A 57671-nucleotide genomic window follows, 5' to 3' on the forward strand; every position below is an offset into this window, starting at 1 on the left:
TCTTTCTAGCTACAAAAATCTCTTCTCGCAATTTCTTTGTTGCTCGCATTCTTCCACCATAATTAGCAACTCCTTGCAAAGAACCAAATAGTGCTCCATTGAAGTTGCCAATGCTGGCAATCAAACCAAAAGCAGCCCAATTATTCACTACCAAAAATCCAGTTAAAAGAAAGATTAGCACATCTCCTAATGAATAAGCCAATTGATTCAGATAATCTAATTCCTGATCTACTTTTTCCTTCTCAATATTTGCTGCTTCCAAGCGTCCTGAATTTTCAGCAATAGTCTTAAAAAGCTTATCGCTAGCCAAATAGCGACGAACTTCTGATAAGCCAATTAACCAATCACCTAAAGTCTTCAAATACTTTCGATTAGCTACTGATACCTTTTCAGTAGCTTTTTGTAATGGCTTATCCAGTAATTTAGGTAAATAAATCTGAATTGCGGCAAAAATTAAACAAGCAACTAACAAACTCCACTGAAAAGTCACCAAGCTAAAGGCTACACCGACAATACCGGCTAGCATCCCTACTACATAGCGGAACGAATCTAAATAGTCATTATGTAACAGTTTCAAATCATTAGTCATCCGATTTTGCGCTGCACTAACCGCATGCTTTTGACTATCGGCAAAATAATGATCTGTTAGTTCTTGCCGAATTAAATGCAGGTAATTTTGAATCAACTTTTGCCAAATGATTCCCGCCAAATTATAGAATAAGAATACCATGACATAGCTAGACAGCTGGATTAATGTCCAAGTTAAAAATAAACTCAAGTTTCTATTTTTGGCAGCATCAAATTGCAAAGTTAACACATAAGCTACAACTACTTCGCCAACTGCTGCAATAATCTGTAGTCCCATAGCCAGACAGAATTTAATTGGATTAAGTTTAAATAATTCTTTGCTACTCATTATTTTCCCTCCAAGTGAACTTCACGATCAAACAATGCTCGTTGTTCTACGGTTAAATTGTGTGCAACGGCCAAAATTGTTGCTCTACTTTGCATTAAGTTTTGGAAGATTTTTGTCGTTGCTTGTTGATCAATTGCACTAGTTGCTTCATCTAAGTACAGAATCGGCTTCTCATGCAACAACGCCCGCATTAAAACTACCTTTTGTTTCTGTCCACCAGACAGCAATTCCTGTTGTGGATCAAGCTGTGTCTCTATCCCATTTTTCAAACGCGCTTGATCACTATCAAAAACCGTCTTATGAATCACTTGTACAGCTTTTTTATTAAGCTTAGGCTTAAACATAGTAATATTTTCTTGAATACTGCCAGGAAAGATCAATAAGTCCTGTGCCAAATAACCTAATTGACGTAAATCAGGTTTGATCTTTTTTCCTGTTTTATCGCAATAGATTACTTCACCCGTACTTGGCTTAATTTGCCCTAACAAAACTTTTAATAAAGTTGATTTTCCTGTACCTGAATCACCAGTCAATAAAACCTTTTCACCATTCTTCAGTTCAAAGTCAGGATAAGTAATTCTTTCACCATTTGGATATTGTACTGACAAGCTTTTTATTTGAACGGTAGCGATTTGTTTTAAAGAATCATACCCTTTTTCTGGTAAACACTTTTGCAATTTAGCCAGATCATCCCGCAAAGTTTTCGTTGATTTTAATTGCGTATATCTGTTCACGCAACTATCTACACTATAAAAAATTCCATTGGCAAAATATCCCGCTGTCAGAATCGCTCCTAAATTTACCTGATGATTGAAAAACAAAATTCCAGCAATAAATGGAACACCAACACGACCAGCTATATTAAATATCGCAGACACTAAGCTAGTATAATGTAGCAATTTATCTCGCTGATATTCACTCTGCTCTAGTTTCTGACTCTGTTGTCCCACCACCTTTTTCAAAACAACTTTACTCTGGTAGCGTCGCAGCTCATCTAAACCCTTGAACCATTTTTCTAACAACTGCAAAAATTGCTTATTTTGGATAGAAACAGCTTTAGTTGCTCGATTGGTATATTTTTCAGTCAATTTCGGCACTACTACTGCAAGCAAAGTAACTAATAACGTATAGACAACCAATATCCAATGAAAGGTAAACAGCGTACCAATAGTTAAAATAATATAAATTAAGTCACAAACAAAATAGAAGTAAACATTATAGTAACTCTCTTGCACTAACTGCAAGTCATTTCCCAAATGATTTTCCATCTCTGAAACTTTGTCTTCAGGCTGCTGATAATAATGTCGTATAATTCGCTGTCTTACCTGATGAAAAAGTGTCTGTGTTTGTTTGGTATTTTGTAAACTTCCCCAATTAAAACTGACATTGCAGACCTGTCCAATTAAAAATTGTACAAAGATTAATTCCAAAAACAGTTCGAATTTACCACTTGCAATTGCATTTAACTGCGGACTAGTTAAGTAGGTGTACATTGTAGTTGTCAGTTGCGTTAGCGTAATCAAAAACAGAACTAACATTGCCCGCTGACGGTTAGCTTTAATATAATCTCTTAAACCCATTATTTTCCTCATTCTTTTTTGACAAAAACGTATAATCAGCAAAAAAAGCTCTAACATGATTTGTCGCAAAGAAAAAGCACTGTTCTGGATGCTCACATCCTATTAACAGTGCAACAAATAAAGGTTGATTTTGATAAAGAAAACCACCCTCAATTCATCTACTGCTAATACTTGGTATGCAAGCAAAAAATGGGTGCACTAAACAAGGTGCAAAGACAGTATTTTGCTAAACAACAAATCAAATATTAGAGATTCAGTAAACGAATCATATGGCAATTTCCTCTATTTCTATAAGTTAATTAAAACTATATCATATTAATTTAATTTTACAAGCTATTTTTTATCTTCAGCTAAATATTTTTGCAAAACTTTGAAAACACCGTTCTCCGTATTAGCTGGTGCAATATATTTGGCGTGCTTTTTTACCTTATCCATGCCATTAGCCATCGCATAAGAATATTTGGCAAAGTCAAGCATGTCAATATCATTGCCACCGTCTCCAAAAGCAATCAGATCATCCCCAGTCATCCCCATCTTTTCTAGGAGATGCTTTAATCCGGCACCCTTATTAACGCCTTGTGTGTTAACATCAATGGCAAAAGTTGCGGAAGCAAAAGCAGAGATCTGGTTATTATGTTCAAAATTAAAATCACGTTCAATCTCCGCTGCCTTGGAACTATCCATGCCAAAGGTTATCTGATAAATCTGTTCTGGCAAATCATTCCAGTCATCAATCACGGTACTATTACCAGCAAAGTAAGCCAAAAAGTCGCGTTCATCTTTTTCAACATTGCTATGCAAATATGCAATATCTCGGCCAAAAACCATTGTAGCCATTTCACCATATTTCACATGTACATCATGAATTAGCTTTAAAACGTCATCGCGATTAAGCAAATAACTGCCAGCTTCTTGACCCTTGATGATTAATCTCGAGCCATTCAAAGTTACGAAATCCATTCTGCTGGCAAACTTGCCAAAGTCCTGCTTCAATCTAACATAAGGACGCCCTGAAGCCACGATAAAATGTACTCCTCGTTTTTCAAATTCAGTCAAAATTTGATCAAATTCCTTGTGATTAAACTGCTTACGATCATCTAAAAACGTGCCGTCCATATCTACAGCAACTGCCTTAAATGGTAAAGTCATTTTTTCACCCCATCATTATTCTATTTTTTCCAAAAATAATCTTATCATTTTTGAGCATCCTATTTCATCCGTAATCTACCACGTTTTAGTACAAAATAGCTAATTGTTAATAGAACAGTGCTGGTAAGAAGAAAAATAAAATTATCACTCCAAAAATAATGCCAACCTATTTTTGTTAAAATATCTGGCGTTAAAATTTCTTCTACTGTTGCATAGATATAAAAAACAGCAAAAACCGATGCAATTAAATAGCCTACTCCAGCTAATGAGTAAAAAATTATGCTAATCCATTTTTTAGTCACCATAACTCGGTTTCCTAGCCAAACGAATAAAATAGCCGTCACTAATGGCAAAACATAATAATACCAGAATCCCATAACTATCTCCCTGATTAATTTTGGCTCATTATCACATGCAAAAGTAAAAAAACGGTAAAGAAAACTTTAATTTTGGGCAAAAAAAGACTAGCTCACTTCAGAGCTAGTCTTATCTATTCTATTAAACTAACTTAACGTGCTTAGCATGCCTGTTCTTGAGCTTAGCCCAACCATCGAAAAACAATGCCCCAAAAAGCAAAATCATAATAATTCCTGCCAAAATAATGGCATTAGTCGAATTAGCAACTGCTAAACTTTGGGCTGAATCAAAATCAGCAACTTCGTCCATTTGGATAATCAATCCTGAAAACAACATGGCTAAGCCGTTCAATGTTAGCAAGCCACACAGAATTGTTAAGATTTTAGTCTTTAATAGCTTCATAAAACCATGCCCTTTCTTTATTAATTAGATGAATATTATACACGCATTATTTTATAATTCAAGTAATTGGATTAAGAAAAGGCACAAAAAATAGACATACGTTCGCATGCCTATTATTAACTTTATTTATTCCACAGGAATTTGATTAATACTTTATCTACTTTTGGATTCTCATGCAACTTGGAGTGACGTGAATTTTTTCCAGTAAACTTCACTACCTGATAGCTTTTAGCACGATCTGCCACTAAATATTTTAATGACAAAGATGATACATTGGGTACTGTTCCATCGGTTTGACCACCAATATCACCAATGATGTTTAAAACACGAACTTTATTTTTCGGATATGTTTCTCTTACACCCGTCATTTTCCGATAGCTAGCATTCATTTTGTTCGGTTTTCCGGCAGAATTCAATTTTAAAAAATATTTCTTACTTATTAATTTTCATATCTATTGGTTATAGCCACAATTAAAAGTAAAATAGAAAGTAATTAAACTGCAAAGGAGAAAAATATGAAATATAATCAATACGCTTATGTCGAAACTGACTTCGATCAACAAGTAAAAGAATTAATCGACATCAATTTCTTACCTAAAAATTATGCAGACTGGAATTTTAACGATTTGCTGGGCAAGCTCGTTAAAATGACAATTGCTGAAGCAAAAACTGACGCTGCTAAGACAACAAAATTATCTGAATTTGCTGTTTCAAATGAGCAAACTTTAGCTGACTTTTTAAAAGGAAAGCCTGAATCAATTGATACTGCTCAATTCTATAATGTAGCCTTACAATTACTTGGCTATCATGTTCATTATGACTACGAATTAGCCGATCCAACCGGCTTTATGCAAAAGAATGCTTTACCTTTTGTCCAAGACATTTCTGATGTCAAAAAGTTAATCTCTGCTTTTTATCGTTTGCTCAATACTCGCGCCAAAAACGGTCAAATTTTGCTCGATGTAATGGCTGGTAAGGGGTACTTTACTCAATTCTGGGGACAAAATAAGTTTAAATTTTTCAATGGCAAAGCTATTCCTGTCTTCGATACCAACAAAGTAATTCGTGAAGTTGTTTACGTTGAAACTGATCTTGATACTGATCATGATGGTAAGAGTGACTTGATTCAAGTTACTGTTTTCCGACCAGCTGAAACTAACAAAGGCTTAAAAGTGCCTGCCCTTTATACTGCTTCACCATATTTCGGCGGAATTATCGCTAATGAAAAGCGTAACCATAATGTTGATGAAAATTTATCTGATGCCGCCGATTGGAATGATCCACAATATGTTCATTCACCAATAGTTAAAGCAAAGCAGCCAGACGACTCTAACCACCCAGCTACCGAAGAAGCAGTACATAAATCTTCTTATCCATTAAATGAGTATATGCTTGCTCGTGGTTTTGCCAGTGTTTTTGCTGGAGCAATTGGTACCCGCGGTAGTGATGGAGTTCGTATTACTGGTGCACCTGAAGAAACTGAATCAGCTGCTGCAGTTATCGAATGGCTCCACGGCGATCGTATCGCTTACACTGACCGTACTAGATCTGTTCAAACTAAAGCTGACTGGTGCAATGGCAATATCGGAATGACTGGTCGTTCATATTTAGGCACTTTGCAAATTGCTATTGCCACTACTGGGGTTAAAGGCTTGAAAACTGTGGTTTCTGAAGCCGCTATTTCTTCTTGGTATGACTATTACCGTGAACACGGTTTGGTAATCGCACCCGAAGCCTGCCAAGGTGAAGACCTTGATTTACTGGCTGAAACTTGTCAATCAAACTTGTGGGATGCAGGTTCTTACTTAAAGATCAAACCAGAATACGACAAGATGCAAAAAGAGCTTTTAACAAAAGAAGACCGTGAAACCGGTCAATATTCCAACTTTTGGGAAGCAAGAAACTACCGCCATCACGCTGACGGCATCAAATGTTCTTGGATTTCTGTTCACGGTTTAAATGACTGGAACGTTAAGCCAAAGAATGTTTATAAAATTTGGCAACTAGTCAAAAAAATGCCAATGAAGCATCATCTTTTCCTACACCAAGGTCCTCACTACAATATGAACAACTTTGTTTCTATTGATTTTACTGACTTGATGAACCTTTGGTTTGTACATGAATTACTAGGGATTGAAAACAATGCTTACAAGCAATGGCCAACCGTCATGATCCAGGACAACTTGCAAGCTGACAAGTGGCACGAAGAAAAGGATTGGTCAAATGAATTAGGTCAAAAGAAGACCTACTACCCAACTGATGACGGCGAGCTTTTCCAAGATGGCAATGGCAAAGCACAACAATCATTTGTCGATGAAGGTGGCATTGAATTTAAGAAGGCTGACATCTCAGAAAGCGACTGGCTATACAAGTTCATCTGTGGTGATGAAAAATGGGCTAAACCAAGTTTGCGTTTTAAAACAGACGAATTTATTCACCCAACTACGATTGTCGGTCGTCCTGAAGTAAAAGTTAGAGTTAAAGGCAGCTTACCTAAGGGACAAATTTCTGTTGCTTTAGTTGAATTGGGAGAAAGAAGACGCTTAACCGCTACACCTAAGTTCTTAATGCGCGGCGGTCAAGAACTTGGCTATAGATTTGGCACTGATACTTTGCAAGAATTTGTGCCGGACAAGAAGACTAAGGCTAAGTTGATCACTAAGGCTCACATGAACTTACAAAACTATAAGGACATGAAAAGACCTGAGAAGATTGATGCTGACAAGTTCTACGATTTAGACTTCTTGCTTCAACCTACCTACTACACTCTTCCATCTGGTAGTAAGTTGGCCTTGATCATCTACTCAACTGATGAAGGAATGACTAAACGACCACTTGAAGAAGAAACTTATACAGTTGATTTGGCCAATACTGAAATTAAGTTCTATGAGAAATAATTTTTAATATATAAACTAATACGGCAGATATTTATTTTAAGTATCTGCCGTATTTTTTATTCAAATATTTTCTTATATTCACCATAGCCAGCCTGTTCCAACTGATCATATGGAATAAATCTCAATGCTGCGGAATTAATGCAGTAACGTAAACCACCTTGATCCACTGGGCCGTCAGTAAAAACATGACCTAAGTGAGAATCAGCTTCGGGACTTTTAACTTCTGTTCTCTCCATTCCGTGCGATTGATCGCGGTGGTAAGTTAATTTCTTAATTGGCTTAGTAAAACTAGGCCAACCACAGCCTGCATTATACTTATCTAAGCTTGAAAAAAGTGGCTCACCTGACACTACATCAACGTAAATCCCCTTTTCATAAAAATCATCATATTTTCCGGTAAAAGGATATTCTGTAGCGGCCTTTTGAGTTACGTTATATTCCTCATCAGTTAGCCGCTTTAAAGCTTGCTCTTTTTCTTCTTTGTTAAAAGTCATTGGATCATTCCTTTGCTAAATATGTTCAGTAGTACTTGGAAAGAAATTATCTATTTTCTTTTCATAAATATCAAATTTATATTTTGTCAAAAATTGATTTGATGGATAATATATTCTAACCTGAAGCATCTCATTTTTGCCATTCATATGCACTTCTTTATTTGAAACTTCCAAAAATGGCTTAAATGCAGCAATCAGATTTTGATAAGAACTATAAACATGCACATTATGTTCGACAATTTCTCGATTACGTGCATACCGACGACCGTCGATCACGTATACTGTATTATCACTCATAGAAATCATCCTCTCTTTAGCTTCTACTTATATTTTAATTCATTTTATATTTATTCATGACTTTTTTACTCAAAAACTCCAACAATTATCATGTTGGAGTTCATTCAATATTTATTTAAAATTCATTAAAATACTGAGGTCAAAACTGCACCGGCAACAATTAATATTAAACCGATCACAGTATAAATAAGACCTTTTTGTGTCTTCTTTTCGTGTAAGAAAAGGATACCACCAAGAGTAGAAATAACAACACAAAGTTGTGACATAACAAAGGCTAGGTTTACACCGTTCATCTTAACTGAAACAATGTATGCAAGAGCAGCAATTGCGTAAATCACACCGGCAGGAATTACTTGATAACTTTCTTTTTCCTTAAAGACTTGTGTTTGCTTAGTTGCAATTAAATAAACAATTGCTGCAACCAACATTCCAATGGTTTCAGCAAAGAAAATCATTACGCTGTCACCCTTCAAGGCCTTTGGAATGGAACTTGAAGTAATGTAACCAAGTGTAGTCAATACCAGCACAATCATTGTAGTGGTCTGATTCTTTTTTCCACCCTCAGATGTACCTTTGTCAGTCAATGATGTAAATGCTACACCAATAATTAAAGCTAAGATCCCTAAAAATCCAAACAATTTAGCTTGAGTGCTTGCCCATTCACTAAAGATCAACACACCTACAAGTGGCACACCGATCAACTGCAAACCAGTTGAAATTGGCATAGTTTCAGAAACCCCAACCTTGGAATAACTGTAATACTGACCAACTTGACCAATAACCCAAGCAGCACCAGCTAACATTGCTAAAATAAAAGTAGTCGCATTAAAAGATGGACGCTTAATGAGAGTAACTGCAGCACCAAAGATAAATGCACCAAGAACGGTACCTAAAATTTGGTGGTAAATGTTACTCTTCTTGACACCAGCAACAAACATGGGCATAAGACCCCATCCTATTGCCGGAATAAACAGAAATAAATAACTCATTCGTTTTGTCTCCCTTATTAATGTAAAAAAGTTACAAAAAGCATTCTATCAACGAAAGCGCTTTTAATGCAAGCGATTTACTATTAATGGATGACAAGTGCAAATCAATATATATCAGAACACCAAGAGTTATTTAAATTATTTTTATAAAAATCCTACGGCAAAGCCTATTCCATATAGGAATATACAAATTATTCCCAAATACAATAAGCACCATTTAGCCACTTGCTTCAAAATTATTGATTCAGATCCATCTTGTCCAATTGCAGCTGAAGCAACAGCTATACTCTGAGGTGAGATCATCTTTCCAGCAGTTGCTCCCACCATATTTGAACCAACTACCCAATTACTATTTACGCCTAAAGCCTTAGCTGAAGACAATTGCAGGTTACCAAAAAGAACATTAGCTGAGGTATCAGATCCTGTAATAAACGTACCCAAAGCACCAATTAACGGTGCAACTAATGGATATATTGGTCCCATTAGAACTACTAATGCTGCCGCAATTGCTGAAGTCATTCCTGCGTAGCCCATTACCTTGGCTAAAGCCACAATAGAACAAATTGTAATTAATGTTTTCCATAATCCAAAAATTGTTGATTTTAAGATTTGTCCTAATTTCTTGAAACTAACTTTTTGAATTAATCCACCAATAAAAGTAGCTAGCAAAATTAATGTTCCTGGTGAAGAAAGCCAATTAATCTTAAACAGTTCTGTATCTTTCCCAGTATATACCTTAATATAAGAAGTCACTTTTCCCAATAGATGCTGAATATTTGGAAACAGTGATGAAGCAAGAACCACAAATACGAACACTAAAATAAATGGTGAACTTGCACGCAAAATTTCGATAGCGCTGTGCTTCTCAATATTCTCTTTTATGTCATTATCTTGATGATGATATAATTTTGCCATCAGAACTGTAGTCAAAATACAACAAATTGAACCAACAATTGCTGGTAACTCTGGACCAACAAATTTTGCTACCAAAATTTGCGGAATTGAAAATGACAAACCAGACATCAGGGTAATTAATCCCACTCCTTTGATAGCTTTAACTCCGCCACCTGTTAGAATCACCAATAAAAACGGAATTATAATAATTAATAATGCAAGTTGTAAAGTAATAACAAATGATAATGGAGTAACGGGCAAATTAGTTACGTCACTCAGTGTAATCACTGGTAATCCAATTGCACCAAAGGCAGTTGGTGTAGTATTAGCAATTAAACAAATTACGGCGGCATTAATCGGATTAAGACCAAATCCAATTAATATCCCAGCGGGAATTGCAACTGCTGTCCCAAAACCTGCAATTGCTTCTAAGAATCCACCAAATCCCCATGCGATAATCAAAACTAAAATACGCTGATCAGTAGTGATTGACGACAAAGTATCTTGAATAATTTTAATTCCACCTGAATAATTGCTTACATTATAAGTAAACAGTGCAGCCACGATTACATAAACAATTGGCCATAGCCCCATCAGAATGCCCTCTAAAGCACCCGTCAAAGTGTCAACTATAGAGAGGTTAAATCCCAGTATAGCCAATACGATAGTAATTAATAGTCCAATGCTGCATGCTTTAATAGCAGGCATTTTTCGAATTGCCAAAGAGTAAATAAGCCAAATAATTGGAATTAAAGCCAATAAAAACGAAATCCACATTTTTATTTCCCCCTAAACACTTCACTTCCTTATCTCAGATTATAAATGTATTCGCTTACAAAAGATAGTGAAATATTCTTAATCATGGCTCTATAATAAAGTTTGTGATACATATTTTTTTCACAATATCTTGATTGAATGCTATCTATCGTTTATTTATCTCAGAATTATTAGCTCACTTGTGAAAATTATTTTTTGCATAAAAAATAATGCATTCTCCTACTTCAATAGAGAAATGCATTATTTTTATCTATTCAACTATCCTACTTCAAAGCATCAGTAGCAAATGATCTATTCTCCAAGCTAGTAAGCAAAGCATCTGCAGTATCAAGTGCTGTAATCAATGGTACATTTTGACCAATGGCAACCTGTCTAATGATGAAGCCATCAGAATTCTTTTCAATATCGTGACCCATCGTATTGATAACCAAGTCAATCTTGCCATTTCTTAATTCATTCAAGATATTATCCTTGGCGTCTTCATCTTCATGCACTTTAGTTACTGGATCAACATGCAAATCATGACTACGCAAGAAATCAGCTGTACCCTTAGTAGCAAAGATTCTGTAGCCAATCCGCGCAAATCTCTTGGCAATTGGTAAAATCTTTTCTTTGTCTCGATCTTCGATGGTAAGTAATACATTACCATTTTCAGGCAATTGCATCTTAGCACCTGCAAAAGCTTTGTAGAGAGCTTTGGCAAAAGTGTGATCACTCCCCATTACTTCACCTGTCGATTTCATTTCTGGCCCGAGATATGCATCAACGTCCGATAATTTGCTGAAGGAGAAGACTGGTGCTTTAACAGAGATCATGTCTGGCTCTGGGGCAAGACCATCACCGTAGCCCTGTTCAGCCAAACTTTCGCCCATAATTACTCGGGTAGCGACCTGAGCCATTTCAATACCCGTGATCTTGCTTAAAAATGGCACTGTTCTACTTGCCCGAGGGTTAACTTCAATTACGTAAACTTCACCATCTCTGACAATGAATTGAATGTTCATAATGCCGACACAGTTCAAAGTCAAAGCAAGCTTTCTAGTGACATCAGTAATCTTTTCTTTAACTTCATCAGAGAAGGTTTGTGGTGGATAAACAGCCATTGAGTCACCAGAGTGGACACCGGCATGCTCAATATGTTCCATGATTCCTGGCAAAAGAACTTCCTTACCATCACTAATTGCATCAACATCACATTCACGACCATCAAGATAATCATCAACCAAGATTGGGTGGTCTGCTGCAATATCAACGTGGTCTTGCAAGTATTCTTCTAACTCTGCCTTGGTGTAGACAATTTCCATCGCCTTACCACCCAAAACATAACTTGGACGGACTAAAACTGGATAGCCTAGCTTATCAGCAGCTTCAAGTACGCCTTCATGAGTAGTTGCAGTTAAACCTTGAGGCTGATTCAAATGAAGTTGCTTAATGATTTGATCAAACAGTTCACGGTCTTCTGCACGGTTAACATCAGCTACTTTAGTGCCTAAAATCTTGACGCCATGTTCTTCTAAGCCATGAGCCAAATTGATTGAGGTTTGACCACCAAATTGAACAATCACGCCTTCTGGCTTTTCCAAGTCGCAGACATTCAAGACATCTTCCAAAGTTAATGGTTCAAAGTATAATTTATCTGAGATAGAGAAGTCAGTTGAAACAGTTTCAGGATTAGAATTGATAACAATTGCTTCGTAGCCCATCTTTTGCAAGGCCTTGACACAGTGAACAGTCGCATAATCGAATTCAACACCTTGACCGATTCTGATTGGACCTGAGCCAATAACGATCACCGACTTCTTACCAGTCTTATGTGATTCATTTTCAGCATCATAAGTTGAATAAAAGTATGGTGTCTTTGATTCAAACTCAGCAGCACATGTATCAACCATCTTGTAGACTGGGATGATGCCATGCTTTTTCCGAAATGCTCTTACCTCATCTGCAGTTTCATTCCACAAAGAGGCAATCGTTGGATCACTAAAGCCATATTTCTTAGCTAAGCGCAATACATCAACATCATCTTTATTTTCCTCAAGTGTCTTTTCCAATTCAACCATATGTTGCACGATATCTAAAAAGTAGAAATTAATCTTCGTTAATTCATGAACATCTTCAGCTGAATAACCACGTCTAAATGCCTCAGCTAAATAGAAGAGACGATCATCTTGAGCTTTGACTAATTTTTGCTCTAATTGGTCATCACTAGCTACGTGTGCTTCTGGTGAGTAAAGATCTTTTTCATCAATTTCTAGTGATCTTACCGCTTTTTGCATAGCTTCTTCTGCAGTTCTACCGATGGCCATAACTTCACCGGTAGCCTTCATTTGAGTACCTAAAACTCTGTCAGCCTTAGGGAACTTATCGAATGGCCAGCGAGGGATCTTGCAGACAACGTAATCAAGAGCTGGTTCAAATTCGGCATAAGTAGTACCAGTTACAGGGTTCTTGATTTCGTCCAAAGTCATACCAACGGCAATCTTGGCAGCCATCTTAGCAATTGGATAACCAGTTGCCTTAGAAGCTAAAGCAGATGATCTTGAAACACGCGGATTTACTTCAATTACATCATAATTAAAGCTATTTGGGTCAAGAGCAAGTTGAACGTTGCATCCCCCTTCAATTTTCAAAGCCCTAATCAAACGCAGTGAACAATCACGAAGCATCTGATATTCCTTATCAGATAAAGTTTGACTTGGTGAAAAGACAATTGAATCACCAGTGTGAATCCCTACCGGATCAAAGTTTTCCATGCAGCAGACAATCATTGCATTGTCATCATGGTCGCGCATTACTTCAAATTCTACTTCTTTATAGCCCGCAATTGATTTTTCAATCAAACATTCAGTTACAGGGGAAAGTTCCAATCCATTTTTGGCAATCTCTGCTAATTCTTCATGATTATTACAGATACCACCACCGGTACCACCCATCGTAAAGGCAGGACGAACAATGATCGGATAGCCAATCTCATCTCCAAAAGCTAAGGCATCTTCGACTGTATTAACTGTCTTAGAAGGTGGAACTGGTTCACCTAATGACTTACATAATTCCTTAAATTTTTCACGGTCTTCGGCTTGTTCAATAGATTGCAGCTTAGTACCTAGAAGCTCGATGTGTAATTCATCCAAAATTCCTGTTTTGGCAAGTTCCATAGCCATGTTTAAGCCCACTTGACCGCCAAGTGTTGGCAAAATAGCATCAGGATATTCTTGACGAATAATTCGTGAAATCGATTCAACTGTCAGAGGTTCAATGTACACCTTATCTGCAATTGTTGTATCAGTCATGATCGTAGCTGGGTTGGAATTAACTAAAACTACTTCATAGCCTTCTTCGCGCAGAGCCAAGCATGCCTGTGTACCAGAATAATCAAATTCTGCAGCTTGACCAATAATAATTGGACCTGAGCCAATCACCATAATCTTATGAATATCTGTTCTTTTAGGCATGACGCTCTTCTTCCTTTCTCTGATCAATCATTGACATAAAGTCGTCGAATAATGAAACCTCATCATGAGGACCCGGTGTTGCATCAGGGTGAAATTGCACTGAAAATGCAGGATATTTCTTATGACGTAACCCTTCAACCGTCCCATCATTGACTTCAACGTGGGTAATCATTAAGTTATCCTTGTCAATTGAATCTGCAGACACAGCATAACCATGGTTTTGTGAAGTAAAACCAATATTACCAGTTGCAATCTCTCGTACAGGGTGATTAAAACCGCGGTGCCCAAATTTCATCTTGTAAGTTTTAGCCCCATTAGCTAAAGCAAAGACTTGGTGTCCCATACAAATTCCCATCAAAGGAACATGCTTTTCTACTTCACGCACCATTTTAGTTGCCTCTACCATTTCTTCTGGATCACCAGGGCCGTTACTCAAAAGAACACCATCTGGATGAAGGTTTAATACTTCTTGGGCAGTAGCTGTATATGGTAAAACAATACAATTACAATCACGTTCTGCTAGTTCACGCAAAATACTGTGTTTAATTCCAAAGTCGATAACCACAATATTGCGTTTCGAACCAGGAACTGGATATGGTGACTTGGTTGATACTCGGCTAATTACACCTTGAGTTACATTCTTAATCTTTAATTCTGCCGCAATTTTTTCTGCATTTTCTTTTGAATCTGCAATCTTACCACGTAATGTACCGTGAACTCTCAATTTTTTAACTAATTCACGCGTGTCAATTCCCTGAATACCTGGAATGTTCAAATGCTCCAAAAACTTTGGTAAGGTTGTCTGCATTCGCCAATTATCAGGATGACGGGCAACCTGGTGACAAATTACGCCTTTGATCCTTGGCTCAAGTGACTCATAATCTGCCAAGGTAATACCATAGTTTCCAATTAAAGGATTAGTGAAAACCAAAATCTGATCGGCATAAGATTGGTCGGTAATTGCTTCTTGATAACCAGTCATCCCTGTTGTAAATACAACTTCACCAACTGTTTCGCAATCAGCGCCAAAACCCTCGCCAGCATAGATGCTACCATCTTCTAGGATTAAATACCGCATTATTGTTCATCCCTTCTGTATACAACCTGACCATCAACCATGGTCATTACAGTTTCACCATACACCTTGTCGCCCGTAAATGGTGTATTAACGCCTTTTGACTTATAGTCTTCTTCTTTTAATTCAGTTTCATGGTCTAAGTCAAAAATCGCAATATCAGCTGGCTTACCTGGTTCAAGTACCCCGGCATTTTTTAAGCCAAACGTTTTAGCTGGTTTATCGGAGAGCCATGATAAAAGTTGCTCCAAGGTGAAGACTTTTTCTTCTTTGACAAATTTAGTATATAAAGTAGAAAATGCTGTTTCACTACCAGTAATACCAAAGGCTGCGCCCTTCATGCCACCTTCTTTTTCATTGCGAGCATGAGGAGCATGATCAGTCGCAATTAAATCGATTGTACCGTCTAGTAGTCCCACTAGTAACGCCGCTTGATCTTCCTTATTTCTCAATGGCGGATTCATCTTATAATAACCGTTGTCCTTAGGAATATCGTCATCTGTTAATAAAATATGGTGTGGCGCTACTTCACAGGTAACATTGATTCCACGCGCCTTAGCCATTCGAACCAGTTCTACACTAGTTTTAGTTGATACATGGCAAATATGATAATGGACGCCCGTTTTTTGTGCTAAAAGCAAGTCTCTAGCAATTTGCGTTGTTTCTGCTAATTCAGTTACTGGCGGCAAGTTTAATTCCTTGGCTTTAGGTCCTTCATTCACGATCCCTTTATTAAAAAGCGAATCGTCTTGTGCATGAGTAGCAATGATCAAATTATTTTCCTTGGCTTTTTGCATTGCCAAATACATCGTTTGAGCAGTTTGGACTCCATGACCATCATTACTTAAGGCAAAAGCACCAGCCTTTTTCAATGCTGCATAATCAGGAATGACATCAGTAGTTTCATCATTAGTGATTGGTCCATATTGAAAAATATGAACCACACCTTTTTCATTGTTTTCTTGTACCATTTTTTGCATTAGCTCAGGCGTATTAGGTACAGGCGTCACATTAGGCATTGCCCCTACCATAGTAAAACCACCATGAGCAGCGGCTTCACTACCGGTTTTAATATCTTCCTTGTAAGTTTGTCCGGGATCACGATAATGAACGTGGACATCAACCAGTCCAGGACTAACTAGCTTGCCACTTGCATCAATCTCTTTATCTGCCGTTAAGTTAGTCCCTATTGCTTTAATCTTTTGATCTTCAATTAAAACATCTGCTTTAATTAGACGACCATTTTGATAAACTGTGCCATTCTTAATTACTGTTGCCATTATTCTAATCCTCCAAGTCGTCTACCGCGCAATACTGCCTCGATCATTGCCATACGCATGAACACACCATTTTGCATTTGTCTGACAAACATGCACTTATCGCTTTCAACTAAATCACCGCTAAGTTCAACATCATGGTTAATTGGACCCGGATGCATGATGATGGTGTCGGGCTTCAATGCACTATAGCGTTGATGATTAATACCATATTTTTCATGATATGCTTTAGCATTAAAAGTCTTTTCATTAGGATCGCCTGCATGACGTTCATGTTGAACCCGTAAGAGCATCATCACGTCCATATTTGAAACTAATTGATCAATTTCTTCATACTTACCATATTGATCGAATTCTTTATCATACCAGTAACTTGGACCTGAGAAGTAAACTTCAGCGCCCAACCTAGTCAAAAGTTCCATGTCACTTTTTGCAACCCTAGAATTAGTAATATCACCAACAATTGCAACCTTTAAGCCTTTAAAGTGGCCAAAATGTTCATGAATAGTCATCATATCGAGCATACATTGGCTAGGATGTTGACCGCTACCATCTCCAGCGTTAATCACACCAATATTTAAATGTTGATGTTCTTTTAAGTTAATCAAATCATTGTAATACTCATTCTGTGAGTGACGAATCACTTCTAAGTTGACACCTAAGGCGTTCATAATTAATGAAGTGTCATATAAGGTTTCACCCTTATTAACAGACGAATGAGCCGGATCAAAAGGAATAACTGTCAAACCTAGTTTTCTTTCAGCTATTTCAAAGCTCGTATGTGTTCTAGATGAATCTTCAAAAAACATATTAGTTACATAAACTGGCTTAGTTAAACGTGGTGTTGCACCGCCTTTTTTGAAGTACTCAGCTCTCCTGATTAAGGCTTCTACTTCATTACTATCCAAATTTTCAACACTCACAAAATGTGGTAAATTAACAAGATTTAAATTTTCCATTTTCTATTCTTTCTATACAAAAAAGCCTGAAGCATTTAATTGCTCCAGGCCTAGAGTCTTCCCGTGTACACGAAAAGAAATCAACCCTTCTGGCCCTCTCTGGAGTCAATTAAATGGTTGGATATTTAACTATCTTCTTTTTATTTTGGTAAAGCCTTCAGTTCAACTGAATCTTTGCCGTCCTTCTCAATTACATTAACAGCAACCTGTTCATCGGCAGAAGTTGGAATATTTTTACCAACAAAATCAGCACGAATTGGCAATTCACGGTGACCACGATCAACTAGCACTGCGACTCTGATTGAACTTGGGCGACCAACGTGCATCAAAGCATCCATCGCCGCTCTGATTGTTCGTCCAGTATAGATAACATCATCAACCAAAACAACATGCTTGTCATCAATATTAACATCAACTTGATCAGAATTGACAACTGGATCTTGCTTTAAACTAGCATCATGACGATCATCCCGATATAAGGTAATGTCCAATTCACCAACTGGTACATCAACGCCTTCCAATTTCTGAATACGGTCATGAATTCGTTTAGCCAAGTAAACGCCTCGCGTTTTAATCCCTACCAAAACCAAATCATCGGTTCCTTTATTTTGTTCAATTATCTCGTAAGTAATACGGGTTAAAGCACGCTTCATTGCTAGTGCATCCCAGATTTCTTTTGCCATTATAGCCTCCTAATTCTGCCCATGAAAAAAGCTCCCAATCTCAACTGAGACTAGGAGCTTTAGTAAAGTCGAAACTTAAGTTAAGCCTGCCTTGCTAGCCTCACGGGACTAATTTTAAAGGACATTCATTGCTTTAAAGTTACTGTAATTAGAAACGTTTGTCAAGCTCTAATTAAATTTTACTTGACCAACTAATTCATTGATATCTTCAATGCCTAATTTTTCAAGTTCTTGCGGCAAGGCATCTGCAATATGCTTAGAAGCAATACTATCTTTAAAATGAGCAGTACCAACCGCTACGGCATTAGCACCTGCTAACATAAATTCCACCACATCTTTGGCCGAAGCAATGCCACCCATGCCAATAATTGGCAAAGAAGTAATTTGACGCACTTGACTAATCATTCTAATAGCTATTGGCTTAACAGCCTCACCTGATAAACCGCCCATATTATGGCCTAACAGTGGTCTGCGTTTTTTCACGTCAATTCGCATCCCTAGCAATGTATTGATCATCGATAAGCCATCGGCACCACCCTTTTCGGCAGCTTTAGCAATTACAGTGATATCAGTCACATTTGGTGTTAACTTCACATAAATTGGAATATTGACAACTGCTTTAATTTTTCTAGTCAATTCTTCAACCACATCGGCATGCACGCCAAAGCTCATTCCACCTTGGGCCACATTAGGACAAGAAACATTAATTTCTAAAGCATTAACCAAGCCAGAATTTGACAGCTTTTTTGCTACTTCAACATAATCTGCTTCACTATCACCGCCAACGCTAGCCACGATCGGTAATTCTGAATATTGTTTTCTCAATGGTTCTAACTTTTCACTAATCACCTTGTCCACACCAGGATTAGTAAGACCAACCGAATTCAAAATCCCATCATCTAAAACGGCAATCTGTGGTTGCGGATTACCTATGGTTGCATGTGGCGTAGTTGTCTTAATAACCATTGCTCCAAGATCATTTAAATCAAACTTCTTAGCTGCAGGCACATCGCCGAAGCCAAAAGTTCCACTTGCTGGCATAACTGGATTTTTCAAATCTAAACCTGGTAATTTTACATGTGTATTAACCATAATTTTCCTCCAAAATGAATGCTCACGGACACTCTTTATTTTTTCAAGAAATGATTCTACACGTGATTATAATTTTTTCCAAGCAAAAATTTTATTTGTATTTTTACTTTTGAGGTGTTAAACTTCACCTTGATCAAACTTTAAACGGTACAGAGAGACCGCAAGTTCAAAATATTGACTTAAATTATCTAGGAAAAGTCTATCCTTGGTGTCTCTCTGCGCTAAGATAGACTTTTTTTGTGGAGGAAAAATGAAACCTGTAATTGTTGCATTAGATATTGACAATGAAGAGCAACTGCATAAGATTTTGTCTAAATTAGGCAAACCAGAAAACGTCTTTATCAAAGTCGGTATGGAATTATTCTATCACGCTGGCAACCAAGTGGTTAAAGACTTAGCTGAGCAAGGTTATAAGATTTTCTTGGATCTAAAATTGCATGATATCCCTAATACCGTTTATAACGGGGCTAAACAATTAGCTAAGTTAGGAATTACTTTTACTACCGTTCATGCTTTAGGCGGCAGTCAAATGATCAAATCAGCTAAAGACGGTTTAATCGCGGGTACACCTGCTGGCAAAAGCGTGCCTAAGTTACTAGCAGTAACTGAATTAACTTCGATTTCTGATGAAGTATTGGCACATGAACAAAATTGCGCACTGTCAATGAAAGAGCAAGTTCTTTCGCTAGCAAAAATGGCTAAGCACTCTGGAGCAGATGGGGTTATTTGTTCACCACTTGAAGTAAAAGAATTACACGAAAAAGTTGGCGATGACTTTTTATATGTCACACCGGGAATTCGGCCTGCTGGCAATGCTAAAGACGATCAATCTCGCGTGGCCACACCAGCGCAAGCCAAAGAATGGGGCTCAAGCGCTATTGTTGTTGGACGGCCAATTACTTTAGCCAGTGACCCAGAAGCTGCATATGAAGCAATTAAAAAGGAGTTTAACTAAAATGCATAAGGATCAAATTATCAGTCAACTTATTCAAGAAAAAATTATCACTATCTCACCTGACAAACCATTCACTTACGCAAGTGGGATGCTTTCTCCAATTTACACCGACCTTAGGTTAACGGTTTCATATCCAGAATTACGCGATATGATTGCTGGTGATTTAGCTAATTTAATCGCCAAAGAATTCCCTGAGGCTACTATTATTGGTGGCGTCGCTACCGCCGGTATTCCCCATGCCGCATGGGTTGCAGATAAACTGCACTTACCAATGATCTATGTTCGTCCTAAGCCAAAGGATCATGGCAAAGGCCGCCAAATTGAAGGCCGTTTCAGCAAAGATGATAAGATCGTTTTAATCGATGATTTAATCACCACTGGTGGTTCCGTTTTAAATGCAGTTAAAGCAACTGAAAAAGATGGCGGCAACGTCATTGGCGTTTCTTCAATTTTCACCTACTACTTGCCAGATGCAAAAGAAAACTTTGCTAAAGCTAATGTTAAATATGCTCCGCTTCTTTCCTACCCTGAATTACTCAAAAAGGAAAATGAGTCAGGTCATATTTCTAGCTCGCAATATGATGTCTTGAAGACCTGGCACGAAGATCCATGGGCTTGGGGCAAACAATTCGAAAAATAATTAAGCCAAAATAAAGACCAGTTTCAGTTTGACAATGTCATTAGCTTAACTTAATGACATTGCCTATCACAGTATCATTCCTTTAATTTTAATTATTCCAGTTGGTCTATTTAATGCCCACTTACTCGGTGGTTCACATGTGTTAATTGATAATTTATTTAATTTGAATTGAAATGTCAAAGCCTTTGGATCATGGGACTTTCTTTTACTACCGATCTTATTCTTGATAATTCGGTTTGTCTTTTCAATGCTTTCATATGGTTCTTCCGTACCTGGTGGTATTTTCATGCCTATCCTAGTTCTTGGGGCATTATTGGGAATAATTTGCGCCAATATTATGATAAAATCGCAGATTATTTTGCCAACGTACTTCCCTCATATCCTAGTGATTTCCATGGCCGCATATTTTGGTGCAATAGAAAAAGCACCATTCACAGCAATTATGCTGCTGACTGAAATGATTGGAACTGTCCAGCAAGTATTGCCAATGATTATTGTTACTTTCGTTGCTTACTACATTCTGGACATTTTAGGTGGAAAACCAATTTACGAGGACTTACGCTTGCAAATGAATTATCATAAAAATATTGACAAATAATTATATTTGATGGTAAAGTATTGCCAGATTAATCAATTCAAGTAATAGGAGGAATCACGCCAATGCGTTTTTAATTTCTGATTTTCGTTAAGTAAAAGATAATGCATTCTATCAGTTTAAGGATGTACTTTTTGCTTGTGATCAGAAATTAGTCTGCGTGATTTTCTTTAATTTAAATTAAGAATAATTATAGATTAGCCAACTTGGACTAATCTATCAGGCACCATTTTCTCAGATCATAAGCACAGTTTGAGAGGACGGTGCTTTTTTATGTCTACAATTTCACTAAAAAACGTTTCATTTGCCTATGACGGTCAGGATAAAATTTTTGATAATTTAAACCTAAATCTCGATTCTAATTGGAAACTTGGCTTAATCGGTCGTAATGGTCGCGGCAAAACCACTTTTATGAAAATGCTGCTAAAACAGGTCGAATATCAAGGAACTATTCAAAGTGATTTAGAATTCAATTACTATCCTCAGGTAATTAATGATCCCGATAACCTTACTATTTATGCTTTACAAGAACAGTTTAATTTTGAGGAATGGGAGTTAAAACGAGAATTAAATCTGCTTCATGCTAAAGAAAATATCATTTGGCAGCCCTTTTCAACACTTAGTGGCGGTGAACAAACAAAAATTTTACTGGCGCTTTGTTTTATTAATCAACATTCTTTTGCCCTACTAGATGAACCAACGAATCACCTCGATGAAGATACACGAAATCAAGTAGCACAATATCTGCATAATAAAAAACAGGGATTAATTGTAATCAGCCATGATCGAAATTTTGTAGATAAAGTTGTCGATCACACTCTAGCAATTGAAATGCAAAAAATTAGGCTGGAACAAGGAAACTATACTCGTTATGAAAAACAAAAGGAATTAGAGGATGAATCTAATATCGCTTATAATGCAAAGTTAGAAAAGCAAATTAAAAATCTCCATGCCAGTCAACAAAAGATGCAAACTTTTGCCCAGCGTTCCGAAAGCAACAAAAATGCGGGAGCCAAGATGAAAGGCGATATTCGACATAGAAGTACAGTTTACGATAAAGGATTCATGGGACACAAAGCCGCCAAAAAAATGAAACTTGCCAAAAATGTAGAAGCAAGATTAGATAAAAATATCGAAGAAAGAAAAGGTCTTTTAAAAAATATTGAAGCAGACAATGACCTAGCCATGAATTTTGTCCCCGACCATCATAAACATCTAATTACTGCTAAAGGAGTTAGCCTTGCTTATGACAAGCTTCCCCTTTTCCAACCTACTACCTTTGATTTAATGCGTGGTCACCAAATTGTGATTACTGGTAAAAACGGTATAGGAAAATCTAGTTTGTTTAAGGCAATTACTAATACTTTTGCTGGAACAATTACTGGCAAATTGCATTCAGCTGATAAGATTTCAATCTCCTATTTATCACAGATTGAACAATCTAATAACCTATCATTAAAAGATTTTGCCCAAAAGCACCACCTTAACTATGCCGATTTTCTCAATATCTTACACAAATTAGGTACTGAACGTGATATATTCACTAATTCAATTAATCAAATGTCTTCAGGCCAACAAAAAAAGGTCTACTTAGCCAAGTCCTTACTTGAACCAGCAAATTTGTATCTTTGGGATGAGCCTTTGAACTATTTAGATGTCTTTAACCAAGAACAAATTATTCAATTAATTAAAAAATATCATCCTACTATGCTAGTAATTGAACATGATCAGCGCTTTATTGATGAATTAGGTGCTCAAGTCATTCACCTAACATAGTAAATAAAAGAGCGAGTTAGTTTTAAAGTTAATACTAACTCGCTTTTTGTTGCTAAAATAACTTCATCATGTACTCGCTAACTGCCTTTTGTTGCATTTCTTCCCAGCTAGCAAACTTGGTCTCTTTTTTAACAAATTCATCGACTTGATCTATCGCCATCTGCTCAATTTGCGTAAAGTCTTTCACGCCCAATTCTCTGACAAAAAAGTCAATAGTAGCAAATCTAGTATACTTTTGCATAAATTGTGGTGTAAACAAGTCTTGATAAGAAACTGCCTGCTGGCTGCCCTTTTGCTCAGCTAGATGCTCCAAATTTTGTTTTAATTCTGCTTTTTCTTTAGTCATTTAACCAACCTCTTTCACTTTTCATATTATTATGACAAAACTTCGGTTAAAATTGCAAAAAACTTTCTTAATCTTCTTTATTATTCGTTATAATTAAAAACAGAATAACTTACAAAGCAGGGATTAAAATGACTAATCGGTATAAAAGTGTTTTTGACATCATTGGCCCCGTAATGGTGGGACCATCAAGTTCACATACGGCCGGAGCCGTCGCTATTGGACGCGCTGGTTACAAACTTTTTGGCGGTACCCCGAGTAAAGTTACCGTTCATTATTACGACTCTTTCGCCCAAACTCACCGTGGTCATGGAACAGACTATGCTATTGCAGCAGGTATTTTAGGCTTTGACTCAGACGATCTACGCGTACCAAAGGCACCTGAGATTGCACGCCAGCGCGGCGTAGATTTACGTTTTGTTGAAGAAGATGGTCCTAGCCCAATTGGTCACCCTAATACTGCTATTTTAAATATGTCTAATGATAAAAAGAAAGTGGAATTGGCTGGATGCTCTATCGGCGGTGGTGCAATTGAAATTCGCAAAATTGTCTTACATAATACCGAGATTCAACCTGCTGGTGCATTACCTATTATTATTTTAGTTGATCCACACAAAAACATTCGCATTGAACAAGAGCTTACCGCGCTCTTGCACGAAAAAGCACCCTTTAGTCGCAAACGAATTTTTCATACTAAAAACTATAATATTTATGAATATGATGTAGAAAATTATCTTCATCCTGATTTATTGCAAGAACTAAAGAAAAAATTTGAGAATATTATTTGTTTATAACATAGGGCAATATTATGTATAACCATATTAAGGAAATTGTTGCTGCAGCAGAAAAAACGCACAAACCTATTTCTGAATTAATTATTGAACAAGAATGTCAACTATCAGGCTTGCCACGAGAAAAAGTCTGGCAGCGCATGAAATATAACTTGCAAACTATGCGAGCTGCCGTTAAAAGAGGTGAATCTGGAAACGGTGTCTTTTCAAAAACTGGCTTAACTGGTGGCGAAGCAATTAAGCTGAAAAAATATCGCGAGAAAGGACACACACTTTCAGGCGATACAATGATGGCAGCAGTTGAAAATGCCATAGCCACTAACGAAGTCAATGCAGCGATGGGCGTTGTCTGCGCTACCCCGACGGCTGGTTCTTCCGGCACTTTACCTGGCGTTCTATTTTTATTAGAAAAAAGATTACAGCTCAGCGAAGAGCAAATGATTCGCTTTCTTTTTACTGCTGGCGGTTTTGGCATGGTGATTGCCAATAATGCCGAAATTGCGGGGGCAACTGGCGGCTGTCAAGCAGAAGTCGGTAGTGCCTCAGCCATGGGTGCTGCCGCGGCAGTTGAAGTGGCTGGTGGCAGTGCTGAACAAAGTGCCCAAGCTTTATCGATTGCGATGTCTAACTTGCTTGGGTTAGTCTGTGATCCGATTGCCGGTTTGGTTGAAGTTCCCTGCGTCAAAAGAAATGGTATTGGCGCTGGTAATGCACTTATCGCAGCTGATATGGCGCTAGCGGGATGTACAAGTGTAATCCCAGCTGATGAATGTATTGAAGCAATGAAGAAAGTTGGTCATCAAATGCCGGCATCTCTGCGTGAAACTGGAATCGGCGGTTTAGCTGGTACACCAACAGGTCAAGCAATTAAAGCAAAAATTTTTGGTAAAGATGCGTAGGTAACACAATGCGTGATAGCAAAACAATTAAAAACGATATTATTGAACATTTAGCTCAAGTTATTGACCCAGAATTAAACGTCGATGTGGTCAACTTGGGGCTGATTTATGAAATTGACCTCGATCAAGATGGGATCTGTCTCATCAATATGACATTAACTACACCTGCCTGTCCTTTGACTGATTATTTGATCAAGCAGATTACAACAGCCGTTAAAAAAGTCCCTGAAGTTAAAAATGTTGATGTAGAATTTGTCTGGTATCCTGTTTGGACCCCTGAACGGATGAGTGATGCGGCTAAAAAATACTTCAAAATACAATAAAAAAGTCTAGGCTAAAATTTTGCCTAGGCTCTTTATTACTTTCCAAATTATTTATTCAAATAGGCCACAAACAATTCAGTATAGATCTTCACAAAGTTCAAATACATCTTTTCATCAACATATTCGTTAACTTGGTGCGGCGTGTCATTACCAGGACCAAACATGGCAAACGGATAGCTAGGTCCTTTGTCGGCAATCAAATTTGAAGCATCAGTTACTGGTTTAATAGCAACTGTTGGAATCGGCTTTTCCGCATATTTTGCTCCAATTTTTTGAGCTAATTTAACAAATTCAGACTTACCGTCAGTTTTAATTGAAGGCTCCGACATATAGATGTCCATTTTGATTTTAGCTCCTTGCGCATTTTCTGCCTTAACTAATTCAGTTAATTTCTTTTCAACCAAACTATTATTGAACTCAGGAATAGTCCGCACATTAATTTGCGCGGTAGCCTCTCCGGGAATCATGTTGACCTGTTCCCCGCCAGTAAAAACAGTAGTATTGAACGTCAACTTACCTAAGTCTGGATTGTTTTTATCTGTTTCTCTAAAAGCCTTGTTGGCCTTAACTAATAAATCCATTAATGGATCGATCGCATTATAACCCTTTTCAGGCATTGAGTTATGAGCTTCCTTGCCTTGGGAAGTTAACTTAATATCCATCGAACCCTTATGAGCAATGGCAATAATGTAGCCAGAAGGTTCACCAACCAAAAGTAGCTAACAGCCTGATACTACCATGCTTAATTAAATGGTGTTCATGAATATTAATCATGGCAATAACCAAGGCAGCTAAACCAGACTTCATATCAGTCGCTCCGCGGCCGTACAATTTACCATCCTTATTGGTTAATTTAAAGGGATCAGTATGCCATTGATCTAATTCACCTGGTGAAACAACATCCATGTGACCAGAAATTGCTAAAATGGGATGGCCTGTTCCGATTTCAGCAAATAAATCTGCGCGAGTTGTGGAATATTCCAACAAACGTGAACTAATTCCATGTTCTGCTATATAAAATGTAGAAAAGCATGGAAGAATGGTATTTTCCATACTTCAAAGGCTTATATTTTTCCTTTCCATTTTACATTCGCCACCGTTAAAACGCCGGTATTCTGATATTCCAACTAGGGAGTAATCGCATTGACCAACTATGATGGCATCGTTATCGGTCATAGCCTGACCGTGGATAATTTATATTGCTTTATTTAATTCTGGATGGTTGATTAACAGCGTCAAGTTCTTCATGGCATTTTCATCGCGATCAACTACTTTGCCATAATTTGGGCAGTCCGGATTATAACAAATATATTCATTATGCTTAGTGCCATGCTTTTGATTACCCTTTAAGGTGACTTTTTCATCACCTTTTTTGACCATACCACAAACTGCACATCTTTGTGTTGACGGATAAAGCTTATTAGCCAAGATCAGTTCTTTATCATACCAATCACACTTATAAGCCAATAGCTGTCTAAACAGTCCAAACATTGATCGATGCATACCTTTTGAAGCAACGCGACTCATAAGCATGCCTTTTACGTCTAAGTTTTCAATTACTATTTGGTCATAATCATTAACCAGTTTGGTTGTAAACTTGTGCATCAAGTCGTGCTGAATATTGGAAACACGTTCATAACAAGATTGAAGCTTGGTTTTCGTCTTCAAATACTTATTACTTTGTGTCCCCTTGATTCTGCCATTAACTGTCCGCTTCTTAGCTAAACGCTTTTGATAAAACTTGATTTTCGCATAAAGCCTCTTTAGTGACTTAGGCAAGACTAAACACTGTCCATCTTGATAATTAAAGTGCCCTACATTAATATCAACTCCTGTACCTTTGCCAGTTTTAGCCTTGGGTAAAGGCTTTTCTAGCTTATAAGGTATAGAAGCATAATACTTATGGTTTACTTTAAAAATTGAAACTACACCAATTTTACCCGATAAAGGCTTATTTGAAAGTTCGATCCCTGCCCAACGATCCTTATATGGGGTATCTCTAGGCATTTCTAACCAAAGTAGTCCATCCTCTATCTTTGCTCGATCAGTTTTAAAGCCTTGGCGCGGATTTTTCTTAGAGCGGAACTTAGGCTTGCCCCAATCAGGCTGTGCTTTATTAAAGAAATTTTGCCATGCTTTGCCTAAATCCTGTACCGCTAACTGTAAAGTGCGAGCAGAGTAGGCATACTGCCAATCTTCCTTTTGTTCAATCATTAGGTCTCTTACTAAACGCCAATTAGGACTAGGATTTAAGTGATAATCTTGATGAGTCATGCGCCATTTCTTAGTCTTTTTATTCTGCTTAGGAATAAAGGTAGTGGCAACTACTTTATCAAAAATAGTACGTGCCATATACAAGTCTTGCCATAAAGCCAAGGCTTGATTCCAACAGTATCGACGGTAGTTACACCAATCGTCCAAAATTTGCTTCATCGCCTCATCTGGTTTTAGACGGTAAACGCGTGTTTTTACTATCATTTATTAGTCAACTCCTTGTCTTCGCTAATCTTATGCTTGTATTTACGTAAGCCGTAAAGACGACAAGAAAAGACGTGTAAAATACTTAAGACATCTTGAACCAATTCTTCATTAGGCGACGTTTCTCGATTGTTTAAGACTACTATTTTGGTGCCATTTTGATTACATAGTTTTTCAAACCAATCATAACCAAAGCGGATAAAACGATCTTGGTAAGTAATGTAAATTGTTTTAATCTTTCCTTGCATTACTTCATCAAGAAGCTTATTCCACTTTTTGCGCTTATAATTCAGACCGCTACCAATATCGATGATCATTTCATCAAGAATAATCCCTTTAGCGTTGACAAATTCGCGTATGAACTCTTCTTGATCTTTTAAATCATCCTTTTGATTAGCAGTTGAAACGCGTGCGTAGCCAACTACCTTGCGCTTATCCTTCTTAGGATCAGAATTATTATTAATGTACTTAAGATAATCCTGTTCAGTATAGTAGCGCTTATTTGTTGGAGTACGATGTGCTGGAAAAATTCCTTTACGATCCCACTCCTGTAAAGTGCGCACTGTCACACCCAAGCGTTCAGCCATCTCTTTAGGTTTAAGAACTGCCATAATCTTCATCTCCACATATTACCTTTAGTAAAGATTATAGCATTTGCTTCTACTAAATTCTATAAATTTCTATTTCTTTCTATGGCTTAATTTATCATTTCTTTCTCCTAATAGTTTTTGTAAATATTTTGCTACTAAAATTTCATTATCATTAACGGATTTTATTGCAACAAGATCACTCAAGATTTTAAGCTCTTCAGTATCAGTCAAAACATTATTCTCTTCAATAATTTAATTTTCCTCTCCAAAAATCAAATCGCTTTCACCTTGATTGTAGCCGCTGAGTTCTTGATAGTAAAAAAATATGACTATCATTTATTCAATGACAATCATATTGAGAATATTAATTATATTTTTGCTTTATCTTACTGATGCACCAGTTGTGGTATCAGCCTCTGGCTCCGGAGCTGGCTTTCCTTCTAACTTAGAAGCACCAGATACCGCATCAGTTTGCTTAACTTGATTTTCGTCAGTTACCGGATATTCCTTGCGTCTGCTTGGATCAGTATTAGATGGCAAATTATCAGCAGTATAAGCAATGTGCGTCAATTTAGCATGCTTAACGTCATCAATTGTCTTGCATCCCGTTAATTGCATATCAATCTTTAATTCATCATTTAATTGTTCAATAACTGAAGCAACTCCATGCGCACCACCTAAGGCTAAACCATAAAGATATGGACGACCGATTCCAACAATGTCAGCACCCAAAGCCAAAGCTTTAAAGATATGAGAGCCACGACGGACACCTGAATCAAAGATAATTGGCACCCGATGATTTACTGCTTGCGCAATTTCTGGCAAAACATCAATGGTAGCAGGAGCACCATCAACTTCACGACCACCATGATTAGTTACGTAAATTCCATCAGCACCGGCTCCAATTGCTTTATAGGCATCTTCAGCACACATAACACCTTTAACAAAGACTGGCAAACCTGATTCTTTCTTAATTCTTTTAACATCTTCAGGACCAATCTTTTGCGCAGAAGAAGCGTACATTTGAGCTACGCTTTGACCTTTACCTTTTGCACCAAGGTAACGCTTAAAGAAGTCCAATGGTACAGGATAAGTAAAGTTAGTCCGCAAGTTTGCTTCACGATAACCTGATACCAAAGCATCAACGGTTAAGAAAATGCCTTGATAACCAGCTTTTTTAATTGCATCAAAAACCATCTGATTAAAATTCCAGTCTTTACTCAAATAAAGTTGGAAAAACCTTGGTGCTTCTGGAGCTGCAGCTGCAATTTCTTCTACACTCTTATTAGCATAAGTACTAGAACTAAAGAGCGCACCAGCCATAGCAGCACCCTTTTGCGTTGCGACTTCCGCATCTTTATGTGCAATTCCATGACAAGCAATTGGAGCGATCATAATTGGCGTCTTTAAGTACATCCCCATAAAATCAGTATCAGTTTGCGGATCAGCCATCTCAGTCAAAGCACGAGGTACAATTTGAAAATGATTAAAAGCAGCAGTATTGTTACGCCAAGTCCATTCATTTTCTGCACCCGAAGCAATATAATAATATGCACCTTCTGGCATTACCTTCTTAACACGTTCTTCAAGTTCATCCACATTCACCATCTTGATTTTTTCATCGCGGTCACTTTGTGGAAAGCCTTCGTAGTAGTGGGTCATTCGTTTTTCTCCTCTCAATATATATTGTATGTTAATTTCATTATAGTTTGTAAGCGGTTTTGTTGCAAATTGATATTCTAAATTTATATATGATCAATCAAATTTATATATAAATTTTAGTAATAAAAAAATATCTGTAAGAGCTTACAGCAAAAGTTGTATAATAAAGACGTTGACACTATTACTGCAAGAACTTACTTAAAGCAGATTAGTGGCATTTTCTTTATTGCATGCCCTTACTGGATAGGTTGCACTGCAAAAATTAAGAAAAAGAGGCATAATTTATGAAAAAAATTTTAGCGATTAATTCGGGTAGCTCTTCTTTTAAATTTAAGCTTTTCACCTTTCCTGATGAAAAAGTTATCAGCGAAGGGATGGCTGATCGAGTTGGGCTTAACGGCTCCACCTTTACAATCAAGGTTAAAGGTGAAAAACACCAAGAAAAAGTTGACATTCCTGATTCCGAAACTGCCGTTACAATCTTGCTTGAAAATTTAAAAAAGTATGATTTAATTGACGATCCTAAAGAAATCATCGGAATCGGACATCGAATTGTTGCGGGTGGTGAAGAATTTAAGGACTCCACCTTAATTGATGAAAAGTCACTACAAAAGATTTATGATTTGAAACAATATGCGCCGCTTCATAATACCGCTGAAGCCGATGTCATTAAGGCCTTCATGAAAGTATTGCCTGGCGTCCCTGAAGTCGCTGTCTTTGATACTTCATTCCACCAAACCTTGGATCCAGTGCACTACTTGTACTCACTTCCATATAAATACTATGAAAAATACGGTGCAAGAAAATATGGCGCACATGGCACTTCGGTTAGATATGTTAGTCAAAAGGCCGCTGAAATTATGAAACGCGACTTAAAGGACTTGAAATTAATCGTTTGTCACTTAGGATCTGGTGCTTCAGTTACCGCTGTGAAAGATGGTAAATCATTCGATACTTCAATGGGCTTTTCACCAATGGCGGGTATTACGATGAGTTCCCGTTCAGGTGATGTTGATCCTTCTTTACTTGCTTTTGTCATGAAAAAGGAAAATCTTGATGCTGATCAAATGCTTAAGGTTCTAAACAACGAATCTGGTTTGTTAGGAATTTCAGGTATTTCACCAGATATGCGTGATTTACGTGGTGACATGACTAAGCTCGAAGGGGAAAAGAAGAAGCGTGCTGACTTAGCTAGGAACATTTTCATTAATCGAATCATTCGCTATGTTGGTGCTTATACCCTTGAAATGGGTGGCCTAGATGGTATCGCCTTTACAGCTGGTGTTGGTGAACACGACTTTGGTGTCCGTGAACATGTCATGGATTCACTCGAACTTTTAGGCCTTAAGCCTGATTCAGCCGCTAATAAAGAAAATGCCACCATTATTACCAAGCCCGACTCAACTATTGTTGGTATGGTTATTCCAACTAATGAGGAATTAATGATTGAACGCGATGTTGTCAGAGTAGCTGGCTTAAAGTAAAAAATAGAGAAAAGAAATAAGACGAAGGACAAAATCATTCGTCTTATTTTGCGTATTAAGCCATTGCTTTTTCTTTTCGTTCATTATATGCGTAATAAATCCAAGCAACAACACCAAAGGCCACTGGACCAATAGCCGTCCAGAATGAAGTTTGCCAGTCTCCGGTAAAGAGTGGTTCGATACAAGTAAAGATAATTCCGACCGCAACCACTAACCAAACAACAATTGTCGTTGCCCAAACTTTTTTCTTACCTTCAATAAAAACAAATGGCCGATCTAAGTCTTTTTTAGCTTTAAAAAATGGGTAAGCAGCAATTAAAAATAAATATGGTGCTGATGAAGAAACATTCATCATATCCATTAAAATTGTATAGAATTGTTGTGCTCCATTACCACCAAATGAAATAAATAAGATAATAACGCTAACCACAATTGCTTGTACCCACATCGAGAATTCAGGCATATTGTGCTTATTTAACTTAACCATTTTCTTAGGTAATAGTCGCGGATCACACCCCTCAATAAATGATTTAATCGGTGAATAAACCATCAAAAAGGCAGCGGCAATTCCTGATAACACATCCGCAATTCCGGCCAAACGAGAAAAGACAGTTCCAATTGCCAGTGAAGTAGAATGTGATAGACCTAGGCTATGACCAGTGACAATACCTAAATTATTAATCAAAACATATTCGACATTAGCTAAGTCAACACCTTTACCACCTAACGATTTGTTCCAATTAACAGCCACCCCACACATAAAGATGTTTACAACATAAAGTGCTGTCATTAATACCATGGCCGTAATCAGAGCCTTAGGATAATTCTTTTCCGGTTTATCAACTGAATCAATTACTCCTGAGGTTGTTTCCAGACCACCATAGGCAAATAAAGCATAGACAATAAATGAAATAACCGCAATCGGTGACTGAAATGCTGGATTAGGTGAATGAACCATATTTTGTGCGGTCACTGGTTCAGCTAATTGCCCATGATTCAAAATAAAGACAAAAAGTGAAACTGCTGTAAAACCAATGGCAATTCCTAAAGTAAAGATCCCACCAATATTATTAATCGCCTTTATTTTATCAATTCCCTTTGCGGCACAGAATGTAACAATTGCCAAAAAATAACTTCTAAAACACCTAATAATTGGGTTGAAGTTAATGGTCCTAAATGCCAACTTTGGGTTGTATCATGACCAAAAATTGCAGTTGAAACTGAAACCAAGAAGAATTGGGTTGAAGAAACCAACCAAATCACCCAAGCTGATAGCCAAATAAAAGTTCCAATAAATGCTACTTTTTCATTAGTAGATCCTTCAAGCCATGAAAAGATTCCACCTTTAATTCCTTTAAAGGAAGCACCATATTCAGCGAAAATTAAGGCTGATGGCAAGAAGAATAAAATAGCGGTGACAATATACCAAATGATACTTGAATAACCCATTTGGTAAAAAGCTGTCAGAGAATTACTAAATCCAAAAATAGAAGAAAAAATCATCAAGACCAGACTACTACGACTTATCTTGCTGTGATCATTATTCTTCATAAAAAATAAAACAACTCCTTTAACATAAACAAACAATTTCTATTATGAACTTTTATCATGATATTTTCAAAAAGAGCTTTCGAATAAAAAAAGACGAGATAGCATGATGCTATCTCGTCATGGAACGACTTACGCTTCGTATAGCAATTAAATCATTTAAAGAGTAGTAACTGCAGATAACTTTTTTGGAAAATCATTTCAAGAATGAATATTTTTTATTTTGTAGAGTTTTTAGAAACAATATTCCATCAGTACGTGTTATCTGCAGGAAACGTATATTACTTGGCTGTTTTAACTAACTTAATATTGCCTGATCTAACCCAAGTGTTAGTTCCCTTGATTCTGTAGAAAGTTGTTCCTTTCATAAATTTCTTTGCATCAAATTTAACTTTCTTAGCCACAGTTAAGTACTTCTTAGTGTATTTACCATTAGCATTGTAAAGTTTAACACCATACTTCTTAGTAGCAGCAATCGTACCACGGGTATTAATCTTTTGAGCCTTTGACACTCTACCAACATTAGCTACTTTTACAAAACGGTTCTTGCCCACTCTGTAGTATTTCTTGCCTTTGATGGTATAAATCTTGCCATTATCAAGAATCTTAGCTTTAGTGTGGAGTGCCTTTAAGCGATAGCCATCCTTAGATAAAATCAACTTGCCATTTTTGTCATAAACAAAAGCATTATGAATGTAAACCAAGTTTTTGGTATTTGCTACGGTTGCTTTTTGACTTATATTTTGTTTATCAGTATTTTCGGAAGATGTATTAACAGTTGTTGCTGTTGAACTTGTAGTTACTGATGTAGGTTCTTCAACATTAGTAATAGGAGTAAATGAAAAGTCAGTACCATTATCTACTGGTGCATTATTCCAATCTGACTTATTTGAATCAGAATCGTTCTTAATTGCATCATCAGCTTTTTGACTTCCCTTCTTGTCACCATTTTCAGGTACTACAGGAGTATCTTGTACCCAATCGGCTGGTGCTCCAACGTCATATGGATTATGTGGAATTACAGTTGCATCTGTATCATTTGAAATCACGAATTGAACAAATGGCAACGTCATATATCTACCAAAGTCATAAAAAACAGGATTACCATTTATCTTTTTGTTTGATGTAATCCTAGGTAAATTACCAAACAAATCTGTTTTTTCTGTTAAGAAACCGTTACTTTCAGACACTCTACTTACGATTTCTACAGGTATTTTCTTTCCCATTTCTTTTTCAATTTCTTCAATCACATTCTTACCAATAGTATCTCCAGTCATTATCCATTTATACCACTTATTAGGTAACAGATATGAAGCATTTCGCTTAATTTCAATAGTATCTCCTGGTTCAAGAATCAAAACATGTTTTTTATTATAAATCTGTTGATTTTTTTTATTTCTTACAATGATAGCATAGCCACTGAATTTAGAGTATTTGTCCGTTTCATAACCGTATTTTTCATCAACATTTTTTTGTTCATCGTCGGTATTATTAATATTTTCGGTATAACGATTTACAGCCTTTTTACCATTTATAAACATACTAGAATGATTCATAAAATAATTTCTTACATCATCACTAGTTAATCCCTTGATGAATTTAATTTTATTGCTCCTCTTAATAGCATCATCATAATTAAAATTAAGTTCATAAGCTGTGTCAATCGAATCGCCATTGTTTACAGGTTGCTTAACATCATTATTTGTATTAACTACAGGTTGACTCATTTTAGGTTGAGCATTGGTGGCCGAAGACTTTGAAGTATCGTTCTTATTCTCTTCTGATTGTGCAGCAGATTTTGATCCTGCTAATTTATTTGTATCACTCTCATTAGCTACTACAGCAGAATTAGGTTGTGATACTGATTTGCTACTACCAGCATTTGTAGTAATATCTGCCTTAACTTGATCATTCAAATTAGCACCAGTTAATGCTAAAGATGCTAATGCAATTGCGGCTAGACTAGTAACTTTCACTTTTTTATTCATCTTTTTCTCCTCATTACTTTCTTAACCAATCTTTTGCATTCTACATCTTGTTATCTATCAAAATCTTTATATATTCGTAATTGCACTAACATTTTTTTATTTTAACAATTTTTTATTAATAAATGCTTTTAATATAAAAAAGCAGACCTTAATGGTCTACTTTAGTATCTAGTCATAATCAGTTGGGTTAATATCTGGTTTAGGTAGATTTGAGTTTTTATTCAACACAACACCTTGAATACCATTTTCGTAAGTCCAGTCTTTGAGAGCATTCATTTCTCCACTCAAATAATATTTACTAATTAATTCATTCCACTTATCCCATCTATCTAGTGGAACATTAATTAGTCCTGCCCCATGGTCAATCATTAATTTATTTGCAGCTAGTGTAGCAGTGCGCTTGTTCCCGTCCCAGAATAATTGATTACGCATATTATGATACATCAACGTCATTGCCTTATCTGCAATTGAAGTATCACTATGCATTAACTCATCAAAAAATTTTTCTTCTTGTTTATAGTTTAGACTATCTGGTTTGTACTCTCCCCGATTATTGCCCAACTCAACTGTAACTTCCCCAGTTCTAAAATTTCCTGGATCTAATGAATCATAACGTGCTACTAATAAATTAATGTTTTGTTCAATTTTCAAAGAAAGAGGCTTATTTTCATTAATTATATATTGCCATCCTCTCTTTAACTGTACAATTACGTTAGTATCATCTATTGACACACCTGCAGCACTCATTCCATCAACAATGGTTTGGGTTTGAGGCAATGTCGTAGTCAATCCTTCAAAACGTGAATTAGTAAATATTAATCTAACAAGATTTTTCCTAGCAAATCTTCTGTTCTGATCTTGCGTCAAATGAAATTTATCAGGATATTGCATATTCTCACTCCCTTATTTTTATCTAATAATCATTACTAATATCATACAGTACAAATTCAACTATTAGAAGATACATAAAAATTTAAAATTTTAATTATTTTATCCTCTGCCTCAACAATTCTGGCCTTTGCGCCAGCTCTGCGTATAAATGCCGACCATTTATGCTAATCCCCTCAAATTCACGACCTGTATGAAAGTGACCTCTAGCCAGCACTTTACCTGAGCGTTTCAATTTAAACAAATAATCATTAAAGGCCAAATAAATCTGTTTTTTATGCTTGTCATAGGTAATTCCTTGAACGGGAGAATCATTGCGCATAAAATCTCCTCTAGTAGCGCCAATCTCTTTAGGATACCAACTATTACCCTGACGAGTAACTTCCCAATATTCAAAACGGTGGTCTGTGGCATCATGGTAAAGGGCAATAAATTGGTGATCATTTACAAAAGTAGCATTATGGAAATAACGACCTGTTCTAGCTGAATGATTCCAAACTTTAAAAGTCCAAATCTGTTTAATTTGCAAATTGTTTTTACTAATCTGCATAATTTCTTCTGATTGAGAGCTCTTGCGCAATAAATGGTTATTAGCAATCACATAAATATACTTTCGAGTTGAACCGATTGCTTGTCCATGTCCCAATTTAATATATGGGCTTATCTTAACATGGGATGCAAGCCGCAGAAATTGTGACCAAGGTAGCCATGACAACTTTTGCATAACATAGCGATTAGGTACATGATTAAACTGATAAGAAACAATGTGAGCACGTGTATCATGTGGTGAATGATACATTGTTGCATACATTGAACCATTTGACACGGTCAATCCTTCTGGTACTGGTCCCACCGTTCCAGTTACCGAATCACTTTGACATAAAGTCGCAGGTTGATAGAAATAGGTTTTCAGTCTAAAATGTCCACTTTTCAAAACATGCGGTCTAGTTTCCGGAGCAAAGCTTCTACCCCAATTACCAGACGTCTTATAGTGCTTGAACCAGCTACGAGCACTGTCTCCAGCTTGTGGTTTTTTGGTTGCTTTAACAATGCCCTCTCTAGCATTAGCTCTCACTTGAACAATTGTCTGAGCATGAGCTTTACCATAAGAATAACTTACCCGATAGCTTTCCTTTTTACTTGATGAAACTTCTGCTCGAGATACTTTAACTTTACTTGGCTCAATTACCGTTCCTGCTGCATCTGTTGCATAATTAATCGCATCCCTAGTTGGAAAACTATAATGCGAATTCTTCACTAAACTAATCTGATGTACAACTGCAATTTTTCTTCTTAAAAAAGCTCGCTGATTGACCCAACCGCCTCTATGTCCGTCTAACCAAACATAGCAATACTTATTGCCGCGAACTTTTCTAACTGCACTGGCTTGAACATTGCCATGTTTAAACGTATTAGCAAGGCATAGACTTCTTGACGGACCTTTACGAGTTAAGTTTTGATAAATTCTATAAGACGTATGCGGATTAATCATCTTAGTCTGAAATGGATTTAGTTCTCGCGCCCCAACCACTTGCGGCTTCAAACATAATAACGTCATCAAACAAGCTAATCCTAAATAGACTTTTACTCTCTTCATTCTTATTTTTACAACTCCCTAAAAATAACGCAAAGTCTATTGTAGGTCAGTGAGATTTTTTATCAATATTATTATTAATTTTTAGATCAAAAAAGCGTAAAGGACAATAATTCATCCTTTACGCTACAATTTTTATTAACTTTTTCTAGTTTTGAACAATTAAGTTCTTCAAATCATCTGATAATTGAACTGGTGCGTACTTAGCACTTACTACTTTAATAGTAGAGGTCTTTAAGTATCTCTTCTTACCAATATAAGCATATCTGCTCTTACCGTTTTTAACGATCATCGATGACTTGTACTTCTTACCGTACTTGATCTTCTTCTTGGTTGCCTTAAAGTAAACCTTTTTAGCCTTAGCACTCTTCTTATATGCGTAGTAGATCTTTGCACCCTTTTTTGACTTAGGTGAAACAACGATGTACTTTAATGCTCTATTATTGTAAGCATCTTGAATGGCTTTTTGGTCACTTTGTGCTTGTTTTTGGAATTCGTCATAAGTTGGGACTTTGCTAGAAACCGTCACTTCTGATGCAGGAATGAAAATCATGCTATCTTTTCCGTTGATAGTTTTGTTCTCGACAAAGTATACTATATCTCCACCTACAGTAGTAGTTGAAAAGTAAACTTGAACAGTTTGTCCTTTTGTATATCCTGAATCTATACTATCCGTACTCTGTTTTGTGTCCGTGGTACTGAATGCCAATACTTTTGGATTATCACTATTAACAGTAGCCGATACTGATCTGCGCTTAAAGCTAATAGAACCTTTTTTGCTTGAAGTTTGTGTAGTTGCTGCATGAACTGGTTCTGCAGCAGACACACCTGCACCAGCTAAACCAGCTGAAAGCATCACTGCGGCAGCTAATGAAGTAAATAAATTCTTAGTTTTCATCGATATAATCTCCTAACGTAATCTCTTATAGTTCAATTATAACATTTTTTATTATTCGTCAAGGTAGAGATACGTCCCCCATTTCACTGGTTCTTGCTTACTTGGCTGAATTGCAAAATACAGAACAAAAATCCAACCTAACGGTATCAGCATTAACAAAATCCACCAACCTGTATAATTGATATCATGCAATCTTCTTACAGCTAGGCCTAATTGACATAATTTCAAATAAAGATAGATCAAGCCCCAAATGATCATGCCAATAATTACTATCGCTGAAATATGGTTACTATTGAAAGCAAAACCATTAATCATATCAACAGAATCATTTTCATAATGTGAAACTGGCATAAGTGTAGCACAAAAAGTAATAATGCCCCCGATCCAGATTAAAATCTCGCTTACAATGATGCCAATCCAGAAACTTCTTCTGGTAGTTCTTGCATTCCAGGTAAATGGTCGCAGAAAAGTTTCTTTCATAATTTGACCAAAACTAAAAACTGGGGCCTCACCATCTAACTTTCTTTCACCCTGGTATTCTTGTTTGTAATATGGCTCGCTCATCGCTTATTCTCCTAATTCCACATAAATTTTGACAGCTGCTTTAATAGTTTGATAAACAGTGGAAACATGCAAAGTGTGAGCTAAAAATTCTTCCTTCTCGGCTCTAGTCATTGCCGAATCAAAGAAGACCTTGATCTTCATCTCAGTTACTACTGATTTACCATGACCGAGATTCTCCGTTTTTGCCTGGTTTTCTACCCTAAAATTCCTAACATCAAGTTGATGTGCCTTGGTAATCATCCCTGCCGACATCACAATACATGAATTAACACTACCACATAGATACTCAACTGGGTTGGGACCTGCATCATGTTTAACATCATCACAAACAAAAACATGATCACGTACTTGGTTGGCAATTTGCCATTCTTTATCTTCTAACTTAGATTTAACTACATATTCGCTCATATTTTTCCCTCTAATGATGGTCAATTGCGCCATTCAAACGCTTACGCCAAATGAAATAAACTACTAAAATCAATGGAACTAAGACTAATTCTACTGGATAGAACCATTCTATCGGTAAAGCAGAATCAATTACACCACTGATCATCGGGCCAAAGGCCATAGCAATATCTAATCCTAAATAAAAAGTAGCACTAGCTAAGCCTTGTTCTTCAATCGGTGCTAACAACAGCGCAGTTGATTGCAAAACTGAATAAATGATCCCATAGCCTGACGCCATTAAAGCTGCCGCTAAAGCCATTTGCCAATCATTATTCATTACTGTGAGCAAGATAATGTAAGCAGCCGTTGAAACTAAACTTAACCAAAACCAGACGCCAAAACGTACTGTATCAAAATACCTTTTTAGTCCTACTCTAATAATCAACAAAACAACCGCATAGATCAAGAAATATGACCCAACTGCAACAGTCAGATGTTTTTGTTCTACATAAGTTACAATATCTGCCTGTGTTACAAAATACGGGATAGCAAATAAAGTTGTCAAAATTGCTACCGGTAAAACATTAAACTGGATAATTTTGAAACTCTTCTTCTGCGTTCGAACTCGCTTTTTAGGCAAAGCATGATCGCCCACAAACTGAATGGCCACAATCATAAGTAAAGCTGAAACAGCTGATGCCACCAAACTTGTTCGATAACCTATTTTTTGATAAATATTAATCGAAACTGCTGGAGCTAACGCCATTGCCAAAGCATTCATTAAACCATAAAAGCCCATTGCTTCACCAACATGTTGGCGCGGCACTAAAAAAGCAAGCCAGGTAGTCATACAAACTGTGCACAGGACATAACCGGTGCCGTTAATTAACCTAAAGAGCAAAAGCCAACCACTTGACGGAGTCAAAACGTAACCCATTACCCCTACAAAAATTAAAGTGCCGCCAATAAACGATAAGCGGTATTTAGAAAATTTATCGGTTAAATTGCCAGCTACCGGTCGCAAAAACATTGCTGCTAAACTCATAATCCCGACAATGATTCCAGCAAAAGCACTGCTAGCGCCTAATTCTTTGGCATATCCATTAATCAAAGGATTAACAAACATTGTACTAAACATAAAAAAGAAAGATGCTGCCATAACCAGGACAACATCTTTGGTATAAATTGATTTTCTCTTCGCCAAAATGATCCCCCAATTCTGCTCTAATTATACAACTATCACAGAATGATCATTTAGCAATTTTTAAACTAACAGTAAAAACAATGTCTTCACCTTTGTGGTGGGCCGAAATTTTACCATGAAAAGCTTCCACTAATTCCTGTGCCATGGCTAGACCAATGCCAAAGCCACCTTTCTTAGAATTATGTGACTTATCATCACGATAAAAGCGATCAAAGAAATGACTATAGTCTTTGCCTTTACCTTCACGATAAGTATTTTCTACCCGCAAAACTGCATATTTACTTAAGGTACCACCTTTAGTCAATTTTACCTGAATCTTGCCATGAGGATCACAATATTTCTGGGCATTGTCCAATAGGATGTTAACTATCTCAGCTAAAGTATGTTTTTCAGCTAAAACATTCAGCCCTTCACGCACCGATACTTGATAAACTAAGTCATTCTTCTTCATGACTGATTTAAAATCTTTAGTCGTTTCTTCAACAATTTTTGAAAAATCAATTTTACTTAAGGTAAGTTCACCCATCTCGCCGGTACGAGCTAACGAAATCAAACGATTAATTAATTTGGTTAATTTTGCTACTTGCTCTTTATTGCTTTCATTCCATTCAGAATTATTGCCAAGCATCTCTTCCATTTCTGTATTCGCTGAAATAACTGCTAATGGTGTTTTTAATTCATGACCAGCATTAGTAATAAACTCCTGCTGCTTATGATAAGCATCAACAGTAGGCTTGATTGCTTTACCTGAAACTAAAATCAAAACTAAAGCGAAGACAATCAAAGCTCCTAATCCTAAAACTAAAGCTACCCTGAATAATAACCAAAAACGATTAAAAATTAGGGTCTCATTTAAAAAGACAATCATCGTTTCACCAGTAGAATTTTTAGCAACTCTGAAGGCATATTGATTTTGCCCTAGGGCGACTACACCGCTTTTGTCTCCATTTTCTAAAGCTGCTCTGGTAATATTCTGAATCTTAGAATTATTAACCTTGTAAACATTATTATCGTTGATCACATGTACGCGATGACTTTCATCAATCATTACTGCAAAATAGCGATACTGATAAACCGCTTCAGGATTATATTGCCCACCTAAAAAATTGCGATTAATTGGATCGCGTTGATCACCAAAAGCTGGCTTGGCATTTTTAGGTGATAAACGTCCTTCATTTTTAACTAAAGCTGTCAGCACCCGATCGACTTCATTTTGACTTTGAACATGAGTCACCCAAACTAAGCCGCCTAAGGTTAACAATAGGACTACAAATAAGGCAGCAACAGAAGTACCAATAAACTTCCAACGAAATTTTTGAATCATCTGCTCACCTACTTAACTAACTTATACGAGCCACCCTTATCGCCTTCAATTCGAACTGAACTTTGAATTGACTGCAGTTTTTGTCGCAAATATGAAACATAGATCCAGACCACATCAGCGTTTGCATCAATATCATTTTTCCAAACATGATTGAGCAACTCTTCTGTTGATAATTCCTTATTTTGATTTAATAAAAAGTAATTCATCAACTGGGTCTCAGTTCCGCTCAAACGAATTGAGTTATGACTAACTAACTCTTGCTTAGATACATTTAAAGTTACATCCCCTAATTCCAATTTATTAGGTGTAAAATCATCTTCTCGACGTTCTTTTGAACGCAGCCGTGCTAGCAATTCCTTAAGTGAAAACGGCTTAGTCAAATAATCATCAGCACCACTATCAAGTCCAGTTACTCGGTCATCAACCTCGGCCTTAGCGGTCAACATTAAAATATAAGTCTTGTCGCCACTCTCACGGATCTTTTTCAAAGCAGTAATTCCATCCATGACTGGCATCATGATATCTAACATAATTACGTCATAAGAATTTTCTTTAGCATGTTCTACTGCCTTTAGTCCATTGTCTACTGGATCAACATCATAACCAGCATGTTCCATGGCAATGGTTAAAACACGCAATAGCTGTGGTTCATCTTCTGCTACTAAAATCTTCATTAATTACTAATCCTCTTCCCTAATTAATTGTCGAATCGTCTGCATTGATACATCACAAGAAGCTAATTCATCTGCTACTCTTTTTAATTCTTCGCCAATCATCTCAGGATTCTTAATCTTGTGCTTGTATTTCATTTCATGTTCTAGACTTGCCCAAGTATCCATGGCGATAGTTCTTAGCTGCACTTCAACAAAATAATGACCCGGTATATTACCGTCAACATCCTCATCGGGTATAGTCACATCAAGAATCATATGATATGAACGATAACCGTTCGGTTTAGCATTAGTAATATAATCTTTTTCCTGATAGACACTGACATTATCCCATTGTTTAATAAAGTCAATGCAAGTATAAATATCATCAATAAAATTGCAAACTACACGGAGACCAACACTATCACGGTTAACACGCAAAGCTGATTGTGGCGTCAATGGTAAATTTTTTCTTTGGCATTTACCTTCCATACTAGCTTCACTTTTTACCCGACCACGTAAATGTTCATAAAGTCGTTCGCCGTGTTCTTTTTCATAATTTTTATTTAACTGCTCAAACTGCGCCATCATTTGGCCAAGCAATTTATCTAAAGTTGGGGCGTATTTCCCGTAAATATTCAACATTTATCCCTTCTTCCCTCTTTAAGCATAACAAGATTATTTGATTTTTATTTGAATAAAGCTAATTTATTTTGTGATAAGTTGTTAGTAACCAAAATAAGCAACCTATACTCAAATTGAGCAGGATTGCTTATTTATATTGCTATTATTTATTTTTGGTCTAGAGGGAAAAGATTAAAATTTAACTTCTTTGCCGTTAACTACAACTTGATAAGTTAAATCTTTTAAATTAGCCTTTAATTCTGCTTGACTAGTTTGCTCTTTATTTTTACGAATAATTTGGATTTCATTTTCATTTGGAGTAGAAATTTCAATTGAACCATCAAGATCGAAGGCAGGTTCAGTATTTCTAAAAGTAAATAATTTTAAGAGTGAACTAACTACCGGACGTTTAACTTCTTCAGCTACTTCTTGGCGACTATAATAATGTCGATTAATGTTGCGTCCTTCCTTAGTTTTTTCTAGTAATTCAAGATCATTCTTGCCAGCCAGCATCCCCACATAATAAACTTGCGGGATCCCTGGCGCAAAGACTTGCAATAACCGTGCCATGAAGTATTTCTGGTCATCATCGCCTAAAGCAGAGTAAAAAGTAGTATTAATTTGGTAGATATCAAGATTATGGTATTCAGCACTAGAATACTTCTTCTTTACATTAGCGCCAACTTGATAGAGCTCTTGACTGGTATAATTGATTTCTTCAGGAGAGAGAATATCACGGGCATCAACTACACCTATTCCGTCATGTGTATCCAAAGTCGTAAACTGTTTCATTGGACACTTTTTCAGCCAAGCTGCCAAGCGATTGCTTTCACCAGAATACAGTGAATACAAGGTTACCATTGGCAAAGCAAAATCATAGATAAAGTAACCATGTTTAGCAATCTTGAACGGCATTGAATAGTGTTCATGAATTTCTGGTAAAATTGTTGCACCTTCATCGGCAATATCATCTTGTACTTGCTTAAGCAAATCCCAGATTTCTGGTTCTACGAAGAAATCATTACTATCTAGCTTTTTGACAGCATAAGCAAAGGCATCCAATCGAATAATATCGGCTCCGTGATGAATTAGGCTAACTAAGGTCTCTTTAATAAATTTTTGTGTTACTCGCTTACGCACATCAAGATCAATTTGTTCCGGACCAAAAGTATTCCAAAGTTTTTCTTTCGTCCCATCGGCAAAAGTAATTTCTTGATATGGGGCACGATCTTTTCTTTTATAGATTAAGTCCACATCTTCTTTGGTCGGACGACCTTTTGGCCAGAATTTATCCCAGCTTAAGAATAAATCTGCATAAGGACTTTGGTCTTTATTCTTTTGGAAATCTTCATAATACTTGGAATGGCGCGAAATATGATTAATCATAAAGTCAAACATTAAGTAATATTCTTCGCCTAACTTCTCAACGTCTGACCAATCGCCAAATTTAGGATCTACTGTCGTGTAGTCAGTTGGAGCAAAGCCGCGATCACCAGTTGATGGGAAAAACGGCAACAAGTGAATGCCACCAACTGCGCCTTTTAAGTCCTCATGTAAAACTTCATTTAATTCTTTTAGATTCTTACCTAAACTATCAGGGTAAGTAATCAACATTACTTTGTTTTTAATTGCCATTACAAACTTCCTCAGTTAATTGCTTTAAAGTGATACTGATAAGCCATGAAATCGCCGTGTTCAACCGGATCATAAATTCCCAGGTTCATCAATTCGTCACCGCCATATACTTGGTGGGTTACCTGATCTTCATACTGTTTATTTGGATCAAGACCAACTAATTTAGTCTTAGTGAAGTATGGCTGTGCACTGGCCATGACCTTAACTGTAGATAAAATTACTTCGTTTTTATCAGCTGAAACAGTTTCCCATGCACATTGGTTGCCTTCTTGCGCATTTTTCAAGCGATAAAAAGTACCATATTGAGTAACTGCTCTAATTTTCTTATATTCAGCTACTTGCTCAGCAACAGCCTTTTGATCTGATTCGCTTAATTTAGTTAAATCAAGCTCGTAACCTAAATCCCCCCACATTGCGACAATACCACGCGTCTTAAACGGCGTAATCCGGCCATTTTGCTCATTAGGACTAACCGAAACATGTGAAGTCATCATTGATTGTGGATAGACTAAACTAGTGCCATATTGAATGCTTAACCGATCAATTGCATCGCTGTCGTCACTAGCCCAGATTTGTGGGTTGTAATAGGCCATGCCTGCATCAAAGCGCCCACCACCACCTGAGCAGCCTTCAATTAAGAGGTCAGGATAACGATCAACAATTTTTTCAAGTAAATCATATAGACCTAATACATAACGGTGATAGACTTCGCCTTGTCGATCTACTGGCAAATCAGCTTGGTAAATATCAGACAAGTGGCGATTCATATCCCACTTAATGTAGTCAATCTTGCCTGAGTCAAGAATTGCTTTCATTTGGTCAAAAATATTATTACGTACTTCTGCTCGGCCTAAATCAAGCAAGTATTGGTTACGAGCTGGACTTGGTGTTCTTCCAGGAACATGCATCAAATAATCGGGATGCTTTTGATACAAATTAGAATCAATTGAGATCATCTCTGGTTCAAACCACAAACCAAACTTAAGCCCTTGCTGATGAACGTAATTGGCAAAGTGAGCTAGGCCATGAGGGAATTTTTTCTCAAAGACCTGCCAATCGCCCAAGGAAGAATTATCATCATCGCGATGGCCAAACCAACCATCATCAAGCACAAACATCTCAATGCCTAATTCCTTAGCCTTATCAACAATTGGCTTTAACTTATCTTCATCAAAATCGAAGTAAGTTGCTTCCCAGTTATTCACCACAATTGGCCGAACCTGATCTTTGTATTTGCTTCGCATAATGCGATCATGAATGATACTATGGAAAGCTTGGCTCATCTTATTCAAACCTTGATCTGAATAAACCATTAATACTTCAGGTGTTTGGAAACTCTCTTGCGCATTTAGCATCCAGCTAAAGTTGTAATCATTAATGCCAACAACAATCCTGGTTTGCGCATACGGATCTTTTTCTACTTCAAACTTGTGATTGCCAGAGTAAACAAAGGCGAAACCATATGCATCCCCAGCAAACTCATTTGTATCTTGATCAACTAAAGCAACAAATGGATTCATTTGGTGACTTGAAGTGCCGCGAATGCTGGAATAAACATGAATTCCTTGATTAACCGTGTTTCGTTCAACCCGTCTTTCATGCGCATGGGCACCTGGCAGTGTAATCATGTCAAAGTCACGATCTACGAAATCCATTTGCATCGAAGCTACTTTTTCAATTTTTACCGTTTCCTTACCAGCATTTCTAACTTTAGTCGAACGCACAATTACCGAACGATCACGATAAATTGTATAAAGCAAGTCAAATCTCAGCTCACTAAACTTATCTTTTAAAGTAATGATTAAAGTTTCAGCTTCATCCTTATTCTTTACCCATGCATGAGGCAAACCTTTTAGTTCAGGCTTTCCTGGCACAATTTGATAATTTTCATAGGTTAAAAATACTGCATTAGAACCGTCTGGTTGGCGCACAATCATTGCTGGCGCTCTAAAGTCCATTTCGCCTGCACTACTGTATTCTTGTGGCAAAGAATCTTTTGAAAAAGTACGATCTAATGATCCGGGTAAATTACCTGAAAATCCTCGATCAAGTCGTGGATACCGCAATTCACCATGATACGCTTTGATACTTTTACCGAAATACAAGTGACTTAGTGTGCCACCATCTTCAATTGAAATCAGATATGAAATTTGGTCATTATGCAAATGAAAAACTTTATTTTTTTCATCAAATGTAATTAAGTCTTTAGTCATTACTTAACCTCAGTTCTCAACTGCTACTTCAGTTTCAGGATCAAAGAAGTGCGCCTTATTCATTTCAAAGCCCATCTTTACCATATTGCCAGGCTTAGCATAGTCTCTTTGGTCTACCTTCGATACCAATTCAGTATTACCAACTTTAGTATAAAGCTGAGTTTCAGCACCTAACAATTCTGAAACTACCACTTTAGCTTCAACAACATTGTCTGGATAGGTTTCTAAAAATACTTGCTCAGTATGAACATCTTCTGGACGTATACCAAAGATCAACTCTTTTCCGTCATATCCTTTTTCTTTTAATGCCTTTAACTTACCTTCTGGAACTGGAATTTCAAAGTCATGATTATCTTTATCAATGATCTTGCCATCCTTTAAAATTACATGGAAGAAGTTCATAGCAGGCGAACCGATAAAACCAGCAACAAAGACATTAGCTGGTTTGTTATATACTTCAAGTGGACTACCAACTTGTTGTTGCTTACCATCCTTAATAATGACAATTCTATCAGCTAAGGTCATAGCTTCAGTTTGATCGTGAGTTACATAAATAGTAGTTGTCTTCAATTGTTGGTGTAGTTTAGCAATCTCGGCACGCATTGTTACACGAAGCTTAGCATCCAAGTTTGACAAAGGCTCGTCCATTAAAAAGATTGGAGCATCCCGCACAATCGCACGTCCCAAAGCAACACGCTGACGTTGACCACCAGAAAGTGCTGATGGCTTACGCTTTAAGTAATCTGTCAAGCCCAAGATCTTTGCAGCACGTTGTACTCGCTTATCAATATCTTCTTTGCTATACTTACGCAACTTCAAACCAAAGGCCATGTTGTCATAAACAGACATGTGAGGATACAAAGCATAGTTCTGGAATACCATTGCAATGTCACGGTTCTTTGGAGCAACATCGTTCATAACTTTACCACCAATTTTCAAAGTACCCTTTGAAATATCCTCTAGTCCAGCAATCATTCTTAAAGTAGTTGATTTACCACACCCAGATGGCCCAACAAAAACGATAAATTCATCGTCTTTAATATGTAAATTAAAGTCCGTTACTGAATACTTATCATTACCATCATACTTTTTATATACGTGATCTAAATCTACCTTAACCATTGTTAAAACCTCGTCTCTATTCTTAACTACTTCACAGCACCGTTACTCATACCGGCAATAATATTCTTTTGGAAAATTAAGTAAACAATTGTAATTGTGATGATACCTACTACATATGAAGCAAAACTTGGACCGTAATCGTTGAAATACTGACCTGTATAGTTGTATTGGAACAATGGCAATGTCCACATCTTTGAATCTTTGTTCAAGATTAACAGTGGAAGCATAAAGTCATTCCAGAACCACATTGCATTAATGATTAATGTTGTTGCATGCATTGGTTTTAATAATGGGAAGATAATCTTGAAATATGCGGTAATCTTATTAGCACCGTCAATTTCTGCTGCTTCATCCAAACTTTCAGGAACACTCTGTTTGATATAGCTTACATAAAGGAACAATGTTTGTGGAACTGCATAAGTTAAATACAGAATAATCAAGCCCCACATATTAGCTAAGCCAATCTTACTCATCATGACAGTAATTGGAATCATAATTACTTGGAATGGTACGAAGATACCAATGATTAGCAAGATATACATCCAATTAAAGGCTGTATGTTTTGACATATTTCTAGCAATAGAGTAAGCAGCCATTGGGACGAAAATCATTACTAAGACAATTGATAAAACCGTAATGACAATTGAGTTCCAGAAGTAACCCATTACTCCATCCGAAAACAATCTTTGAAAGTTAGCTGTTGTCCATGGATTTGGCCAAGCAAAGAAATGATTCATAATTTGCTTAGTTGTCTTAAATGAACTTAAAAATGTATAGAGCAATGGAATTAAAATCAGAATTCCACCGACAATCAGTAAAGCATAATCCCAAAACTTCTTTGATTTATTTTCTTTTTCCATTTTGATACTCCTCTTTAATCAACGGCATACTTGTTAGAAATCTTAATTTGAATGAATGAAACAATAGCAATTAAGATGAACAAGACAATGGCAATCGCATTGGCGTAACCAAATGAGTTATTGTTAAACGCATAGTTATAAACCAGCAAACCAAGTGAAGTAGTTGAGTTGTTAGGACCACCCGCAGTCATTGCAAAGATTTGATCGAAGGCTGTCAAACCTGACTTTAATGCCAAAATAAAGACCATTGAAATACTTGGTAACATGTATGGCAATTCAATGTTCCAGAAGATTTGACGACTATTAGCACCGTCCATCTCCGCAGCTTCTTTAATTTCATCGGGAATACTTTGTAAACCCGCTAAAAAGATAATGATTGGCATTGCCACACCTTGCCAAAGCAAAACGAAAATAGTTGCAATTACCGCACCAGTATTAGTACCTAATAAACTTGTTTGAAGCCATTCAATATGAAGTGCATTACCAATTGCTGGCAAACCATAATTGAATACTTGCTTAAAAATCAAAGCAACTGTTAAACCTGACAATACAGCTGGGAAGAAGAACCAGGCTCTAAAGAATGTTTGACCCTTAATCTTTGAGTTTAATGCTCTAGCTACTAAAATACCTATTACAATTTCACCAATAATCAATGAAATAGTTAGAATTGCAGTAAAACCAATGGATTTAGCAAAGTTTTGATCCATCAACAATAATTTATAGTTATTAATTCCTACAAACTTGTAGTTATAAGTCAAACCAGTCCAATTAGTAAAACTGTAAAAAGCACCTTGAAATAGTGGAAAATAGAAGAAAATTGCTTGTAAAATCAATGGAACGATTAAAAACAACCAACCCCAATGTTTTTCAATAAAACTTTTTGATTTCATTTTTTAACCCTCCTAGTTAGAAGCCTTCATTGGATTGAAGAAGGTGTTCATATCATTTACCATTTGTTGCTTATTACCAGTCATCAGGTAACTAGCCGTCAAATTGAAGAAATCATTCTCACTAGTCCAGTCTTGTGCTAACCAAACCATATCGTGTTTAGTGAAAGCCAAAGTAGACAAGCCTCCCAATTGAGAATTAATTCCCTTTTGCTTTACACCTTTAACGGCTACAGGACTTCCGTCAACGTTATAGTACTTTTGCATTGCAGCAGGTGTTGTCATATATGCTACAAACTTTTCTGCTGCCTTTTTGTGCTTACTCTTTGATGAAATAGACAAAGCTAAGTCGCCTGAACCAACTGTCATTTCATGACCAGCCTTTGCTGCTGGAAAAGCAAATGTTCTAACCTTAAATTTTGGCTTTTGTTGATTGATCATAGGTAATGCCCATGAACCGTTTGGCATAATCAAGCTTTTACCATTAGCAAATGAAACAACAGCATCGTTGTAACTAGCACCACGCCAATTTTGTTGTGCATTTTCACGAAGTAAGTTCAATCTAGTAAAATCTTTTTGAATATAAGGATTGTTTACTTTAATGCCGTTAGGCGCTGAGAACCTAAGTAATTGGTTAGCTTGCTTAGCACCACCTGTAACAGTAGCTAAAGATAATTGGTGATATCCGTTTAAAGTCCAAGGTTCAGTACCAGCTACAGCAAATGGTGCCTTGCCACTAGCCTTGATTTTTTTAACAATTTGTTCAAATTCGGCCCAAGTCTTAGGAGCTTTAATTCCTAATCTCTTAAATTCAGTTGCATTATAGAAGAAACCGTAAACGTTGGCACTAAGTGGTGCGTTGTAAATCTTACCGTTAATTTTAAAAGAATCAGCATAGTGATTTTTAATGTTTTTAATATATGAAGCATGAGTCATATCTTCAAAATAACCTGCTTTTGCCCATTCCTGAAAATCAATATTTTGTGGGTAAATATTAATTACATCAGGAACATCTCCTGAAAGCATTCTTGTCTTCAAAACCGTACCTGCATTAGGAACGTCAACTTCTTTGACATGAATATCAGGATTTTTCTTTTCAAAGTCTTTGATAATTTCTTTCAAAGTTGCTGACATTTCTTTTTTCTGGTTAAAGTACTCAATTGTCACTTTTTTACCAGAATTGCTGCTTTTATTTTGACCACAAGCTGTCAAACTTAAAGCCATCGTAGCGACTAAGCTAATTAAAGCCATTCTTTTTAGCCACTTTTTCATAAATCTTCACTCCTCTTGATCAAATATTGCTCTCCTTTAAGTAAGCGCTATCATGTTTACAATTACATCATACACTTCTATTTACAGTTTTCAATGGATTTACACAAATTTACACATTTAAATAAGTCAAAATACTATGATATAAGATTTTAAATGTGTAATATTTACATAAGGAAGTGAAAAAATATGGCAGTTACTATTAAAGATATAGCTAAAGAAGCAAACGTTTCGATAGCAACAGTTTCAAGATATATTAATCAAAATGGATATGTAGGTATTGAATCTGCTCTTAAGGTTAAAGAAGCAATAAAAAAATTAGGCTACAAAACAAAAAATACAGTCAATACTACATCTAAATTAAATTTAATTGAGGTTGATTTTCCAAAAATCAATAATCCTTTTTATTCTGAATTATTTGAATATTTAGCCTTTTATTTGCAAGACAAAGGATATGATTCCATTCTTCATTTGGATCATTATCAATCTCAAGATATCAATTATTATTTAGAACGTTTTAAGCGAAAAGAAATTGCTGGATTGATTACCAGCTCTCCTATTAAGATTCCTAAAAAAGGACTAAAAATAAAGTTTCCTATTGTTAGCTTTGACCGTAAAATTAGTCCTCAAATTCCGACTGTTCAATCTAACAACTACGATGCAGGCATGCAAATTGCACAATCTGTTTTAAAGCAAAAGAAAAATAGAATTATTATTATTGCTGGGGCTAAAGAAGATTATTATCCGATAAGTGATCGAATCAAAGGAATGATTCGTGTATTTAATACTTTTAATGCTAAATTTGATCTTCGTTCTCTCAGTGCAAGTGATTCAATTATTGCTAAAAAAATCGCCATTCTTCAATTTTTAAAGAATAAAAATTATGATGCGATATGTTGTACCGATGATATTACAGCGTTATTAGCCAAAGAATGTGCGGATTACTTAAAAAAAGACACTTTAATCACTGGTTTTGATGGCACTCACTTAATTCAAAATCTTTTTCCAAATTTAATTAGCGCTCGGCAACATACAAAAGAAATTGCTGAATTAATGAGTGATTTACTCTTACGCCAAATTAATGACCCATCCGCTTCATTAGAAAGTGTTTATACGCTACCTGTTAGTTTAATAAATCAAAATTAAAATCAAAAAAACGCTAGAATGTAGCGATCTAATAATCATTACATTCCAGCGTCTTTTTATAACATCTTATGCTTTTTCATTCTTTGTTCGAAAACCCCGTTAATCAACTCTGTCATTTGTTGTTTTTCTTCTGCAGTTGGTTCACCATCTTCAAAAGCCTTGTATAAATCAGGATGTTCTCTAGCGATTAACTTGCAAGTGCCTTCAACAGCATGCTTGCGAAAAATTTTTGGAATCTTGTTTAGATATTCTTCCTTGACTAAAGCAATAATCTTTTCGTTTGTCATCATTTTTACTATACCTTTCAGTTGATTTCTAAATATCTTAAATATTAATATGGATTTACTTGTAAAATCAAATCATAATATCCAAAGAAGGAAACATCCCTACCACTTCATTCAGTAAGGATGTTCTCCATATTTTTATTCAAACTTCCAATCAACGGTACGCTTAAATTTTTCACCAGGTAAAAGCGTGATCCGACCTAGGTCATCACCCTCTGCTGGCGGCACTTGTGCTTCAAAAGTAATCCCGCAATATGGACCAAAATCAGCCGTATATTTACCAGTATGATCAAATCCATTTCCTGTATAAAGAATCAAGGATGGAGCATTAGTCGTTACCGTTAACTTGTGTTTAGCAGAAGTTAGCACTGCATTTGGCATATTGCCATCCAAGATAAATGGATGATCCATTCCATCACGATTCTTAATTTGCGGATCATCAGACTCCAAAGCATCCCCTACACGTTTAGCTTTTCTAAAATCGAATGCTGTTCCATCAACTTTTTCCATACCACGATCAGGCAAGCCAGTCTCATCAACTGGAATATAATAATCAGCATTCATTTGCAGTTGCAAGTCATTAATCATTTTCTTTTCACCTAATGTGAAGAAAGTATGGTTAACCGGATTAAAAATAGTCAGCTTATCACTCATGGCACCCAATGAATAATGCAGAATATTGTTATTATCTAACTCATAACGAGCGTGTAATTTTAAATTACCAGGATAATCATTATGCCCATCTGGATCAAAAAGTGTTAAATCAACACGAGCACCTTTTTCATTACAACTAGGTCTAAAATTCCAAATTTCAGTATCAGTCCCAATACCACCATGAATGTGGTTAGGCCCTTCATTGATTGGTAATTGATGTAATTCTAAGCCGTGCCGCCATAAACCTCGTCTCACTCTTCCAGCAATACGTCCAACCGTACCGCCTAGATAATTACGCTCCTTGTCGTAATCTTCTGGCTTATCCAGTGACAAAATCATATTCTCACCATCAAGCAACACCTTTTCCAATGTAGCACCATAGTTCAATACCTTAACTACCATACCGTGATCATTCTCTAGTGTGATTTCACAAAGATCTTTATTATCTTTTCTGCCATATTTTCTAAAACTTGTCTTCATACTCTTGCCCTTCTTTTGTATTCGCTTTCATAAATATTATAAATTATTTAACCATCAGAATATATGAGTTACCGCTAACAAAAAAACGAGATCCAACAGATCTCGTTTTACACATTGATGAGTTAAATCTGCTTAGTTAAAGCGGTAATGAACTTATCCCAGCCTTCATCGCCATCTGCATTATTCTTGAAAACACCGGCATCTTGCAATACTTGTTCAAAGACTTCAACTAAAGCTTGCTGCATCACAGCGTCAGCATTCTCGGCAGTAATATTCTGCTCTGCTTTAATTTGATCGGCCCATTCTTTGTGGCTAATAGCCATCTTATTATCTTGGCCCAACCAGTATTTTTTTACTTCTTCAAGTTCACTCTTTAACCTACCTGGCAAAATAGCACGGCCCATTACTTCGATCAAGCCAATATTTTCCTTTTTAATATGCCACAATTCTTTATGTGGGTGGAAAATACCTAACGGATAATTTTCACTAGTGTTGTTGTCACGCAAAACTAGATCAAGTACGAAGTTCTTGCCTTCACGGTGCATAATTGGAGTCACAGTATGATGACGTGTTTTACCATCAAAAGCCTTAATTTGACGAGCAGAATCTGAATAATGATCCCAGAAATTAATAATTTTAGCGCCCAATTCAATCAAATCTAACGAATTATCGCTAATCAAGCGCAAGTCGCTCATTGGCCAATCAACAATGCCAGCAACCACTTCAGGATAATCATCAAAGACTACATTTTTCTTAATCTTAGCTTTCATCATTGGAAAAGTATGACGTCCGCCTTGATAGTGTTCATGTGCTAACATTGACCCACCAACAATTGGCAAGTCAGCATTTGAACCAACAAAATAATGTGGTAACGTCTTTTCAATTTCAACCAAATTAATCAAAGTTTGTTGGTTGATGACCATTGGAATATGCTTTTGATCTAAGAAAATACAATGTTCATTGAAGTAAGCATATGGTGAATACTGAAATCCCCAAGGGCGGCCACCAATATTCATGCGAATAATTCTCAAATTTGAACGAGCATTTTTGCCATATCCACCAAGGTAACCCTCGTTTTCTAGACAAAGTGCACATTGAGGATATTTCTTACCAGTTGCATGAGCTGCTGCCGCAATTGCCTTAGGATCCTTTTCCGGTTTAGACAAATTAATTGTAATTTCTAAGCCATGTTCTTTAGAGCTGGTCCCTGAGAATACAACATTCTTGGCAATTGCTTCCTTTTTGACATAATTGTTGTTTTCGCAAAGTTTATAAAACCAATCTGTTGCTTTTTCAGGTGATTTTTGCATTTTTTGCCAAAAGATGCCATTAGTTTTAGATGGTGTTGGCGTTATCAAGTCGTATAGTTGATCATTCAAAACTTCACGTGAAGTAACATCATCCGAAATCTTTTTATTTTGCACGGCTAAATCAACTAATTGCTTAACTGAAGTTTGTTCATCATTAGCTTCAACGCTACTTGCCTCATCGCCAACTAAAGCGCGAATTTTGTTAATCACATATACGCGATCGAGCGGCTCATACGCTCCACTATTAATAACTTCATCCGCAAATTTTTCAATAACTTTCATACTTATCCTCTTGTCTGATTAAATTCTCTTAGTTCCATCAACAATTTCCGCATCATAGAAGCTGGCATCGTAACCGATCTTGTCGCGGTAAATCTTGCCAACTTCTTGCTTAAAGTTTTCTGCTTCAGACTTCTTCACAATCGCAATTGCACTGCCACCGAAGCCGCCACCGATCATTCTAGCGCCTAATACACCAGGTTGTTTCCAAGAAGCTTCAGCTAAAGTATCTAGTTCTTGACCAGTTACTTCATAATTGTAATGAAGTGAAACGTGTGAAGCATCAATCAAACGTCCCAATTTTTCCAAATCTCCATCTTGCATGGCCTTTGTTGCCCGCAAAGTTCTTTGGTTTTCACTAACAGCATGACGAGCACGCTTAATTTCAGTTTCATTATTAATCAGGTAAGCATATTCATCAAAAGTATCATTATCAAGCTCACCTAAAGTCTTAATATCTAACTTAGCCTGCAACTTCTTCACTGCATCATGACATTCACGAACACGATCATTGTAAGCAGAATCGGCTAAGGTATGTGGCTTGTTAGTTGCCATAATAATAATTTCGTAATCGCCTAAAGCGAGTGGCTTATACTCATAATCTAATGTATTGCAATCGAGGAAGATAGCACTATCTTTTTTACCCATAATGCAGGCAAATTGATCCATAATCCCTGAATTCAAGCCAACAAATTCATTCTCTGTTCTTTGACCCATCTTGGCTAAAGCAATCCGGTCAACATCTAAGTTAAATTCATCCTTTAAAATTATGCCCATTAGCATTTCAATGGCAGCACTTGATGATAGCCCTGAACCTGATGGTAAATTGGCTTTGATATAAAGATTAAAACCATGATCAATGTTGTCATATTTTTCACGTAAGTACGTAATCATGCCCTTGAAGTAGTTAGCCCAAAAGCGATCATCTTTCTCAACAGTTGTGTCGTCAATATCGAATTCCACGATATCGCCATCAACATTGCCAGAAAACAAGCAAACTTTTTTATCCTCTCTTGGGCCGTAAACACCATAAACACCCAAACTAATTGCAGCTGGGAAAACATGACCACCATTGTAGTCAGTGTGTTCACCAATTACGTTAATTCGGCCAGGTGAAAAGAAGACGTCCTTACCCTTTTCACCAAAAGTTGTTTCATATTCTTTAAGCAATTCTTCTTTATTCATTGTTTTTACCTCAAATTCGTTCTGTAATCGTTTTCAATTATTAGTATATCTCTTCAGTTTCTTTTAGTAAATAGTTTACTCAAATAAATAAAATATTTATTCGAAATCTAACTTTATTTTCCTAGAAATACTTTTATTGTCCTATAACTACTATTCAAATATAATAAATATAAGAATAAATCCTATGAACGGTCGGCTCATGGTTAATCTGATATTTCACTAGGATGTAAGGGCCAAACAGGTGGCAGACACCAGAATAAACCGACCATGATGAGTTCGTATATAAACGTGAACTTATTTTTTAACATAATTACAAAAAAGCATCATTTAACAATTTCTCTGTTGAATGATGCTCTTTTAATTCTAATTATTTAACCAACACTTGCACATCCCAAGCCTTCATTTGTTTATGAGCTGGCTGATTAGTCAAAATATCCTGATACCCAGCAAATTTTTCTGGCAATTCACGTTCATCATTACTCATATTCAAAACGAAGTATAATTCCTTGCCATCTTTAGTAATTCGCTTCGTCACTTCAAGCTGATTGCCAGCGGCCACTAACGATTCAATGTCAGCAGCCAAGACAATATGATTGAACAATTGAGTTAAACCAGCATGATCCAGTTTAGTACCAACATACCAAGCTTTACCTTGACCATATTGATTTTCAGTAATGGCGGCAGTGCCTTGATAAAATTCATTAGCATATTTCGCCAACACTTTAGCAGTTTCAGGGTGAATCAAGTCGCAGACTAAACCAGCTTCATAATTCTGATCCTTTAATGAAACATAAGTCTTGTGACCTGGCACTACTGCGTCGCTTTCTTCAACCCAAATGCCAGTAACATCCT

Annotated in this window: 51 protein-coding genes and 4 pseudogenes (2 of these 55 cut by a window edge); 10 read left to right on the forward strand and 45 right to left on the reverse strand. The window is 36.6% G+C overall.

Features of this window, described 5'->3' with window-relative positions; all coding sequences use genetic code 11:
* The 6 genes and pseudogenes from CP352_RS02585 to CP352_RS02610 form a co-directional block, all read right to left on the reverse strand.
* Window positions 1-916, reverse strand: partial view of an ABC transporter ATP-binding protein gene (locus tag CP352_RS02585; RefSeq protein ID WP_089145374.1) — the 5' portion only. Its footprint begins 665 nt before the window's first position; only the first 916 of its 1581 coding nucleotides appear in the window; it begins with the start codon at window positions 914-916; its stop codon lies beyond the left edge, outside the window.
* A complete protein-coding gene (locus tag CP352_RS02590) occupies window positions 916-2496 on the reverse strand; it encodes an ABC transporter ATP-binding protein (protein WP_089142903.1) in 1581 nt (526 codons plus the stop codon). The genes CP352_RS02585 and CP352_RS02590 overlap by 1 nt, the downstream gene beginning before the upstream one ends.
* Before the next feature lie 333 nt (window positions 2497-2829).
* Entirely contained in the window at window positions 2830-3645 is an 816-nt protein-coding gene (locus tag CP352_RS02595; protein ID WP_013086548.1) for a Cof-type HAD-IIB family hydrolase, read from the reverse strand.
* Window positions 3646-3704: 59 nt separating this feature from the next.
* Complete coding sequence (locus CP352_RS02600) at window positions 3705-4022, reverse strand: hypothetical protein (RefSeq protein WP_005723267.1); 318 nt, start codon at window positions 4020-4022, stop codon at window positions 3705-3707.
* Window positions 4023-4143: 121 nt separating this feature from the next.
* Window positions 4144-4404, reverse strand: coding sequence for a hypothetical protein (locus CP352_RS02605; protein ID WP_005719435.1), 261 nt, complete (start codon window positions 4402-4404; stop codon window positions 4144-4146).
* Window positions 4405-4526: 122 nt separating this feature from the next.
* Window positions 4527-4826, reverse strand: a pseudogene (locus CP352_RS02610) (alpha/beta hydrolase); the annotation flags it as partial.
* 93 nt (window positions 4827-4919) lie between these two features.
* On the opposite strand from CP352_RS02610, the gene CP352_RS02615 reads away from it, so the two are divergent.
* Window positions 4920-7301: a Xaa-Pro dipeptidyl-peptidase gene (locus tag CP352_RS02615; protein WP_089145414.1), complete on the forward strand. Its 2382-nt coding sequence runs from the start codon at window positions 4920-4922 to the stop codon at window positions 7299-7301.
* A 56-nt stretch (window positions 7302-7357) separates the two neighbouring features.
* Here CP352_RS02615 and msrB read toward each other — a convergent pair whose 3' ends face one another.
* From msrB to CP352_RS02665, 10 genes are all read right to left on the reverse strand, one after another.
* Window positions 7358-7795 (reverse strand): peptide-methionine (R)-S-oxide reductase MsrB, encoded by a 438-nt coding sequence (gene msrB, locus CP352_RS02620; RefSeq protein WP_005719441.1) that lies wholly within the window; start codon window positions 7793-7795, stop codon window positions 7358-7360.
* A gap of 15 nt (window positions 7796-7810) precedes the next feature.
* Window positions 7811-8092, reverse strand: coding sequence for a hypothetical protein (locus CP352_RS02625; RefSeq protein ID WP_065989508.1), 282 nt, complete (start codon window positions 8090-8092; stop codon window positions 7811-7813).
* A gap of 125 nt (window positions 8093-8217) precedes the next feature.
* Window positions 8218-9081 (reverse strand): GRP family sugar transporter, encoded by an 864-nt coding sequence (locus CP352_RS02630; RefSeq protein ID WP_013086553.1) that lies wholly within the window; start codon window positions 9079-9081, stop codon window positions 8218-8220.
* A gap of 144 nt (window positions 9082-9225) precedes the next feature.
* Window positions 9226-10752, reverse strand: coding sequence for an L-lactate permease (locus CP352_RS02635; protein ID WP_089142906.1), 1527 nt, complete (start codon window positions 10750-10752; stop codon window positions 9226-9228).
* A 263-nt stretch (window positions 10753-11015) separates the two neighbouring features.
* Window positions 11016-14204, reverse strand: coding sequence for a carbamoyl-phosphate synthase large subunit (gene carB, locus CP352_RS02640; RefSeq protein ID WP_013086555.1), 3189 nt, complete (start codon window positions 14202-14204; stop codon window positions 11016-11018).
* Entirely contained in the window at window positions 14197-15282 is a 1086-nt protein-coding gene (locus CP352_RS02645; protein ID WP_005719452.1) for a carbamoyl phosphate synthase small subunit, read from the reverse strand. The genes carB and CP352_RS02645 overlap by 8 nt, the downstream gene beginning before the upstream one ends.
* A complete protein-coding gene (locus CP352_RS02650; protein ID WP_005719454.1) occupies window positions 15282-16559 on the reverse strand; it encodes a dihydroorotase in 1278 nt (425 codons plus the stop codon). Before CP352_RS02650 ends, CP352_RS02645 begins: the two co-directional genes overlap by 1 nt.
* Window positions 16559-17515, reverse strand: coding sequence for an aspartate carbamoyltransferase catalytic subunit (locus CP352_RS02655; RefSeq protein WP_005728145.1), 957 nt, complete (start codon window positions 17513-17515; stop codon window positions 16559-16561). The genes CP352_RS02650 and CP352_RS02655 overlap by 1 nt, the downstream gene beginning before the upstream one ends.
* A 140-nt stretch (window positions 17516-17655) precedes the next feature.
* Window positions 17656-18198, reverse strand: a complete 543-nt coding sequence (gene pyrR / locus CP352_RS02660; RefSeq protein WP_061204817.1) for a bifunctional pyr operon transcriptional regulator/uracil phosphoribosyltransferase PyrR — start codon at window positions 18196-18198, stop codon at window positions 17656-17658.
* Between the two features lie 168 nt (window positions 18199-18366).
* The gene (locus CP352_RS02665) at window positions 18367-19290 is read right to left on the reverse strand and encodes a dihydroorotate dehydrogenase (protein WP_089146960.1); all 924 of its coding nucleotides are present in this window, start codon (window positions 19288-19290) and stop codon (window positions 18367-18369) included.
* A 250-nt stretch (window positions 19291-19540) separates the two neighbouring features.
* On the opposite strand from CP352_RS02665, the gene pyrF reads away from it, so the two are divergent.
* From pyrF to abc-f, 4 genes and pseudogenes are all read left to right on the forward strand, one after another.
* Complete coding sequence (gene pyrF / locus CP352_RS02675; protein WP_005726123.1) at window positions 19541-20245, forward strand: orotidine-5'-phosphate decarboxylase; 705 nt, start codon at window positions 19541-19543, stop codon at window positions 20243-20245.
* A gap of 1 nt (window position 20246) precedes the next feature.
* Window positions 20247-20885, forward strand: a complete 639-nt coding sequence (gene pyrE, locus CP352_RS02680) for an orotate phosphoribosyltransferase (RefSeq protein ID WP_005723271.1) — start codon at window positions 20247-20249, stop codon at window positions 20883-20885.
* Between the two features lie 64 nt (window positions 20886-20949).
* A pseudogene (locus CP352_RS02685) lies at window positions 20950-21483 on the forward strand (chloride channel protein); the annotation flags it as partial.
* Between the two features lie 270 nt (window positions 21484-21753).
* Window positions 21754-23256: a ribosomal protection-like ABC-F family protein gene (gene abc-f / locus CP352_RS02690; RefSeq protein WP_023488814.1), complete on the forward strand. Its 1503-nt coding sequence runs from the start codon at window positions 21754-21756 to the stop codon at window positions 23254-23256.
* Window positions 23257-23308: 52 nt separating this feature from the next.
* Here abc-f and CP352_RS02695 read toward each other — a convergent pair whose 3' ends face one another.
* Complete coding sequence (locus CP352_RS02695; RefSeq protein WP_061204820.1) at window positions 23309-23602, reverse strand: hypothetical protein; 294 nt, start codon at window positions 23600-23602, stop codon at window positions 23309-23311.
* Window positions 23603-23730: 128 nt separating this feature from the next.
* Here CP352_RS02695 and CP352_RS02700 point away from each other — a divergent pair, with 128 nt between their 5' ends.
* Genes CP352_RS02700 through CP352_RS02710 form a run of 3 tightly spaced genes read left to right on the forward strand, consistent with a single transcriptional unit; the run spans window position 23731 to window position 25612 of the window.
* On the forward strand, window positions 23731-24393 hold the full coding sequence (locus CP352_RS02700; protein WP_005719492.1) for a serine dehydratase beta chain: 663 nt from the start codon (window positions 23731-23733) through the stop codon (window positions 24391-24393).
* 14 nt (window positions 24394-24407) lie between these two features.
* Entirely contained in the window at window positions 24408-25289 is an 882-nt protein-coding gene (gene sdaAA / locus CP352_RS02705; RefSeq protein WP_005724998.1) for an L-serine ammonia-lyase, iron-sulfur-dependent, subunit alpha, read from the forward strand.
* 8 nt (window positions 25290-25297) lie between these two features.
* A complete protein-coding gene (locus tag CP352_RS02710) occupies window positions 25298-25612 on the forward strand; it encodes a metal-sulfur cluster assembly factor (RefSeq protein WP_005719496.1) in 315 nt (104 codons plus the stop codon).
* A gap of 47 nt (window positions 25613-25659) precedes the next feature.
* On the opposite strand, the gene CP352_RS11250 is transcribed toward CP352_RS02710, so the two are convergent.
* From CP352_RS11250 to CP352_RS02730, 6 genes are all read right to left on the reverse strand, one after another.
* Entirely contained in the window at window positions 25660-26325 is a 666-nt protein-coding gene (locus CP352_RS11250; protein WP_233186898.1) for a M20/M25/M40 family metallo-hydrolase, read from the reverse strand.
* Complete coding sequence (locus CP352_RS11255; RefSeq protein WP_233186899.1) at window positions 26315-26665, reverse strand: M20/M25/M40 family metallo-hydrolase; 351 nt, start codon at window positions 26663-26665, stop codon at window positions 26315-26317. Before CP352_RS11255 ends, CP352_RS11250 begins: the two co-directional genes overlap by 11 nt.
* 141 nt (window positions 26666-26806) lie before the next feature.
* Window positions 26807-28090 (reverse strand): RNA-guided endonuclease TnpB family protein, encoded by a 1284-nt coding sequence (locus tag CP352_RS02720; RefSeq protein WP_089147407.1) that lies wholly within the window; start codon window positions 28088-28090, stop codon window positions 26807-26809.
* Complete coding sequence (locus CP352_RS02725) at window positions 28087-28701, reverse strand: IS607 family transposase (RefSeq protein WP_061204974.1); 615 nt, start codon at window positions 28699-28701, stop codon at window positions 28087-28089. Before CP352_RS02725 ends, CP352_RS02720 begins: the two co-directional genes overlap by 4 nt.
* 69 nt (window positions 28702-28770) lie before the next feature.
* Window positions 28771-28911 carry a hypothetical protein gene (locus tag CP352_RS11035; RefSeq protein WP_158227331.1) on the reverse strand — a complete coding sequence of 47 codons (141 nt, stop codon included), beginning with the start codon at window positions 28909-28911 and terminating at the stop codon, window positions 28771-28773.
* A gap of 150 nt (window positions 28912-29061) precedes the next feature.
* A complete protein-coding gene (locus tag CP352_RS02730) occupies window positions 29062-30342 on the reverse strand; it encodes a lactate oxidase (protein WP_089147408.1) in 1281 nt (426 codons plus the stop codon).
* 284 nt (window positions 30343-30626) lie between these two features.
* On the opposite strand from CP352_RS02730, the gene CP352_RS02735 reads away from it, so the two are divergent.
* On the forward strand, window positions 30627-31826 hold the full coding sequence (locus CP352_RS02735; RefSeq protein WP_061204823.1) for an acetate/propionate family kinase: 1200 nt from the start codon (window positions 30627-30629) through the stop codon (window positions 31824-31826).
* Window positions 31827-31881: 55 nt separating this feature from the next.
* Here the strand turns inward: CP352_RS02735 and yjeM are convergent.
* From yjeM to CP352_RS02820, 17 genes and pseudogenes are all read right to left on the reverse strand, one after another.
* Window positions 31882-33377 (reverse strand): annotated as a pseudogene (gene yjeM, locus CP352_RS02740) (glutamate/gamma-aminobutyrate family transporter YjeM).
* A gap of 278 nt (window positions 33378-33655) precedes the next feature.
* Window positions 33656-35362, reverse strand: coding sequence for an SLAP domain-containing protein (locus CP352_RS02745; RefSeq protein ID WP_089147409.1), 1707 nt, complete (start codon window positions 35360-35362; stop codon window positions 33656-33658).
* A gap of 168 nt (window positions 35363-35530) precedes the next feature.
* Window positions 35531-36253 carry a Fic family protein gene (locus tag CP352_RS02750; protein WP_013086576.1) on the reverse strand — a complete coding sequence of 241 codons (723 nt, stop codon included), beginning with the start codon at window positions 36251-36253 and terminating at the stop codon, window positions 35531-35533.
* A 94-nt stretch (window positions 36254-36347) separates the two neighbouring features.
* Window positions 36348-37847: an SH3-like domain-containing protein gene (locus tag CP352_RS02755; RefSeq protein WP_089143262.1), complete on the reverse strand. Its 1500-nt coding sequence runs from the start codon at window positions 37845-37847 to the stop codon at window positions 36348-36350.
* A gap of 145 nt (window positions 37848-37992) precedes the next feature.
* Window positions 37993-38742, reverse strand: a complete 750-nt coding sequence (locus CP352_RS02760; RefSeq protein ID WP_013086578.1) for a hypothetical protein — start codon at window positions 38740-38742, stop codon at window positions 37993-37995.
* Window positions 38743-38793: 51 nt separating this feature from the next.
* Complete coding sequence (locus CP352_RS02765) at window positions 38794-39306, reverse strand: DUF805 domain-containing protein (protein ID WP_023488852.1); 513 nt, start codon at window positions 39304-39306, stop codon at window positions 38794-38796.
* A gap of 3 nt (window positions 39307-39309) precedes the next feature.
* Window positions 39310-39714 carry an OsmC family protein gene (locus CP352_RS02770; RefSeq protein ID WP_023488649.1) on the reverse strand — a complete coding sequence of 135 codons (405 nt, stop codon included), beginning with the start codon at window positions 39712-39714 and terminating at the stop codon, window positions 39310-39312.
* Window positions 39715-39724: 10 nt separating this feature from the next.
* The gene (locus CP352_RS02775) at window positions 39725-40897 is read right to left on the reverse strand and encodes an MFS transporter (protein WP_061204827.1); all 1173 of its coding nucleotides are present in this window, start codon (window positions 40895-40897) and stop codon (window positions 39725-39727) included.
* Window positions 40898-40943: 46 nt separating this feature from the next.
* Window positions 40944-42221 (reverse strand): cell wall metabolism sensor histidine kinase WalK, encoded by a 1278-nt coding sequence (locus CP352_RS02780; protein ID WP_089143260.1) that lies wholly within the window; start codon window positions 42219-42221, stop codon window positions 40944-40946.
* An 8-nt stretch (window positions 42222-42229) separates the two neighbouring features.
* A complete protein-coding gene (locus tag CP352_RS02785) occupies window positions 42230-42895 on the reverse strand; it encodes a response regulator transcription factor (protein WP_089143259.1) in 666 nt (221 codons plus the stop codon).
* 6 nt (window positions 42896-42901) lie between these two features.
* Window positions 42902-43513 (reverse strand): GTP pyrophosphokinase family protein, encoded by a 612-nt coding sequence (locus CP352_RS02790; protein ID WP_180706828.1) that lies wholly within the window; start codon window positions 43511-43513, stop codon window positions 42902-42904.
* A gap of 174 nt (window positions 43514-43687) precedes the next feature.
* Window positions 43688-45130: a sucrose phosphorylase gene (gene gtfA / locus CP352_RS02795; protein WP_089143258.1), complete on the reverse strand. Its 1443-nt coding sequence runs from the start codon at window positions 45128-45130 to the stop codon at window positions 43688-43690.
* Between the two features lie 11 nt (window positions 45131-45141).
* The gene (locus CP352_RS02800) at window positions 45142-47343 is read right to left on the reverse strand and encodes an alpha-galactosidase (protein WP_089143257.1); all 2202 of its coding nucleotides are present in this window, start codon (window positions 47341-47343) and stop codon (window positions 45142-45144) included.
* A 9-nt stretch (window positions 47344-47352) separates the two neighbouring features.
* Window positions 47353-48465: an ABC transporter ATP-binding protein gene (locus CP352_RS02805; RefSeq protein WP_005719533.1), complete on the reverse strand. Its 1113-nt coding sequence runs from the start codon at window positions 48463-48465 to the stop codon at window positions 47353-47355.
* 26 nt (window positions 48466-48491) lie between these two features.
* The gene (locus CP352_RS02810; protein ID WP_023488656.1) at window positions 48492-49325 is read right to left on the reverse strand and encodes a carbohydrate ABC transporter permease; all 834 of its coding nucleotides are present in this window, start codon (window positions 49323-49325) and stop codon (window positions 48492-48494) included.
* Window positions 49326-49339: 14 nt separating this feature from the next.
* The gene (locus tag CP352_RS02815; protein WP_005719537.1) at window positions 49340-50215 is read right to left on the reverse strand and encodes a carbohydrate ABC transporter permease; all 876 of its coding nucleotides are present in this window, start codon (window positions 50213-50215) and stop codon (window positions 49340-49342) included.
* 12 nt (window positions 50216-50227) lie between these two features.
* Window positions 50228-51484, reverse strand: coding sequence for an extracellular solute-binding protein (locus tag CP352_RS02820; RefSeq protein WP_035443690.1), 1257 nt, complete (start codon window positions 51482-51484; stop codon window positions 50228-50230).
* A 186-nt stretch (window positions 51485-51670) separates the two neighbouring features.
* Here CP352_RS02820 and CP352_RS02825 point away from each other — a divergent pair, with 186 nt between their 5' ends.
* Window positions 51671-52627: a LacI family DNA-binding transcriptional regulator gene (locus CP352_RS02825; protein WP_013086589.1), complete on the forward strand. Its 957-nt coding sequence runs from the start codon at window positions 51671-51673 to the stop codon at window positions 52625-52627.
* A 56-nt stretch (window positions 52628-52683) separates the two neighbouring features.
* Here CP352_RS02825 and CP352_RS02830 read toward each other — a convergent pair whose 3' ends face one another.
* From CP352_RS02830 to CP352_RS02850, 5 genes and pseudogenes are all read right to left on the reverse strand, one after another.
* On the reverse strand, window positions 52684-52917 hold the full coding sequence (locus CP352_RS02830) for a hypothetical protein (protein WP_089151169.1): 234 nt from the start codon (window positions 52915-52917) through the stop codon (window positions 52684-52686).
* Window positions 52918-53049: 132 nt separating this feature from the next.
* On the reverse strand, window positions 53050-54045 hold the full coding sequence (locus CP352_RS02835; protein ID WP_023488659.1) for an aldose epimerase family protein: 996 nt from the start codon (window positions 54043-54045) through the stop codon (window positions 53050-53052).
* Window positions 54046-54167: 122 nt separating this feature from the next.
* The gene (locus CP352_RS02840) at window positions 54168-55637 is read right to left on the reverse strand and encodes a UDP-glucose--hexose-1-phosphate uridylyltransferase (protein ID WP_089151168.1); all 1470 of its coding nucleotides are present in this window, start codon (window positions 55635-55637) and stop codon (window positions 54168-54170) included.
* Window positions 55638-55655: 18 nt separating this feature from the next.
* Window positions 55656-56819, reverse strand: coding sequence for a galactokinase (locus CP352_RS02845; RefSeq protein WP_089151167.1), 1164 nt, complete (start codon window positions 56817-56819; stop codon window positions 55656-55658).
* Between the two features lie 367 nt (window positions 56820-57186).
* Window positions 57187-57671: pseudogene (locus CP352_RS02850) on the reverse strand (beta-galactosidase trimerization domain-containing protein) (its annotated part continues 1258 nt past the right edge of the window); the annotation flags it as partial.

The organism is Lactobacillus sp. UMNPBX1 (genome assembly GCF_002554085.1).
Lineage (GTDB): Bacteria > Bacillota > Bacilli > Lactobacillales > Lactobacillaceae > Lactobacillus > Lactobacillus crispatus.

Excerpts from the sequence above, each read along its gene's own strand:
- CP352_RS02590 (WP_089142903.1), bottom strand. The coding sequence starts at position 2,496 with ATGGGTTTAAGAGATTATATTAAAGCTAACCGTCAGCGGGCAATGTTA.
- CP352_RS02595 (WP_013086548.1), bottom strand. The coding sequence starts at position 3,645 with ATGACTTTACCATTTAAGGCAGTTGCTGTAGATATGGACGGCACGTTT.
- CP352_RS02600 (WP_005723267.1), bottom strand. The coding sequence starts at position 4,022 with ATGGGATTCTGGTATTATTATGTTTTGCCATTAGTGACGGCTATTTTA.
- CP352_RS02605 (WP_005719435.1), bottom strand. The coding sequence starts at position 4,404 with ATGAAGCTATTAAAGACTAAAATCTTAACAATTCTGTGTGGCTTGCTA.
- CP352_RS02615 (WP_089145414.1), top strand. The coding sequence starts at position 4,920 with ATGAAATATAATCAATACGCTTATGTCGAAACTGACTTCGATCAACAA.
- msrB (WP_005719441.1), bottom strand. The coding sequence starts at position 7,795 with ATGACTTTTAACAAAGAAGAAAAAGAGCAAGCTTTAAAGCGGCTAACT.
- CP352_RS02625 (WP_065989508.1), bottom strand. The coding sequence starts at position 8,092 with ATGAGTGATAATACAGTATACGTGATCGACGGTCGTCGGTATGCACGT.
- CP352_RS02630 (WP_013086553.1), bottom strand. The coding sequence starts at position 9,081 with ATGAGTTATTTATTTCTGTTTATTCCGGCAATAGGATGGGGTCTTATG.
- CP352_RS02635 (WP_089142906.1), bottom strand. The coding sequence starts at position 10,752 with ATGTGGATTTCGTTTTTATTGGCTTTAATTCCAATTATTTGGCTTATT.
- carB (WP_013086555.1), bottom strand. The coding sequence starts at position 14,204 with ATGCCTAAAAGAACAGATATTCATAAGATTATGGTGATTGGCTCAGGT.
- CP352_RS02645 (WP_005719452.1), bottom strand. The coding sequence starts at position 15,282 with ATGCGGTATTTAATCCTAGAAGATGGTAGCATCTATGCTGGCGAGGGT.
- CP352_RS02650 (WP_005719454.1), bottom strand. The coding sequence starts at position 16,559 with ATGGCAACAGTAATTAAGAATGGCACAGTTTATCAAAATGGTCGTCTA.
- CP352_RS02655 (WP_005728145.1), bottom strand. The coding sequence starts at position 17,515 with ATGGAAAATTTAAATCTTGTTAATTTACCACATTTTGTGAGTGTTGAA.
- pyrR (WP_061204817.1), bottom strand. The coding sequence starts at position 18,198 with ATGGCAAAAGAAATCTGGGATGCACTAGCAATGAAGCGTGCTTTAACC.
- CP352_RS02665 (WP_089146960.1), bottom strand. The coding sequence starts at position 19,290 with ATGGTTAATACACATGTAAAATTACCAGGTTTAGATTTGAAAAATCCA.
- pyrF (WP_005726123.1), top strand. The coding sequence starts at position 19,541 with ATGAAACCTGTAATTGTTGCATTAGATATTGACAATGAAGAGCAACTG.
- pyrE (WP_005723271.1), top strand. The coding sequence starts at position 20,247 with ATGCATAAGGATCAAATTATCAGTCAACTTATTCAAGAAAAAATTATC.
- abc-f (WP_023488814.1), top strand. The coding sequence starts at position 21,754 with ATGTCTACAATTTCACTAAAAAACGTTTCATTTGCCTATGACGGTCAG.
- CP352_RS02695 (WP_061204820.1), bottom strand. The coding sequence starts at position 23,602 with ATGACTAAAGAAAAAGCAGAATTAAAACAAAATTTGGAGCATCTAGCT.
- CP352_RS02700 (WP_005719492.1), top strand. The coding sequence starts at position 23,731 with ATGACTAATCGGTATAAAAGTGTTTTTGACATCATTGGCCCCGTAATG.
- sdaAA (WP_005724998.1), top strand. The coding sequence starts at position 24,408 with ATGTATAACCATATTAAGGAAATTGTTGCTGCAGCAGAAAAAACGCAC.
- CP352_RS02710 (WP_005719496.1), top strand. The coding sequence starts at position 25,298 with ATGCGTGATAGCAAAACAATTAAAAACGATATTATTGAACATTTAGCT.
- CP352_RS11255 (WP_233186899.1), bottom strand. The coding sequence starts at position 26,665 with ATGGAAAATACCATTCTTCCATGCTTTTCTACATTTTATATAGCAGAA.
- CP352_RS02720 (WP_089147407.1), bottom strand. The coding sequence starts at position 28,090 with ATGATAGTAAAAACACGCGTTTACCGTCTAAAACCAGATGAGGCGATG.
- CP352_RS02725 (WP_061204974.1), bottom strand. The coding sequence starts at position 28,701 with ATGGCAGTTCTTAAACCTAAAGAGATGGCTGAACGCTTGGGTGTGACA.
- CP352_RS02730 (WP_089147408.1), bottom strand. The coding sequence starts at position 30,342 with ATGACCCACTACTACGAAGGCTTTCCACAAAGTGACCGCGATGAAAAA.
- CP352_RS02735 (WP_061204823.1), top strand. The coding sequence starts at position 30,627 with ATGAAAAAAATTTTAGCGATTAATTCGGGTAGCTCTTCTTTTAAATTT.
- CP352_RS02745 (WP_089147409.1), bottom strand. The coding sequence starts at position 35,362 with ATGAATAAAAAAGTGAAAGTTACTAGTCTAGCCGCAATTGCATTAGCA.
- CP352_RS02750 (WP_013086576.1), bottom strand. The coding sequence starts at position 36,253 with ATGCAATATCCTGATAAATTTCATTTGACGCAAGATCAGAACAGAAGA.
- CP352_RS02755 (WP_089143262.1), bottom strand. The coding sequence starts at position 37,847 with ATGAAGAGAGTAAAAGTCTATTTAGGATTAGCTTGTTTGATGACGTTA.
- CP352_RS02760 (WP_013086578.1), bottom strand. The coding sequence starts at position 38,742 with ATGAAAACTAAGAATTTATTTACTTCATTAGCTGCCGCAGTGATGCTT.
- CP352_RS02765 (WP_023488852.1), bottom strand. The coding sequence starts at position 39,306 with ATGAGCGAGCCATATTACAAACAAGAATACCAGGGTGAAAGAAAGTTA.
- CP352_RS02770 (WP_023488649.1), bottom strand. The coding sequence starts at position 39,714 with ATGAGCGAATATGTAGTTAAATCTAAGTTAGAAGATAAAGAATGGCAA.
- CP352_RS02780 (WP_089143260.1), bottom strand. The coding sequence starts at position 42,221 with ATGATTCAAAAATTTCGTTGGAAGTTTATTGGTACTTCTGTTGCTGCC.
- CP352_RS02785 (WP_089143259.1), bottom strand. The coding sequence starts at position 42,895 with ATGAAGATTTTAGTAGCAGAAGATGAACCACAGCTATTGCGTGTTTTA.
- gtfA (WP_089143258.1), bottom strand. The coding sequence starts at position 45,130 with ATGGCAATTAAAAACAAAGTAATGTTGATTACTTACCCTGATAGTTTA.
- CP352_RS02800 (WP_089143257.1), bottom strand. The coding sequence starts at position 47,343 with ATGACTAAAGACTTAATTACATTTGATGAAAAAAATAAAGTTTTTCAT.
- CP352_RS02805 (WP_005719533.1), bottom strand. The coding sequence starts at position 48,465 with ATGGTTAAGGTAGATTTAGATCACGTATATAAAAAGTATGATGGTAAT.
- CP352_RS02810 (WP_023488656.1), bottom strand. The coding sequence starts at position 49,325 with ATGGAAAAAGAAAATAAATCAAAGAAGTTTTGGGATTATGCTTTACTG.
- CP352_RS02815 (WP_005719537.1), bottom strand. The coding sequence starts at position 50,215 with ATGAAATCAAAAAGTTTTATTGAAAAACATTGGGGTTGGTTGTTTTTA.
- CP352_RS02820 (WP_035443690.1), bottom strand. The coding sequence starts at position 51,484 with ATGAAAAAGTGGCTAAAAAGAATGGCTTTAATTAGCTTAGTCGCTACG.
- CP352_RS02825 (WP_013086589.1), top strand. The coding sequence starts at position 51,671 with ATGGCAGTTACTATTAAAGATATAGCTAAAGAAGCAAACGTTTCGATA.
- CP352_RS02830 (WP_089151169.1), bottom strand. The coding sequence starts at position 52,917 with ATGATGACAAACGAAAAGATTATTGCTTTAGTCAAGGAAGAATATCTA.
- CP352_RS02835 (WP_023488659.1), bottom strand. The coding sequence starts at position 54,045 with ATGAAGACAAGTTTTAGAAAATATGGCAGAAAAGATAATAAAGATCTT.
- CP352_RS02840 (WP_089151168.1), bottom strand. The coding sequence starts at position 55,637 with ATGAAAGTTATTGAAAAATTTGCGGATGAAGTTATTAATAGTGGAGCG.
- CP352_RS02845 (WP_089151167.1), bottom strand. The coding sequence starts at position 56,819 with ATGAATAAAGAAGAATTGCTTAAAGAATATGAAACAACTTTTGGTGAA.